Source organism: Aeromonas dhakensis (assembly GCF_002285935.1).
Classification (GTDB): Bacteria; Pseudomonadota; Gammaproteobacteria; order Enterobacterales; family Aeromonadaceae; genus Aeromonas; species Aeromonas dhakensis.
This window is the reverse complement of record NZ_CP023141.1, coordinates 910,001-955,000: the sequence shown is the minus strand read 5'-3', so window position 1 is coordinate 955,000 and position 45,000 is coordinate 910,001. Positions and strand designations below refer to the sequence as shown.

The 45,000-nt window shown below is 63.1% G+C and carries 47 protein-coding genes and 2 rRNA genes (2 of these 49 only partly in view); 20 read left to right on the top strand and 29 right to left on the bottom strand.

Annotated features, from left to right (window positions below; translation table 11 throughout):
* Positions 1 to 1,607: the 5' portion of a DNA polymerase I gene (gene polA, locus CK627_RS04740; protein ID WP_095591783.1), read on the bottom strand. 1,144 nt of this gene lie to the left of the window's left edge; only the first 1,607 of its 2,751 coding nucleotides appear in the window; the start codon lies at positions 1,605 to 1,607; its stop codon lies off the left edge, out of view.
* A gap of 400 nt (positions 1,608 to 2,007) precedes the next feature.
* Here polA and elbB point away from each other — a divergent pair, with 400 nt between their 5' ends.
* Positions 2,008 to 2,658 carry an isoprenoid biosynthesis glyoxalase ElbB gene (gene elbB / locus CK627_RS04735; RefSeq protein ID WP_095591782.1) on the top strand — a complete coding sequence of 217 codons (651 nt, stop codon included), beginning with the start codon at positions 2,008 to 2,010 and terminating at the stop codon, positions 2,656 to 2,658.
* Between the two features lie 72 nt (positions 2,659 to 2,730).
* Here elbB and CK627_RS22800 read toward each other — a convergent pair whose 3' ends face one another.
* The 4 genes from CK627_RS22800 to fieF form a co-directional block, all read right to left on the bottom strand.
* The gene (locus CK627_RS22800) at positions 2,731 to 2,940 is read right to left on the bottom strand and encodes a cell division protein ZapB (RefSeq protein ID WP_005307594.1); all 210 of its coding nucleotides are present in this window, start codon (positions 2,938 to 2,940) and stop codon (positions 2,731 to 2,733) included.
* 237 nt (positions 2,941 to 3,177) lie between these two features.
* Positions 3,178 to 4,458: a hypothetical protein gene (locus tag CK627_RS04725; RefSeq protein ID WP_095591781.1), complete on the bottom strand. Its 1,281-nt coding sequence runs from the start codon at positions 4,456 to 4,458 to the stop codon at positions 3,178 to 3,180.
* Positions 4,459 to 4,479: 21 nt separating this feature from the next.
* Entirely contained in the window at positions 4,480 to 5,259 is a 780-nt protein-coding gene (gene cysE, locus CK627_RS04720) for a serine O-acetyltransferase (RefSeq protein ID WP_005307587.1), read from the bottom strand.
* Between the two features lie 8 nt (positions 5,260 to 5,267).
* Entirely contained in the window at positions 5,268 to 6,179 is a 912-nt protein-coding gene (gene fieF, locus CK627_RS04715; protein ID WP_017783662.1) for a cation efflux pump FieF, read from the bottom strand.
* A gap of 86 nt (positions 6,180 to 6,265) precedes the next feature.
* Here fieF and CK627_RS04710 point away from each other — a divergent pair, with 86 nt between their 5' ends.
* The 3 genes from CK627_RS04710 (at position 6,266) to trmL (ending at position 8,852) form a co-directional block, all read left to right on the top strand.
* The gene (locus CK627_RS04710; RefSeq protein ID WP_095591780.1) at positions 6,266 to 6,961 is read left to right on the top strand and encodes a response regulator; all 696 of its coding nucleotides are present in this window, start codon (positions 6,266 to 6,268) and stop codon (positions 6,959 to 6,961) included.
* Positions 6,958 to 8,313, top strand: a complete 1,356-nt coding sequence (locus CK627_RS04705) for an ATP-binding protein (protein WP_017780827.1) — start codon at positions 6,958 to 6,960, stop codon at positions 8,311 to 8,313. Before CK627_RS04710 ends, CK627_RS04705 begins: the two co-directional genes overlap by 4 nt.
* Before the next feature lie 68 nt (positions 8,314 to 8,381).
* Positions 8,382 to 8,852 carry a tRNA (uridine(34)/cytosine(34)/5-carboxymethylaminomethyluridine(34)-2'-O)-methyltransferase TrmL gene (trmL, locus tag CK627_RS04700; RefSeq protein ID WP_005307574.1) on the top strand — a complete coding sequence of 157 codons (471 nt, stop codon included), beginning with the start codon at positions 8,382 to 8,384 and terminating at the stop codon, positions 8,850 to 8,852.
* Between the two features lie 28 nt (positions 8,853 to 8,880).
* Here trmL and CK627_RS04695 read toward each other — a convergent pair whose 3' ends face one another.
* From CK627_RS04695 to lexA, 4 genes are all read right to left on the bottom strand, one after another.
* Entirely contained in the window at positions 8,881 to 10,302 is a 1,422-nt protein-coding gene (locus CK627_RS04695) for an MATE family efflux transporter (protein ID WP_095591779.1), read from the bottom strand.
* On the bottom strand, positions 10,292 to 10,918 hold the full coding sequence (locus CK627_RS04690; protein WP_005307570.1) for an SCO family protein: 627 nt from the start codon (positions 10,916 to 10,918) through the stop codon (positions 10,292 to 10,294). The genes CK627_RS04695 and CK627_RS04690 overlap by 11 nt, the downstream gene beginning before the upstream one ends.
* A 210-nt stretch (positions 10,919 to 11,128) precedes the next feature.
* On the bottom strand, positions 11,129 to 11,416 hold the full coding sequence (locus tag CK627_RS04685; protein ID WP_005307567.1) for a hypothetical protein: 288 nt from the start codon (positions 11,414 to 11,416) through the stop codon (positions 11,129 to 11,131).
* Positions 11,417 to 11,862: 446 nt separating this feature from the next.
* On the bottom strand, positions 11,863 to 12,486 hold the full coding sequence (gene lexA, locus CK627_RS04675; RefSeq protein WP_005307564.1) for a transcriptional repressor LexA: 624 nt from the start codon (positions 12,484 to 12,486) through the stop codon (positions 11,863 to 11,865).
* Between the two features lie 204 nt (positions 12,487 to 12,690).
* On the opposite strand from lexA, the gene plsB reads away from it, so the two are divergent.
* On the top strand, positions 12,691 to 15,114 hold the full coding sequence (gene plsB, locus CK627_RS04670) for a glycerol-3-phosphate 1-O-acyltransferase PlsB (RefSeq protein ID WP_095591778.1): 2,424 nt from the start codon (positions 12,691 to 12,693) through the stop codon (positions 15,112 to 15,114).
* Between the two features lie 61 nt (positions 15,115 to 15,175).
* On the opposite strand, the gene ubiA is transcribed toward plsB, so the two are convergent.
* Complete coding sequence (gene ubiA, locus CK627_RS04665; protein WP_005307559.1) at positions 15,176 to 16,039, bottom strand: 4-hydroxybenzoate octaprenyltransferase; 864 nt, start codon at positions 16,037 to 16,039, stop codon at positions 15,176 to 15,178.
* Positions 16,036 to 16,572, bottom strand: coding sequence for a chorismate--pyruvate lyase family protein (locus CK627_RS04660; RefSeq protein ID WP_095591777.1), 537 nt, complete (start codon positions 16,570 to 16,572; stop codon positions 16,036 to 16,038). The genes ubiA and CK627_RS04660 overlap by 4 nt, the downstream gene beginning before the upstream one ends.
* A gap of 145 nt (positions 16,573 to 16,717) precedes the next feature.
* Here CK627_RS04660 and CK627_RS04655 point away from each other — a divergent pair, with 145 nt between their 5' ends.
* Together CK627_RS04655 and CK627_RS04650 are read left to right on the top strand one after the other, a co-directional pair.
* A complete protein-coding gene (locus CK627_RS04655) occupies positions 16,718 to 17,152 on the top strand; it encodes a flagellar basal body-associated FliL family protein (RefSeq protein WP_005307553.1) in 435 nt (144 codons plus the stop codon).
* A gap of 105 nt (positions 17,153 to 17,257) precedes the next feature.
* Complete coding sequence (locus CK627_RS04650) at positions 17,258 to 17,428, top strand: hypothetical protein (RefSeq protein WP_095591776.1); 171 nt, start codon at positions 17,258 to 17,260, stop codon at positions 17,426 to 17,428.
* Between the two features lie 4 nt (positions 17,429 to 17,432).
* On the opposite strand, the gene CK627_RS04645 is transcribed toward CK627_RS04650, so the two are convergent.
* The 4 genes from CK627_RS04645 to CK627_RS04630 form a co-directional block, all read right to left on the bottom strand.
* The gene (locus tag CK627_RS04645; RefSeq protein WP_095591775.1) at positions 17,433 to 17,774 is read right to left on the bottom strand and encodes a DUF2799 domain-containing protein; all 342 of its coding nucleotides are present in this window, start codon (positions 17,772 to 17,774) and stop codon (positions 17,433 to 17,435) included.
* Between the two features lie 129 nt (positions 17,775 to 17,903).
* Positions 17,904 to 18,026 carry a hypothetical protein gene (locus tag CK627_RS23140; protein WP_005307545.1) on the bottom strand — a complete coding sequence of 41 codons (123 nt, stop codon included), beginning with the start codon at positions 18,024 to 18,026 and terminating at the stop codon, positions 17,904 to 17,906.
* A 74-nt stretch (positions 18,027 to 18,100) separates the two neighbouring features.
* A complete protein-coding gene (acuI, locus tag CK627_RS04635; protein ID WP_095591774.1) occupies positions 18,101 to 19,081 on the bottom strand; it encodes an acrylyl-CoA reductase (NADPH) in 981 nt (326 codons plus the stop codon).
* A gap of 29 nt (positions 19,082 to 19,110) precedes the next feature.
* On the bottom strand, positions 19,111 to 20,133 hold the full coding sequence (locus tag CK627_RS04630; RefSeq protein ID WP_017766511.1) for a LacI family DNA-binding transcriptional regulator: 1,023 nt from the start codon (positions 20,131 to 20,133) through the stop codon (positions 19,111 to 19,113).
* Positions 20,134 to 20,385: 252 nt separating this feature from the next.
* Here CK627_RS04630 and CK627_RS04625 point away from each other — a divergent pair, with 252 nt between their 5' ends.
* From CK627_RS04625 to ulaA, 3 genes are read left to right on the top strand one after another with little or no spacing between them, the layout of a single operon-like run.
* The gene (locus tag CK627_RS04625; RefSeq protein WP_005307534.1) at positions 20,386 to 20,829 is read left to right on the top strand and encodes a PTS sugar transporter subunit IIA; all 444 of its coding nucleotides are present in this window, start codon (positions 20,386 to 20,388) and stop codon (positions 20,827 to 20,829) included.
* Positions 20,830 to 20,861: 32 nt separating this feature from the next.
* Positions 20,862 to 21,149: a PTS sugar transporter subunit IIB gene (locus CK627_RS04620; RefSeq protein WP_016349013.1), complete on the top strand. Its 288-nt coding sequence runs from the start codon at positions 20,862 to 20,864 to the stop codon at positions 21,147 to 21,149.
* Between the two features lie 60 nt (positions 21,150 to 21,209).
* Complete coding sequence (gene ulaA, locus CK627_RS04615) at positions 21,210 to 22,466, top strand: PTS ascorbate transporter subunit IIC (RefSeq protein WP_005307528.1); 1,257 nt, start codon at positions 21,210 to 21,212, stop codon at positions 22,464 to 22,466.
* A 65-nt stretch (positions 22,467 to 22,531) separates the two neighbouring features.
* Here the strand turns inward: ulaA and waaA are convergent, their stop codons facing one another.
* On the bottom strand, positions 22,532 to 23,797 hold the full coding sequence (gene waaA / locus CK627_RS04610; protein WP_095591773.1) for a lipid IV(A) 3-deoxy-D-manno-octulosonic acid transferase: 1,266 nt from the start codon (positions 23,795 to 23,797) through the stop codon (positions 22,532 to 22,534).
* 1 nt (position 23,798) lies between these two features.
* On the bottom strand, positions 23,799 to 24,908 hold the full coding sequence (waaF, locus tag CK627_RS04605) for a lipopolysaccharide heptosyltransferase II (RefSeq protein ID WP_010635520.1): 1,110 nt from the start codon (positions 24,906 to 24,908) through the stop codon (positions 23,799 to 23,801).
* A 241-nt stretch (positions 24,909 to 25,149) separates the two neighbouring features.
* On the opposite strand from waaF, the gene CK627_RS04600 reads away from it, so the two are divergent.
* The gene (locus CK627_RS04600) at positions 25,150 to 25,938 is read left to right on the top strand and encodes a glycosyltransferase family 2 protein (RefSeq protein ID WP_017786119.1); all 789 of its coding nucleotides are present in this window, start codon (positions 25,150 to 25,152) and stop codon (positions 25,936 to 25,938) included.
* Between the two features lie 87 nt (positions 25,939 to 26,025).
* Here the strand turns inward: CK627_RS04600 and CK627_RS04595 are convergent, their stop codons facing one another.
* Entirely contained in the window at positions 26,026 to 27,069 is a 1,044-nt protein-coding gene (locus CK627_RS04595; protein ID WP_005307516.1) for a glycosyltransferase family 9 protein, read from the bottom strand.
* 222 nt (positions 27,070 to 27,291) lie between these two features.
* Here CK627_RS04595 and coaD point away from each other — a divergent pair, with 222 nt between their 5' ends.
* Positions 27,292 to 27,774 carry a pantetheine-phosphate adenylyltransferase gene (coaD, locus tag CK627_RS04590; RefSeq protein WP_042007869.1) on the top strand — a complete coding sequence of 161 codons (483 nt, stop codon included), beginning with the start codon at positions 27,292 to 27,294 and terminating at the stop codon, positions 27,772 to 27,774.
* Between the two features lie 55 nt (positions 27,775 to 27,829).
* On the opposite strand, the gene CK627_RS04585 is transcribed toward coaD, so the two are convergent.
* The 6 genes from CK627_RS04585 to radC all read right to left on the bottom strand — a co-directional run bounded on the left by CK627_RS04585 (position 27,830) and on the right by radC (position 31,508).
* Positions 27,830 to 28,711 carry a VirK/YbjX family protein gene (locus CK627_RS04585; protein WP_043171445.1) on the bottom strand — a complete coding sequence of 294 codons (882 nt, stop codon included), beginning with the start codon at positions 28,709 to 28,711 and terminating at the stop codon, positions 27,830 to 27,832.
* Positions 28,712 to 28,889: 178 nt separating this feature from the next.
* Positions 28,890 to 29,702: a bifunctional DNA-formamidopyrimidine glycosylase/DNA-(apurinic or apyrimidinic site) lyase gene (mutM, locus tag CK627_RS04580; protein ID WP_005307507.1), complete on the bottom strand. Its 813-nt coding sequence runs from the start codon at positions 29,700 to 29,702 to the stop codon at positions 28,890 to 28,892.
* Between the two features lie 30 nt (positions 29,703 to 29,732).
* On the bottom strand, positions 29,733 to 30,188 hold the full coding sequence (locus CK627_RS04575; protein ID WP_019840084.1) for a hypothetical protein: 456 nt from the start codon (positions 30,186 to 30,188) through the stop codon (positions 29,733 to 29,735).
* Positions 30,189 to 30,281: 93 nt separating this feature from the next.
* The gene (gene rpmG / locus CK627_RS04570) at positions 30,282 to 30,449 is read right to left on the bottom strand and encodes a 50S ribosomal protein L33 (RefSeq protein WP_005307500.1); all 168 of its coding nucleotides are present in this window, start codon (positions 30,447 to 30,449) and stop codon (positions 30,282 to 30,284) included.
* An 11-nt stretch (positions 30,450 to 30,460) separates the two neighbouring features.
* Entirely contained in the window at positions 30,461 to 30,697 is a 237-nt protein-coding gene (gene rpmB, locus CK627_RS04565) for a 50S ribosomal protein L28 (RefSeq protein ID WP_005307492.1), read from the bottom strand.
* Positions 30,698 to 30,833: 136 nt separating this feature from the next.
* On the bottom strand, positions 30,834 to 31,508 hold the full coding sequence (radC, locus tag CK627_RS04560; protein WP_005307485.1) for a RadC family protein: 675 nt from the start codon (positions 31,506 to 31,508) through the stop codon (positions 30,834 to 30,836).
* A 147-nt stretch (positions 31,509 to 31,655) separates the two neighbouring features.
* On the opposite strand from radC, the gene coaBC reads away from it, so the two are divergent.
* The 4 genes from coaBC to CK627_RS04540 all read left to right on the top strand — a co-directional run bounded on the left by coaBC (position 31,656) and on the right by CK627_RS04540 (position 35,045).
* Entirely contained in the window at positions 31,656 to 32,858 is a 1,203-nt protein-coding gene (coaBC, locus tag CK627_RS04555; protein WP_095591772.1) for a bifunctional phosphopantothenoylcysteine decarboxylase/phosphopantothenate--cysteine ligase CoaBC, read from the top strand.
* Between the two features lie 40 nt (positions 32,859 to 32,898).
* Complete coding sequence (gene dut, locus CK627_RS04550) at positions 32,899 to 33,357, top strand: dUTP diphosphatase (RefSeq protein ID WP_005307478.1); 459 nt, start codon at positions 32,899 to 32,901, stop codon at positions 33,355 to 33,357.
* A 68-nt stretch (positions 33,358 to 33,425) separates the two neighbouring features.
* Positions 33,426 to 34,022: a nucleoid occlusion factor SlmA gene (gene slmA / locus CK627_RS04545; protein ID WP_005307475.1), complete on the top strand. Its 597-nt coding sequence runs from the start codon at positions 33,426 to 33,428 to the stop codon at positions 34,020 to 34,022.
* Between the two features lie 186 nt (positions 34,023 to 34,208).
* The gene (locus CK627_RS04540; protein WP_095591771.1) at positions 34,209 to 35,045 is read left to right on the top strand and encodes a mechanosensitive ion channel domain-containing protein; all 837 of its coding nucleotides are present in this window, start codon (positions 34,209 to 34,211) and stop codon (positions 35,043 to 35,045) included.
* A 139-nt stretch (positions 35,046 to 35,184) separates the two neighbouring features.
* Here the strand turns inward: CK627_RS04540 and CK627_RS04535 are convergent, their stop codons facing one another.
* Positions 35,185 to 35,373, bottom strand: coding sequence for a holin (locus CK627_RS04535; RefSeq protein ID WP_005307469.1), 189 nt, complete (start codon positions 35,371 to 35,373; stop codon positions 35,185 to 35,187).
* 431 nt (positions 35,374 to 35,804) lie between these two features.
* Here CK627_RS04535 and pgi point away from each other — a divergent pair, with 431 nt between their 5' ends.
* A complete protein-coding gene (gene pgi, locus CK627_RS04525; RefSeq protein WP_095591770.1) occupies positions 35,805 to 37,454 on the top strand; it encodes a glucose-6-phosphate isomerase in 1,650 nt (549 codons plus the stop codon).
* A 156-nt stretch (positions 37,455 to 37,610) separates the two neighbouring features.
* On the opposite strand, the gene ilvC is transcribed toward pgi, so the two are convergent.
* Positions 37,611 to 39,092, bottom strand: coding sequence for a ketol-acid reductoisomerase (gene ilvC / locus CK627_RS04520; RefSeq protein ID WP_019840082.1), 1,482 nt, complete (start codon positions 39,090 to 39,092; stop codon positions 37,611 to 37,613).
* Between the two features lie 202 nt (positions 39,093 to 39,294).
* Between ilvC and ilvY the strand changes: the two genes are divergently transcribed.
* A complete protein-coding gene (gene ilvY, locus CK627_RS04515) occupies positions 39,295 to 40,188 on the top strand; it encodes an HTH-type transcriptional activator IlvY (protein ID WP_095591769.1) in 894 nt (297 codons plus the stop codon).
* Here ilvY and CK627_RS04510 read toward each other — a convergent pair.
* Positions 40,177 to 41,049 (bottom strand): transporter substrate-binding domain-containing protein, encoded by an 873-nt coding sequence (locus CK627_RS04510; RefSeq protein ID WP_095591768.1) that lies wholly within the window; start codon positions 41,047 to 41,049, stop codon positions 40,177 to 40,179. The two genes, ilvY and CK627_RS04510, sit on opposite strands and share 12 nt — an antisense overlap.
* A 171-nt stretch (positions 41,050 to 41,220) precedes the next feature.
* On the opposite strand from CK627_RS04510, the gene CK627_RS04505 reads away from it, so the two are divergent.
* The gene (locus CK627_RS04505) at positions 41,221 to 41,412 is read left to right on the top strand and encodes a hypothetical protein (RefSeq protein ID WP_005307455.1); all 192 of its coding nucleotides are present in this window, start codon (positions 41,221 to 41,223) and stop codon (positions 41,410 to 41,412) included.
* Between the two features lie 72 nt (positions 41,413 to 41,484).
* On the top strand, positions 41,485 to 44,064 hold the full coding sequence (locus CK627_RS04500) for a bifunctional acetate--CoA ligase family protein/GNAT family N-acetyltransferase (RefSeq protein WP_095591767.1): 2,580 nt from the start codon (positions 41,485 to 41,487) through the stop codon (positions 44,062 to 44,064).
* A gap of 79 nt (positions 44,065 to 44,143) precedes the next feature.
* On the opposite strand, the gene rrf is transcribed toward CK627_RS04500, so the two are convergent.
* Positions 44,144 to 44,258 (bottom strand): 5S ribosomal RNA (gene rrf / locus CK627_RS04495).
* 83 nt (positions 44,259 to 44,341) lie between these two features.
* Positions 44,342 to 45,000 (bottom strand): 23S ribosomal RNA (locus CK627_RS04490) (it continues 2,230 nt past the right edge of the window).

Genomic DNA, 45,000 nt, shown 5'->3' with positions numbered 1-45,000 from the left:
GGCTCGATGGTGGTGCCGAGCCGCTCCATCCGTGCCAGCACCGGCAGCAGCGGCAGTTCGATCTCGCTGAATACCTTGGCGAGGCCCGGCTCGGCAGCAAGCTTGCCCCACAGCGCCTGATGCAGGCGCAGGGTGATGTCGGCATCTTCCGCCGCGTAGGGGGCCGCCTGCTCCAGCTCAATCTGGTTGAAGGTGAGCTGCTTGACCCCCTTGCCAGCAATCTCTTCGAACGAGATGGTCTCGACGTTCAGATACCTGCGGGCCAGCGAGTCCATGTCGTGACGACTGGCGGTGGAGTTGAGCACATAGGACTCCAGCATTGTGTCGTAGGCGATACCCTGCAGCTCGATGCCGTGGTTGAGCAGCACGTTGCGATCGTACTTGAGGTTCTGCCCCACCTTGAGGCGGGCCGGATCTTCCAGCAGCGGCTTGAGCTTGCCGAGTACCACAGCCTCGGTCAGCTGCACCGGCGCCCCCAGATAGTCGTGACCGAAGGGCACGTAGGCCGCCTTGCCCGGTTCGATGGCAAAGGAGACGCCAACCACCCGCGCCTCCATATAGTCGAGACTGGTGGTCTCGGTGTCGAAGGCAAACAGCGGCGCCGCCTGCAGGCGTGCCAGCCACTCATCAAATTCGGCCTCGTCCAGAATGCAGCGATAATCAGTTTCGATGGCGGCTGCCGGGGCAACGCCTTCCTCCTCCCCTTCAGCGCCGCTCTCCTCGGCGCCGGACTCCAGCTCCTTGATAAGGTTGCGCAGCTCATACTCGCGGTAAACCGCCAGCAGGGCCTCCTTGTCGATGGGGCCAAGCTCCAGCTCTTCCAGGCTCTGCTCCAGCGCCACGTCGGTCTTGATGGTGGCCAGCACATAAGAGAGGCGCACCTGCTCCTCCTGCTCGCGGAACTTGTCGGCGAACGCCTTGGAACCGCGAAAGCCGAGCGCCGCCACCTTGTCGAGGTTGGCGGCGATCTCGTCGATGCTGCCGATCCCCTGCAGCAGGGCCAGCGCGGTCTTCTCGCCGACGCCGGTCATGCCGGGGATGTTGTCCACCTTGTCCCCCATCAGGGCCAGGTAGTCGATGATGAGCTCTGGCGGTACGCCGAACTTCTCGATCACCCCTTCCCGATCGGTCTTCACGTCCTTCATGGTGTCGATCAGGGTGACATGGTCGGAGACCAGCTGCGCCATGTCCTTGTCGCCGGTGCTGATCAGCACCGGCAGCTGTTTCTCGGTCGCCTGACGGGCCAGGGTGCCGATCACGTCGTCGGCCTCCACTCCCTCCACCATCAGGAAGGGGAAGCCCATCGCCTTGATCATCTGGTGGATGGGGGCCACCTGGCTGCGCAGATCGTCCGGCATGCTGGCCCGGTTGGCCTTGTATTCGGAATAGATGTCGTCGCGGAAGGTCTTGCCCTTGGCATCGAACACCACGGCCACATGGCAGTCGGGGTACTGCTTGCGCAGGCTGCGCATCATGTTGGCCATGACGCGGACGGCGCCGCTCGGCAAACCGGTCGAGGTGCGCAGATCGGCCTGCTGAGAGGCAAAGAAGGCGCGGTAAAGATAAGAGGAGCCGTCGACCAGAATAAGGGGATTGCTAGGGGCCATGAAATCGTCCTGCCAGAGATAAACAGCCGCTAGGATGCCACAGGGCCCCCCTCACACCAAGAGGGGGGGCGACCCGGCCGAGGGATCCTCATCGACCACCACGCTGTGGATAACTCTGTGCTCAAAAATGGAGTGATTGATGAAGCCCAGTGAAACCACTGTGGATAAAAAATGAAAAACGCATATATAACAATGATTTGAGATCATTAAAACCGATCTCCAGACCGTTGAAATGATCTCGATCAATGTGGAAAAAGATTTAAGGGAGTAAACGCGGCAGGATCCGAAACGAAACAATCCTAGCACAGCAAGATGACTTGACCAGCGGAGGACGAACGATAACCATACAAAAGTACAACAATCCATCCTGGCTCACATTTTCAACAACGAGGAGTCTGTCATGAAAAAAGTGGCCGTGATCTTGAGTGGCTGTGGCGTCTTTGACGGGGCCGAAATCCACGAGGCCGTGATCAGTCTGCTGGCACTGGCCAGGCAGGGCGCCGCCGTGCAGTGCTTCGCACCCAATGTTCCGCAGCTCCATGTCGTCAACCACCTGAGCGGGGAAGTGAGCGAGGGAGAGAGCCGCAACGTGCTGGTCGAAGCCGCCCGCATCTGCCGCGGCCAGATCAAGGACGTGGCAGAGCTGGATGCAGCCGACTACGATGCCCTGCTGGTGCCGGGCGGCTTCGGCGCCGCCAAGAACCTGTGCGACTTCGCCATCAAGGGAGCCGAGTGCCAAATCCAGCCGGATGTGCTGAAGGCGTGCCAGAGCTTTGCCAGGGCCAACAAGCCGGCGGCTTACATCTGCATCGCGCCAGCCATGATCCCGCTCATCTACGGCGCCGGCACCCTGGCCACCATAGGCCACGACGAGGGCACCGCCAACGCCATCGAGGCAATGGGGGGCAGCCATCTCAACTGCCCGGTCAACGAGTTCGTGGTGGATCAGGAGCGCAAGGTGATCTCCACCCCCGCCTACATGCTGGCCAGCAATATAGTGGAGGCGGCGGACGGCATCGAGAAGACCGTCAAGCAGCTGCTGGCGCTCTGACTGACAGATTGACCCAAACAAACGGGCCGCTCATGGAGCGGCCCGTTTTCAATTCTCGCGTATAGCGACGGATTAGATGCTTTCGCCCATCTGATCCATCTTGCCCAACAGGGCACGCAGACGCTCTTGCCAGGCAACGTGCTCGTTGCGCAGCTGATGGTTCTCGTCTTGCAGCTTGCTGTTCTGCTCTTTCAGCTCGTCCAGCTCCATCTTCAGCAGGGAGATGTTGTCGACGGCGGATTGTACTTTGGATTCGAGTTGCTCAAGGACTTCTAGTGACATATGCATACCTGTATGTTCAATTGCGATGCCCCACAGAGGGCGATTCAAGCGCGTGAAGCCAGCATACCCTGATGGCATCGGCACAAACAAGCCGGTGCGCTGTAAAATGCGCCTTCCATGGATGTATTGACTAAATATACGTCTATTTTTCTCGCATCCTGCGCCGAGGCCACGGCAGGGCCCGCACAAGCCGCCATTGCATCCGATCTGCTCCCCTATTCACATCAACCGGACACCTCAGCTGTGCAGGGCGATATAGGCCCCCAGCAGCAGACAGGCGACCCCGTACATCAGCAGGCCGTAGAGCAGGTTGCCGCGCAAAATGGCCCCGGCACTCAGGTTGTAACGGGAGGCCAGCGCCAGGTTGGAGCCGGAGAGCGGGCTGGTGCCGGTGGCCAGCCCCCACCCCAGCAAAAAGGTCATGCCAAGCAGGCTGGGATCCGGCGCCAGTGGCCACAGCAGCGGCGCCAGCCCGGAGATGCTGATGAGCGGGTGCACCCCGACGATGGCCACCAGCAGGATCAGCAGCAGGGTGAGCGAGGCCTCCAGCCAGCCGAAGTGATGGAAGAAGGGCAAGCCGTGGCCACCGCCCAGCTCGAGCACCGACAAGGCGCTGTTGATGCCGGCAGCCAGCAGACCGGCCCCCAGAAACAGCACAATCTGACCGCCGATGGCGGGAAAGCGCTCCACCACCTGCCGCTTGAGGGCAGGCCCTCGCCCCGTGCTCGGCATAAAGGCAAACGCCAGCAGCGGCGCCACCAGGGCGATCACCGCCAGGATGCCGAGATCCGGCCAGATCTGCTTGATCAGCAGCACCAGCCCGGCCAGGGCCACCGGCAGCCCCAGGGTCTGCAGCCGCAGCGGGTAGCCGGCAAAGTCCGCTACCCCCAGCCGCTCCACCTGCCAGGCGGTCAACCCCATCGCCAGCAGGGTTGCCACCAGCCCGAACGGCAGGATCTGCGACAGCTGCAGACCGGGGGCATAGGTGAGCGCCACCGCCATGGCGACGAAGAAGGGTGACCAGAAGGCCGCCGCACAGAAGATCCGGCTCAGCACCAGTACCTGACGCCGCTCCAGGGTGCCGCCCCGTTCCAGCCGATCGCCGATGATGAAGAGCACCGAGAGGTTGATGACGGCCCCCAGCAGGTTGAGGCTGGCCATGGTGCTCCACAGCCCCTTGCGCCCTTGCCATGAGGTGGTGCCGGTCAGCAGGCCCGAGGTGGCGAGATTGAGGGTGCTCACCGCCGCAAACATGGTGAGCATGTTGATGTTGGGCAGCAGCCAGTCCGCCGGCTGGAGGCTAGCGCCTTGCCAGCAGGAGAAGATCAGCAGGGCCAGTGCCGCCCCGTACAGGGCCAGCGCCTGACGGCGCGCCGCCCCAACCAGCCAGGGCCAGGTGAGCAGGGAGGCTCCCCAGGCGGCGATGGCCGCCGGCCAGGGGGAGAACCCCAGATAGAGGTGCAGCAGGTTGAGCAGCCACATCCCCAGGATCAGATAACCCGACCAGCGCTTGGCCATCGACTCGCCTCGGTCAGGGGATCAGAGACACTGATCCATGTCCAGCGACGGCTTCTCGCACTCCGGACGGCCCACGATCTTGGCGGGCACGCCCGCCACGGTGGTGTGCGGCGGCACCGGGTTGATCACCACGCTGCCGGCGCCGATCTTGGCGCCCATGCCCACTTCGATGTTGCCGAGCACCTTGGCGCCCGCCCCTATCATCACCCCTTCCCGGATCTTGGGATGACGATCGCCGCTCTCCTTGCCGGTACCACCCAGGGTGACGCTCTGCAGGATGGAGACATCGTCCTCGATCACCGCCGTCTCGCCGACCACTATGCCGGTGGCGTGGTCAAACATGATGCCCTTGCCAATGCGGGCGGCCGGGTGCACGTCCACCCCGAATACCACGGAGATCTGGTTCTGCAGGTAGAGCGCCAGCGAACGACGCCCCTGGCGCCACAGCCAGTTGGCGACCCGGTAGCCCTGCAGGGCGTGGAACCCCTTGAGGTAGAGCAGCGGGGTGGAGAAGAGATCGACCGCCGGGTCGCGCTCCTGCACCGCGCAGATGTCGGCGGCGACCATGGTCAGCAGCTCGGGCTCGCTGCGCAGGGCCAGCTCGATCACCTCGCGCAGGGCGATGGCGGGCATGGTGGCGCTATCGAGCTTGTTGGCCAGCTGGAAGCTGAGGGCCGAACGCAGGTTCTTGTGATTGAGAATGGTGGAGTGGAAGAAGCTGGCCAGCATGGGTTCTTCGGTCGCCATGCTCGCCGCTTCTTGCTGAATTTTTTGCCAGGTTCTGGCAACCAGATCATCCATGTTGCAGCCTACTGTTGTTCTGAGGGAGTGCCTTGCTGTTCCTTGTGCACCACGGAGATGGGGTCCATGTGGATGATGACATCCATGCGCTCGAATGCCTGACGAACCGCCAGTTCGGCTTCATCGGCAATCTGATGGGCCTTGACCAGAGGGAGCTGATCGTCCAGTTCCAGATGCAACTGCACGAAGCGGGTCGGACCGGACTGGCGGGTGCGCAGATCATGCACCCCGTGTACACCTTCGACGTCACAGCAGAGGGCCATTATTCTCGCTTGTTCCTCGGCTGGCAACTGACGATCGAGCAGCGCCTGCACCGATTCATAACCGATGTGCAACGCCCCCCACAACAGGAACAGCCCGATCAGGATGGCAAACAGGCCATCGGCCCAGTACCAGCCCTGCCCCGCCAGCACCAGTGCCAGCAGCACGCCGCCGTTGAGCAGCAGATCGGAGCGGTAGTGCAGCATGTCAGCCTTGATAGCCACGCTGTTGGTCTTGCGGATGACGAAACTCTGGAAGCTGACCAGCAGCAGGGTCAGCACGATGGAGCCGCCGCTGACCCACAGACCCGCTTCGAGTCGCTCCAGCGGCGCCTGTTTGAGCAGGGAGGAGATGCCGTGCATCACCAGCAGCAGCGCGGAGCCCGAGATGAAGGCTGACTGGATCAGCCCGGCCAGCGACTCCGCCTTGCCGTGACCGAAGCGATGCTCGTCGTCGGCCGGTGACAGGGCATAACGGATGGCCAGCAGGTTGATGATGGAGGCGCTCACGTCCATGAAGGAGTCGGTGAGGGAGGCCAGCAGGCTCGAGGAGTCGGTCATCAGCCAGGCGATCAGCTTGCCGGTGATCAGCAGGGTAGCGGTGGTGACGGCGGCCATGCTGGCCAGCGTCACCCAGCGGGAATATTGTTGATGGCTCAAAACCGGCTTTCCTCTTGCGGTTAAAAATCTATTATACCCTGACCCCTGCGCCAGTCTGGCGCGAAAAATCAGCGGAATGACTTCAGATGCACAAAATACTCCTGGTCGACGACGATCTCGAGCTGACCCAGTTGCTCACCGAAATTCTGACCCTGGAAGGCTTCCAGGTGACCATCGCCGAGGATGGCGAAGAGGGGTTGCAGCGGCTGGCCGAACAGCACTTCAACCTGGTCCTGCTGGACGTGATGATGCCCAAGCTCAATGGCTTCGCCATGCTGACCCGGCTGCGCAAGACCCACGACACCCCGGTGCTGATGCTGACCGCCCGCGGCGACAGCCAGGATCGGGTCAACGGGCTGGAGGCGGGGGCCGACGACTATCTGGCCAAGCCGTTCGATGACAGGGAGCTGCTGGCCCGGGTGCGCGCCATCCTGCGCCGCACCCAGGGCAGCCAGCCCCAGCGCGGCGGCGGTTCGGACGAGGTGCGCTTCATGGATCTGGTGCTGCAGCCCGGCCTGCAGCAGGCCAGCTGCCACGGCGATCTGCTGGAGCTGACCGCCACCGAATTCGGCCTGCTGGAGTGCCTGTTGCGCAATCCAGGCCAAATCGTCAGCAAGAGCCAGCTCTCCGAGCTGGTGCTGGGCAAGAAGCTCGAGCCCTTCGATCGCGCCATCGACATGCACCTGAGCAACCTGCGCAAGAAGCTGCCTGAGCGCACCGACGGCCAGCCCCGCTTCAAGACGGTGCGCGGCCGTGGTTACCTGTGGCTGGAACAGGCATGAGAACGGCCCGCACCTTCAACGGTCTCTCCACCCAGATCTTCCTCTGGTTCTGGTTCATGCTGTTGCTGGTGGTGGCCGCCGTGGTGATCCTGCCGACCCTGGATCCCCGCAACATCATCCCGCTGCCGGCCCACGAGATCGCCCGTCTCAACAACAATCTGAAGGCGCTGCAGAAGGGGGCGGATCCCACTCAGGATTTCGATCTGGCCCAGGCCATCGACGCCGCCGGCCTGCTGCCGGTGGACAACATCTACCTGCGCGACGCCAAGGGACAGATGCAGTCCAGCACCCGCCTGAGCAAGTTCGTGGTCCGTTTCATGCTCGATTCGGACAACCCGGCCAAGCCCATGCTGGGCAGCGAGCACAAGCGGGCCATCGCCGGCCCCTTCCAGATGGAGCATCGCGGCCAGATCTACCACGTCTACTTCGGCCTCAACGTCGAGAACTCCTATCTGTTCCTGTTCATCCAGATCCTGGATCACCCGATCCAGATCCTCGGCATCGCCATGCTGGTCAGCACCCCGCTCTGCCTGCTGCTGGCCTGGCGGCTGACCCGCCCCATCCTGCAGTTGCAGCAGTCGGTCTCCCAGCTGGCGGAGGGCAATCTGGAGGCGCAGATCCCCAACCTGGGGCGGCGGGACGAGATAGGCCAGCTGGCGGATCACGTCAGCCACATGGTCGATACTCTCAAGAACATGATCCAGAAGCAGAAACAGCTGCTCTCCGACATCTCCCACGAGCTGCGCAGCCCGCTCACCCGCATCCAGCTGGCGCAGGCGTTGATCCGCCGCAAACAGGGTGACAGCAACGAGCTGGCCCGGATCGAATCGGAGATAGGCCGGCTCGACAAGCTGATCGGCGACCTGCTCGACCTGTCGCGGGTGCAGCAACATGTGGAGGCGCCGGTGGTGATGCCGCTGGCCGATCTGCTGGAGCCCATCCTGGACGACGCCATGTTCGAGGCAAACCAGAGCGGCAAGCAGCTCAGGTTGCCGCCGCTGCCCACCGACTCCCTGCGGATGTGGCCCGATCTGCTGGCCCGGGCGCTGGAAAACCCGCTGCGCAACGCGCTCAAATATGCCCGCGAGTTCATCAAGGTGGACTGGTACCGGGAGGGACGGGAGTGGGTGATGACCATCCGCGACGACGGCCCCGGCGTACCGGTGGAGCAGCAGCCGCAGCTGTTCCTGCCCTTCTTCCGGGTGGATGACGCCCGCAACGCCAAGACCGGCGGCACCGGATTGGGGCTGGCCATCTCCGCGGAGGCCATCCTGCGCCACGGCGGCACCATCCGCGCCAGCAGCAACCACCCGGCCGGGCTGACCATCACCATCCGCCTGCCCATCGGCTGAGCAGGCCCTTTTCATCCGCCCGGGCGCTGGGTATGCTGGCGCCCTTTTCGCCCCATCAGGACGCCGTCATGCTCGACATCGTGCTCTACCAACCGGAAATTCCGCCCAACACCGGCAACATCATCCGCCTCTGCGCCAACACCGGCTATCGGCTGCACCTGATAGAGCCGCTGGGGTTCGAGTGGGATGACAAGCGGGTGAAGCGGGCGGGGCTCGACTATCACGAGTTCGCCGAGGTGAAGCGCTGGCCGAACTTCGAGGCCTTCCTGGCGGCGGTGGCGCCGACGCGGGTATTTGCCTGCACCACCAAGGGGCGCACCGCCCATTCGGCAGTGCAGTTTGCCGCCGGGGACGCCCTGTTGTTCGGGCCCGAGAGCCGCGGCCTGCCCATCGAAATCATCGAGAGCCTGCCGTTCGAGCAGCGGCTGCGTATCCCCATGCTGCCCCAGAGCCGCAGCATCAATCTCTCCAACGCGGTGGCGGTATTCGTCTACGAAAGCTGGCGCCAGCTGGGCTACCCGGGCTCGCTGCAGGTCTGAACCGGATCAGCCTGGCTAGATAGCGGGCTCAGGAGGAGGCCTGCGGCGCCTCCCCCGCCCCATGGGGTGAGTGGAGCAGCCGACCATCGCGCTCCAGCTGCCAGCAGAGCCAGCCCAACGTCAGTCCCCGCCCCGCCATCAGGGCCGCCATCGCGGCCCACAAGGCCGCCACGCCCCAGCCCTGACAGAGCCACCAGACCGGGAAGAAGCCGCCGAGGGCCGCCACCAGCATGCTGTTGCGCATCTCCCGGGCCCGGGTCGCCCCGATGAAGACCCCGTCCAGCAGGAAGCACCAGACTGCCAGCAGCGGCATGGCGATGAGCCAGGGCAGCTGCGCATTGGCCGCGGCGATCACCGCCGGCAGATCCGTGATGTACCCAATCAGCCGGCTGCCCCCCAGCGCAAACAGCAGGCTGAAGCCCAGCGCAATCAGCAGCGCCCAGCCGAGGTTGAGGCCGATGGCCTCCCGCACTCCCTGCCGATCCCGACGTCCGATGGCGCGCCCCACCATGGCCTCCACCGCATAGGCGAAGCCGTCCAGCCCGTAGGAGATGAGCATCAAAAAGTTGAGCAGCACCGCATTGGCGGCCACCGCCACGTCTCCCAGCCTGGCCCCCTGCAGGGTCATGAAGGCGAAACAGAGCTGCAGGCAGAGGGAGCGGATGAAGATGTCCCGGTTCAGGGCCAACAGTCGCAGCAACGCGGGCCACTGGCGCCAGCGCTGCCAGGCCCCCTGCCACGCCGTCGGCGCCAGCCGGCGCAGGTGCCGGCTCACCAGCCAGAGTCCCAACCCGAGCGCGCTGTAATCCGCCAGCAGCGAAGCGCCAGCCACCCCCTTCACCTGCCAGCCCAGCCCCAGCACGAACCAGGCATCAAGCCCCATGTTGACCAGGTTGGTGAAGATCAGCAGCAGCATGGGGCTGCGCGCATCCTGCATGCCCAGCAACCAGCCCATGATCACCAGGTTGCAGAGCGCCGCCGGGGCGCTCCAGATCCGTACCGAGACGTACTCGGCGGCATAGTGCTGCACCTCGGTGGAGCCGCCGCTGAGGGCGATGAGGGTGGGGAGCAACGGCAGCAACAGCAGCAACAACGCCAGCCCCAGCGTGATGGCGAGACCCAGCGCCCTGGCCAGGGTGTCGAGCTGGCCGGCCGGGCTGCTGGCGCCATGGGCCTGGGCGGTCAGGCCGGTGGTGGACATCCGCAGAAAGCCGAGCAGCCAGAACAACAGGTTGATGAGAGTGGCGCCGACCGACACGCCGCCGAGGAACCAGGCCTGGCCGAGATGACCGATCACCCAGGTGTCCACCAGCCCCAACAGCGGGGTGGTGACATTGGAGAAGACCATGGGCAGGGCGAGGGCAAACACGGCGCGATGGCGGCGCCCGTCTCGCCACCAGGCGGGGGTCAACATGCCGGAGGACGTCCGTTGCTCATCACTATTCGCCATCCAGCCGCACTATCCTGGCAAAGTCCGACACCATGCTCGCCATCACCACCCTGGGCACCCCGTCCTCGCTCAGACGGGGGCGAAACACGGCTTCCAGTTTGCCGGCCGGATTGATCAGCACGATGGAGGCGGAGTGGTCGATCAGGTAATCCTTCTCCCCCTGGTCGGCGATGGAGTAGATGAGCCCCAGATTGCGCACGAAGGGAAACAGCTTGTCGTGGGGGCCGGTCGCCGCCTTGAACTCCGGGTTGAAGAAGGCGGTGTAGGTCTTGAGGCGGGCCACGTCGTCCCGCTGGGGATCCGCCGAGATGAACACCACCTGGCTGCTCGGAGCGATCTTTTTCAGCTCGGGATAGACGGAACGCAGATCCGCCAGGGTGGTCGGACAGATGTCGGGACAGAAGGTGTAGCCGACGAACAGGAAGGTCCAGTGGCCGGTCAGGCTGGCCGGCACGAAGGGCTGGCCATCCTGATCGGTGAAGGCAAACGGATTGATGTCCCGCCCCGCCGGGTAGTAGTCGGCATGCTCGGGCAGGGAGGGCTGGCTCCAGTAAAAACCGCCCATCATGCCCCCGACCAGCAGCAGAAACAGCAAGGGGTAACGTGGTTTCACCATAAAAAACAAACCCTTTACGTCGACACGCCCGCCAGCCGGGCCAGAATGAAAGGGCTATTGTAACCCAGTGAGCACCGGGCCGGTCACTCCCTTGTCACGGTTGCCCGTTCGCTGGCCAACTTTGGTCAGAAGATGACGCCAGGGTCTGCAAAGCGACGCCGAATCGCCCAAAACGACAGCCCCACCGGGAGGTGGGGCTGTTGCAACGGGTCAAGGTTGTTGTCGGCGCCGCTCGTGCAGGCGGCGGCTCGAGGCGCGCAGCGGGATGACAGGAGCGGTCCAGAGATCATCGGCCAACCCCTGCTCGTGATGGCTGTGAAACAGGCGCACCAGGCGGACAATCTTGTCCTTCGGGCACCCCAGCCAGATGGTCCAGCAGGCGCCCTTGTGGTGTACCCAGAGCGCGTAGAAACGGGTCATCCGGTTACCCTTGATGAAACGGGTGATGGAAGAAACGGGCGATGCCAGACCCGGATCCCATGGCGAGCTTGAAGCCATACCTGTCCTCCTTGATCAACAGGTCACGTCGATCGGCACCGTCCACCACCGCAAGGGGCGACCCGATGTCTGCCGCGTGTCGACTGCGCGAGTGTGCCGCTGTTGTGCCGACTGCCGGCGCCCTGCTGGCCACTCTCCCTTCTATCCCGCTGACGCCTCTGCCCCCGGGCGAGGCACACATGCTGCCTGCACCGGGCGCGAAGCGCTTGTTATTCCCTGCTGCCCTCGGGGTTCCTGCCACCAGCGACGCGAAGCTGCGCGTCTTGCCGAGCATCGGGGGGAGGCTCACGCCAGTGAGCCAGCCTTACCAAATGATATATCTGAAATGAATCGCCTGCGGCGAGCGTCCGCAGACAAAAGTGCCGGGTATCAGGATCTGATTGAAATCACGGGGAAAGGAGCGCAGAAACAACAAGGCTTCCCATGGGAGGCCCTGTTGGCACGAATTACATCCAGTCGGCGTTGCGAATGACACCGACCGCCAGCCCCTCGATGGTGAGATGCTGGCTGGCGAGATCCACCTCGATGGGGGAGAGCTCTTCGTTCTCCGGCAGCAGCCACACCTGGCTGCCCTTGCGCTGGAAGCGTTTGACGGTGACATCTTCGTCGAGCCGCGCCACCACCACCTGACCGTTGCGTACCTCCTGGGTCTTGTGCACCGCCAGCAGGTCGCCATCCAGAATGCCGATGTTCTTCATGCTCATGCCCTGTACCCGCAGCAGGAAGTCTGCCCGCGGGTGGAACAGGGCGGGATCCACCTGATAGTGGCTCTCGATGTGTTCCTGCGCCAGGATGGGCTCGCCGGCAGCCACCTTGCCGATCAGCGGCAGACCGCTCTCTTCCAGCTGCTCTTCCTCTTCGAGCAGCAGGCGGATGCCGCGGGACGTGCCCGGCATGATCTCGATGACCCCCTTTTTGGCCAGGGCCTTCAGATGTTCCTCGGCCGCGTTGGCCGACTTGAAACCAAGCTTCTGGGCAATCTCGGCGCGAGTCGGCGGCATGCCGGTCTCGTTCATGTTCGCCTTGATCAACTCCAGCACTTCGGCCTGGCGGGGAGTAAGGGGTTTCATAGCATGGGCACCTGTCTTTTTATACAGCACACTGGCAGTATATACAGTGCAGTGGCCAAGGCAAGCCGCAGCTGACATTTGTCGCGCCCCTCTGTTCATTTGCCATGGTTTTGATCCCGCGCAGCCGACTCATCGTACCTCTCGGCGACAAGCAGTCGGTGATTTGCTATGCTCACGCCGCATTTTTTTGGAGAGCAGACGCACATGTCCATTGGACAGAAGATTTCCAGAGCCATCTTGCAATGGCCGGTCAGCGGCTTGGTCAATCACAAGAGCCTGCCGGAAAACCCCATCACGGAACTCAAGCTGGATCCGGCCAGACCCATCGTCTATGCCCTGAAGACCAGCTCGATCACCGACCTGATGACCCTGCAGCAGTGCTGCGAGGATCTCGGTCTGCCCGGCCCCTTCACGCCGCTGGAGCTGAACGGCCAGCTGCTGCCGCGCTATGTCTGTCTGGATCGTCCGCCTCCCCTGTTCGGCAAGCGCAGCAAGCCGCTCCCCTTCCTGCAGGAGTTCCACCAGTTGCTGGATTTGCACAAGCAGGATCCGGCGCTGGACATCCAGGTGGTGCCCGTCACCCTGTTCTGGGGCCGTGCCCCGGGTCGGGAAGGCGAGGAGGCCTCCGGCTGGAACATCATCAGCAGCCTGGCACCGAACCGCCTCAAGAAGGCGCTGATCGTGATCCTGAAAGGACGCGAGAACCTGGTGCGCTTCTCTCCGCCGCTCTCCCTGCGCTACATGGCGGACAAGCACGGCACCGACGAGGCCATCGCCCACAAGCTGGCGCGGGTGGCCCGCACCCACTTCAGCCGCCAGCAGCTGGCCGCCACCGGGCCCAAGCTGCCCAACCGCAACCTGCTGTTCAAGCAGTTGCTCGACTCTGGCGTGATCCAGCAGGCCATCGAGGAGGAGGCCCAGCGCGAGGGGATCAGCCTCGATAAAGCCCAGAAACGGGCTCATGGCTACATGGACGAGATCGCCTCCAACTTCTCCTACCGGTTGATCCGGCTCGGCGAGAGCTTCCTCGGCTGGCTGTGGAACAAGCTCTATCGCGGCCTGTCGGTCAACGGCGCCGAGAAGGTGCGCCAGCTGGCCCAGGAGGGTCACGAGATCGTCTACGTGCCCTGCCATCGCAGCCACATGGACTACCTGCTGCTCTCCTACGTCATCTATCACCAGGGCATGGTGCCGCCCCACATCGCGGCCGGCATCAACCTCAACTTCTGGCCGGCGGGCCCCATCTTCCGCCACGGCGGCGCCTTCTTCATCCGCCGCACCTTCAAGGGCAACCCGCTCTACAGCACGGTATTCCGGGAATACCTCAACCTGCTGTTTGCCAAGGGCTACTCGGTGGAGTTCTTCACCGAGGGCGGTCGCTCCCGTACCGGTCGCCTGCTGCCACCCAAGACCGGCATGCTGGCGATGACCCTGCAGGCCATGATGCGCGGACTGGATCGACCGCTCACCTTCGTCCCCGTCTACCTGGGTTATGAGCACGTGATGGAGGTGAACACCTACCACAACGAGCTCAAGGGCAGCCGCAAGGAGAAGGAGAGCTTCCTGCAGGTGCTCGGCATCCTGCGCAAGCTGCGCAACTACGGCCGCGGCTTCGTCAACTTCGGCGAGCCGCTGACCCTCAACAGCTACCTCAACGAACACGTGCCGACCTGGAAGGAGCACATCGGCGAGGAGGAACGCCCCGAGTGGATGGCAGGCACCGTCAACCAGCTGGCCGAGCTGCTGATGACCCGCATCAACGGCGCCGCCGCCGTCAACGGCCTGACCCTGAGCGCACTGGCGCTGCTGGCCGCCGAACGCCACGCCCTCACCCGCGACGAACTGCAGGCCCAGCTCAACACCTATCTGGACCTGCTCAAGCAGGTGCCCTACAGCCCGCACAGCACCATGCCGGCCGAGGATGCCAAGACCCTGCTGGATCAGGCGGTGGAGCTCAACAAGTTCGAGGTGAGCGAGGACAAGCTGGGGCAGATCATCAGCCTGGACCGCTATCAGGCGATCCTGCTGACCTACTACCGCAACAACATCCTCCATCTGTTCGCCATACCCTCGCTGGTGGCGGCCCTGATCGAGCGCTGCGAGGGGATCTCCCGCAGCGAAATCGTTGCCCGCTGCATCGACATCTACCCGCTGCTCAAGACCGAGCTGTTCCTGCGCTACGAAGAGGATGAGCTGCCGGAGCTGATCGATGCCCTGCTGGCCGAACTGCAGCGCCAGCAGCTGATCGAGGCCCGCGACGGCGGCTTCTGGGTCAATCCGGTCAACCAGACCCGCCTGCTGCTCTTGGCCGAGAGCATCCAGGAGACCCTGCAGCGCTACGCCATCGTGCTGACCAGGGTACTGGCCCAGCCCCGTATCGAGGCGGAGCAGCTGGAGGCGGACGGCCTGATGATGGCGGAGCGCCTCGGCACCCTGCACGGCATCAACGCCCCCGAGTTCTTCGACCAGAAGCTGTTCAGCACCCTGATCCACACCCTGCGCAGCGAAGGCTATCTGGATCCGGGCTGCAAGCCGGATCTGGGCCGCTTCCAGGCGCTGGCCGACAACATAGTGCCGCTGCTCAGCACCAAGATCCGCCGCACCATTCAGGCGGGCAACCGGACCTGAGCAGGTACACACCCATGAAAAAGGCCGCATGTTGCGGCCTTTTTCATGGGGGAACGCGAGTTCACAGGTAGTTGATCACCACCCCGGCGAAGATCAGCGCCCCCACGTAGTTGTTGTTGAGGAACGCCTGGAAGCAGGCTTCCCGCGCCCGCTCGCGGATCAGTCGCTGCTGATAGACGAACAGCGCCGCCGCCGCCAGCAACGACCAGTAGTAGCTGGATCCCAGCTCGCTCAGCTGGCCCACCAGCAGCAGGATCAGCAGGGTCAGCAGCTGCAGCGCGCCTATGATCCGCTTGTCGTGGCGGCCGAACAGGATGGCGCTCGACTTGAGGCCGAGCTTGAGGTCATCGTCCCGATCCACCATGGCGTACTCGGTGTCGTAGGCGATGGTCCACAGCAGGTTGGCGAAAAACACCAGCCAGGCCACGGCCGGCAGGGCGTTGGCCTGGGCCGCGTAGGCCATGGGAATGGACCAGGAGAAGGCCATGCCGAGCACCAGCTGGGGGATCGGGATGTAGCGCTTCATGAAGGGGTAGCAGACCGCCAGCAGCAGGGCCGCGAACGACAGGCCTATGGTGAGCGGGTTCATGGTCAGCACCAGGGCGAACGAGATGAGCGCCAGCACGGCGAACAGCGCCAGCACCTCCCGCGGCTTGACCTTGCCCATGGGCAGCGGCCGGCCGGCGGTACGCTTGACGTGACCGTCGAAGTTGCGATCCGCATAGTCGTTGATGACGCAACCGGCGGAGCGCATCAGAAACACCCCCACCACGAACACCAGCAGGGTCCAGAGATCCGGCAGGCCATCGGCCGCCAGCCACAGCGCCCACAGGGTCGGCCACAGCAGCAGCAGGGTACCGATGGGCTTGTCGATGCGAGCCAACTGCACGTAGGCCAGTCCCCGCTCCTTGGTTAACAGATTCACTCCAGCTCCTTGTTGCATGACAGAGAGGGCAAGAAGAGTTCATGGACCAGCAGTGGCCATTGCCCCAGAAACAGACGGGAACGGCGTCCCCACACGATGCCGGCCGGGCACCAGGGATTGCTCGCAATCTCGAAACAGGCCAGTTGCAGGTGATCGCGCCGGGCAGGCTCGTCACCGAAGATACGCTCACCCAGAGGCTGCTCGCCCAGCTCGCGCAAGCCGCTGTCCGGCAAGGCGGCCTCGGCGAACAGAGTCCAGCCCAGCAGGGCCGGCCCCCGATCACCGTGCAGGATCACCTCGCGGCACAGGCCAGCCGGATGATCGGCGGCCACCAGCTGCTGCTCGTCGGCATCGAGGGGGACGCTGCGGTTGCCGAGCAGTTGCACCGAAAAGTGGCGATTGTGGCGGCGCAGGCGCCGGGTCATGGAGTCCGCCTCCAGCAACCAGGGCAGCAAGGCCTCGGGCGGCTCGCACTGCGCGGGAGTCCGCCAGGGCTCCAGCCGGACAAGGGGAACAGTCAACTCGGACTTCACAGCTTCACCATCCGGAGATTTCCGTTATCAGGTTAAAATCCGGTTTATTATCCGTAAATCAATCGAGAATTGTAAGAACATCCGTGCTTGACGGCCCCGATGGCAACATCAAAAATGGGGTATCTCTTGCTGATGAGCCATCCATATGAAGCTATTCAAATTTCTGCTGGTGTTGTTGCTGAGCTGCGGTGCACTCCAGGCCTATGCCTCCGAAGGGGGGGAAGCACCCGCAGAAGGAGAAGCGGCGGCGGCCAAGCCGGGATTCCTCTACCACCTGCTGGATCCCGACATCATCACCAACTACCTGAGCGACGGTAAAACCCTCGGCTACGTCCGGGTGACGGTGGAGCTGATGGCCGAGAACGAGGCCGACCTCAAGCTGCTGGAGCAGCATGACCCCCTGATCCGCGACGCCATCATCCGCCTGATGGGCAGCAAGACCGCCGATCAGATCAAGTCCCTGGTCAGCCGTGAAGATCTGCGCAAGGAGTGCGAGACCCGGGCCAACGAGCTGCTGGTGAAAGAGAGCGGCAAGAAGGCGATACGCGAGCTCATCTTCACCAAATTCCTCTATCAGTAAGGTCCCGTCATCACGAGCGGGCCATGCGATCATCCGGGCCCGCTCGCTGCTTTAGAAATGAAAATTGATTACACTAGGGCCCACTGAGTTGTCGAGGTAGTCGGAATGGGCAACAAGACCCTGTGTGAATGGCGTCGCAGCGAGATCCCGGCCGATCTCAAGACCCTGCGCAAAATCGTGCGCAAACCCAAGTTCGTCTGCGGCAAATGTGCCCGCAGCGCCAACGACAAGAGCTATCTGTGTCAGCCGCTGCGGTTGAAAGAGAAAGAAACCTGACCGGCTATTGATCGGTCCAGCCCTGACGCCCCTGCTCGAACAGCCGGCGTGCCTGGACGTCGTTGGGGCAGACCCCGCGGTACTCCTCACCGGAACGGCCCGCCAGATAGAGATGTTCCGGTCGGCAGTACCAGGCCAGCCCCTTCTGGTGTCCCTGTTTCCACAGCTCGGCATCCACCTTCTCGCCGCACTGGGCCTGATGGAACTCGACCCGCTCGGCGGTCAGGCCCAGCTTGCCATCCGCCTCCCCCACCTCGCTCCACACCTTCTCGCACGGATCATCCGAATGGGAGGCACAGCCCCCAAGCAGGGAGGCAAACACTATCACCGAGAGTCGCATAATCATCCTTGAGTGTCGTTTGGGCAGTTCATTCTAGCCAGCCCGCCGCCGGCCTCCAAGTGCCTCTCCCCATTCCTGTGAGCCGCCCAAAAAAACAGGCGGGCCCGAGGCCCGCCTGTGTATTCAATACGCGGATTACTGGTCATCGAGAGGGTCATCGTCCTGCCAGCTCTCGTCTTCCCATTCATCCAGCTCGTCCTCCCAGGATTCCGGCTCCCACTCGTCGTCGAGGTCGTAATCCGGCTTGTGTCCACCCATGCTCATTCTCCTTGGATAGTGCACCCGCACTCAAAGTCTATCCAGAAAAATGGGGCTCGCCAGTCAGCGGGAGTTCAAAGTTTGACCAGGGTGCGGCCAGCAATCTTGCCCTGGGTGATGGCCTCGGCGGCCTCCACCACCTGCTCCAGTCCAATCTCGGTCACCGCCTGCGCGAAGAAGCTGGCGGGCAGATCCCGGGCCAGTCGCTGCCAGGCCAGCTGGCGACGTGCCAGCGGGCACATCACCGAGTCGACCCCTTGCAACCGCACGTTGCGCAAGATGAAGGGCATCACGCTGGTGGGCAGATCGAAGCCACCCGCCAGACCGCAGGCCGCCACGGCGCCGCCGTAGTTCATCTGGGCCAGCAGCTTGGCCAGCACCTGACTGCCGACACTGTCGATCGCCCCGGCCCACAGCTGCTTCTCGAGCGGCTTGGCAGGCTCCAGCAGCTCGCTGCGCGGCACGATGCGGCTGGCACCGAGCGCGGTCAGCATCTCGCCCTGCTCCTCGGGACGACCGGTCAGCGCCGCCACCTGATAACCCAGCGCGGCCAGCAGTGCGACGGCAGTAGAGCCCACCCCGCCGGCGGCACCAGTCACCAGGATCTCGCCGCTCTGCGGGGTCACCCCCGCCTCTTCCAGCGCCAGCACGCAGAGCATGGCGGTCAGGCCGGCGGTGCCGATGCACATGGCCTGGCGCTCATCCAGCCCGGCCGGCAGCGGCACCAGCCAGTCGGCCTTGACCCGCGCCTGTTCGGCCATGCCGCCCCAGTGCCCTTCCCCCACACCCCAGCCGGTCAACACTACCTTGTCGCCCGGCTGATAACGCTCGTCGGCAGACTCGAGCACGGTACCGGCGAAGTCGATACCGGGCACCAGCGGCCACTGGCGCACTATCTTGCCCTTGCCGGTGATGGCCAGCCCGTCCTTGTAGTTGATGGAGCTGTAACTCACCGCCACCCGCACTTCGCCTTCCGGCAGCTGGCTCTCGCCCAGCCGGGTGAGGGTCGGTACCGTCTCGCCTTCTTGGTTTTCCAGTAACAGAGCCTTGAACATGGTTGCCTCTTTGATGAGTGTGAAAAGGGTCAGCTGCTTTGCCGCTTCTGCAGCTGAAAGTCGAGGGTCAGCGCCGAGCCCATGACGGGTTCACCGGCCAGCTGACGCAAGATGAGATCGGCCGCCTCCTGCCCCATCCGCTGATAGGGGATGCGGACCGAGGTGAGGGCCGGGTAGCAGGCGCGCGCCACGTCCAGATCGTCGAAACCGGCGATGGCGAGCTTGCCCGGCACGTTCAGGTGGCGACGCTGGCATTCGAACAGCACCCCGGCCGCCAGCTCGTCGTTGACGCAGACCAGTGCATCCAGCTCGGGCCAGCGCAGCAGGAACTCCCCCAGCATGGCCGCCCCGGTGCTGAAGCTGGGTCGCTCCGAGGTGTTGATGATGGCGTCGGGGGAGAGGTAGTTGTCCAGCAGCGCCTTCTGCCAGCCCTGCATGCGCTGCTGCAGCATCCACTGCTCCTGGCGGGCGCAGAGAAAACCGATGTTGCGGTAGCCGCGCTCGATGAGGTGGCGGGTCAGCTGATAGCCGGCATCGAAGTTGGAGACCCCGACGTTCATGTCGATGGGGCTGCGGGCCATGGCCCCCACCTCCACCACCGGCAGGCGAGCCGCCTTCAGCCGCTGGCGGATGGTCTCGCCGGGATCGCTGCCAAACAGCACCACGGCCGCCGGATTGTGCTGCAGAAAGCTGGTCAGCAGGCTCTCTTCCTGCTGTTTCAGGTGCTGGGCATCCCCCAGCATGATCTGGTAACCCTCCCGGCGCAGGCTCTGCTGCAGCCCGGCGATCACCTCGCCGCAGCCGCAGTCGGTCAGGCTGGGCACGATCACCACTATGGTCTGGGAGGTGGCGGATGCCAGCGCCCCCGCCGCCCGGTTGGGGATATAGCCGAGTTCATCCACCGCCGCCTCGATGCGCTCGCGCATCTTGTCGGACACCAGCTCGGGGGTGCGCAGGGCGCGCGACACCGTCATGGCCCCCACGCCGGCCAGCTGGGCCACATCGTTGAGGGTCACCCGACCCGTGCTACGGCGTTTCTTCGCTTCTGACATCCTTTCCCTTCCTCGGCATACGGGTGCTCACTTTAAGGCAAAAGCGGGGCACTGACTATTTGCTCAAACCGGATTTTACCCCCTTTGAGGCCGACAAGGGGCAGGATGAATCCCTTCTGTGAGAGAAATGATAGCGCTATCACAGATCGATGTTAGCGCTATCTGGTAGCGCTAACTTTCGCGATCAGGCTCACAGTTATCAGCCGGCAAGATCGCTAGATTGGCGCCATCTTATCCAGCCCGGACACTGCCATGCTGACCCAATTGCTGACCGAGGAGGTCATTTCCATCGAAGCGGGCGCCCGCGACTGGCGTCACGCCATCGAGCTGGCCACCGCCCCCCTGCTGGCCAACGGCACCATCGAGCCCTCCTATGTGGCGGCGCTCTATCGCTCCCACGAGGAGCTCGGCCCCTACTACGTGCTGGGCCCGGGCCTGGCCATGCCCCACGCCCGCCCGGAAGACGGCGTCAACCGGCTGGGACTGGCGCTGACCGTGCTGAAGGAGGGGGTCAACTTCGGCTCCGAGGGCAACGACCCGGTGCGGCTGCTGGTAACCCTGGCCGCCAGCGACAGCAACTCCCACGTGGAGACCATCGCCCAGCTGGCCGAACTGTTCATGAATGAAGAAGACGTGGCGGCCATCATGGCGGCCACCAGCAAAGACGACATCCTGCGCATCCTGGCGCGTTATTGAGTGGCGCCCTGCGCCCGACAGAGGAAGAGAACATGAAGATTCTGGTTGTATGCGGACACGGCCTGGGCACCAGCCTGATGATGGAGATGAGCATCAAGAGCATTCTCAAGGAGCTGGCCGTGACGGCCGAGGTGGATCACCGGGATCTCGCCTCCGCCGGCAGCGAGAGCGCCGAGATCTTTGTCGCCACCCGCGACATCGCCGAACAGCTGGTCAGCATGGGGGTCGACGGCCGGCTGGTCTCGCTGGACAACATGGTCGACAAGGCCGCCATGAAAGAAAAACTCGCCATCGCCCTGCGCGAACTGGGCGCACTCTAACCCCTTTGCGACTGTCTGGGCGGCCGGTGAGCCGCCGCTTCCATCTGCTTGGAGCTGACCATGGAATTTTTCAATTTTCTGATGTTTGACGTGCTGTCGGAGCCGGCCGTGCTGGTTGGCCTGATCGCCCTCATCGGCCTGATCGCCCAGAAGAAACCGGTGACCGAGTGCATCAAGGGCACGGTCAAGACCATCATGGGCTTCGTCATCCTGGGGGCCGGCGCCACCCTGGTGGTGAACTCGCTGGGCGACTTCGCCACCATCTTCCAGCATGCCTTCGGCATCAAGGGGGTGGTACCCAACAACGAGGCCATCGTCTCCATCGCCCAGCAGTCGTTCGGCAAGGAGATGGCGATGATCATGTTCTTCGCCATGCTGGTGAACATCCTGATCGCCCGGCTCACCCCGTGGAAGTTCATCTTCCTGACCGGTCACCACACCCTGTTCATGTCGATGATGGTGGCGGCCATCCTCTCCGCCGGCGGCATGAGCGGCATCCCGCTCATCGCGGTGGGCAGCTTGGTGGTCGGCGTGACCATGGTGCTGTTCCCGGCCCTCGCCCACCCCTACATGAAGCAGATCACCGGCTCCGATGACGTGGCACTCGGCCACTTCTCCACCTGCTCCTACGTGCTGGCCGGCTGGATCGGCGCCAAGTTCGGCAACAAGGCCCACAGCAGCGAAGAGGTGCAGGTGCCCAAGAGCCTGCTGTTCCTGCGCGATACCCCGGTGGCCATCTCCTTCACCATGGGGATCATCTTCCTTATCACCTCTCTGTTTGCCGGTGCGGATTACGTATCGGAAGTCGCCAAGGGCAAGCACTGGTTCATGTTCTCCCTGATGCAGTCCATCACCTTCGCCGCCGGGGTCTACGTGATCCTGCAGGGGGTACGGATGGTCATCGCCGAAATCGTGCCGGCCTTCAAGGGGATCTCCGACAAGCTGGTGCCCAACGCCAAGCCGGCGCTGGACTGCCCCATCGTCTTCCCCTACGCCCCCAATGCGGTGCTGATCGGCTTCCTGTCGAGCTTTGCCGCGGGTCTGGTGGGCATGGTGCTGCTCTATCTGCTGGGGCTCACCGTCATCATTCCGGGCGTGGTGCCGCACTTCTTCGTCGGCGCGGCGGCCGGGGTGTTCGGCAATGCCACCGGCGGCCGTCGCGGTGCCATGCTCGGGGCCTTCGCCAATGGCCTGCTGATCACCTTCCTGCCGGTGTTCCTGCTGCCGGTGCTGGGGGATCTCGGCTTTGCCAACACCACCTTCAGCGATGCCGACTTCGGTGTGGTAGGGATCCTGCTTGGCCTTATCATGCGCTGAGCCGGTCTCTGAAATGCAAAACGGAGCGCGAAGCGCTCCGTTTTTTTATGCCCACCACTCCCGACTCAGTCGTTCTCCAGGCTGGCGAGGCAGTGAGACAGGGTGCGCGCCAGCGCTCCCTGGTTGCGCAGCACCACGGCGCGGGCCTGCTCGCCCATCTCCCGGCGCCGGCTCTCGTCGGCCAGCAGACTGCTCACCTGCTCCCCCAGCTCGGCGGCATCGGCCACCACGGCGGCGCCACCCTGGGCCACCAGCTGGCGGGTGATGTCGCTGAAGTTGAAGTAGGCGGGGCCGCTCAGGCAGGGTTTGCCGAGCGCAGCAGGCTCCAGCAGGTTGTGGCCGCCCACCTTGACCAGGCTGCCGCCGACGAAAGCCACGTCGGCCGCCGCCAGCATCAGCGGCAGTTCGCCCATGGTATCCCCCAGGTAGACCTTGTCGCGCTCGCCCACCGCACTGCCCGCCGTGCGCCGCACGCAGCCGTAGGGGGCGCACAGCGCTGCCACCCGCTCGAACCGCTCGGGGTGGCGCGGCACCAGAATGAGCAGCGCAGCGGGATGACGTTTGAGCAACAGATCAAAGGCGGCCAGCACCTGTTCGTCCTCTCCCTGATGGGTGCTGGCGGCAATCCAGACCGGCCGCTCCGCCCCCAACAACTGGCGCAGGGCACGACCTTTGGCCTGCACCTGCTCATCGAGCTGAATGTCGAACTTGATGGAGCCGGTCACCGCCAGCCGCTCGCGTCCCACTCCCAGCCGATGAAAGCGATCCGCGTCGTCCTGGTGCTGGCAGAGCAGGTGGGTCAGCGGCCGGCTGAGAGCATCGAAGGCGCCCTGAAAACGGGCGTAACGCCGGCAGGATCGCTCCGAGAGGCGGGCATTGATGATGGTCACCGGCAGGTGACGCGCCTCGCAGGCCGCCAGCCAGTTTGGCCACAGTTCGGTTTCCATCACCCAGAGCGCGCGCGGTTTGACGGCCTTGAGGAACGCCGCCACCACCCAGGGGTAATCGAGCGGCGCGTAGCGGTGCTCCACCAGATCCCCCAGCCTGGCAGCCTGCTCGGCGCCGGTGCGGGTGGTGGTGGTGAGCAGGATCGGCAAGAAGGGCCGCTCGGCCTTGAGGGCGCGGATGAAGGGGCTGATGGCCAGCGTCTCCCCCACGCTCACCGCATGGATCCAGAGCGGCGCCTCCTGCCCGGTGGCGGGCGTTAGCCCCAGGTGCTCGCTCCAGCGCTTGCCAAAACCTGGTTTGCCCCTCTTCGGCTTGTAGAGCGCCAGCAATGCCAGCGGCAGCCCCAGGTGGATCAGCAGGTTGTAGAGCAGCCGATAGCCCATGCTAGTGCGGCTCCCTGCGCTTGCCCGGCTCGGCGACAAAACGGGGTGGTTCGCCGGGCGCCAGCGGCGGGGCCGGCGTCTCGCTGCACTCCAGCCGGCGGCCGGCCTCGATGACCTGCTCCGGCATCAGCTCGATCAGGCACTTGAGGTGACCGAACTTGCAGGTGCGCTTGAAGCAGGGGCGGCACTCGATGTCGGTGTGGACGATCTCGACCCGGTCCGCCAGCGGCGGGGTGTAGAGCGGCGAGGTGGAGCCATAGACCCCGATCAGCGGCCGGTTGAGGGCGGCGGCGACGTGCATCAGGCCGGAGTCGTTGGCGATCACCCGCCCGGCCAGCGCCATCAGGTCGATCGCCTCGTACAGGCTGGTCTTGCCCGCCAGCACGTGGCAGTTGGGGCGCGACAGCGGGTTGATCCGGTCGCGGATGGTGTTGGCCACCACCGCGTCCTTGCCGGAGCCGAAGATCCACACCTGCCAGCCCTCGTCGAGGTGCTTTTGCGCCACCACGGCGTAGTGGCCCTCCGGCCAGCGCTTGGCCGGGCCGAACTCGGCCCCCGGGCAGAGCACCAGCACCGGGCGGGCGCGATCCAGCCCGAGCCGCGCCAGCGCCTTCTCCTGATTGACGAGATCGACGTTGAGGGCCGGCTGGGGAATGGTCGGGATGTCGGCCCGGCTCTTCATCTGCGCCTTGGGATAGGCCAGTGCCAGGTAGGCCTCCACCATCAGCGGAAAGGCGGACTTGTTGCTGCGCATGTCGTTGAGCAGGCCGAAGCGGTGCTCGCCCTTCCAGCCGGTGCGCACCGGGATGCGGGCAAACCAGGGGATCAGCGCCGACTTCATGGAGTTGGGCTGGATGATGGCCTGATCGTACTTTTCGGCCGCCAGCTGCTTGCCGAGCCGGCGGCGGGCTCCCAGCTTGAAGTCGCCGTGACCGAGCGGCATCGGGATGGCCTTGTCCACCTCCGGCATCCGCTCCAGCAGGGCACCACACCAGGCGGGCGCCATCACGTGCAGCTCGCTGTCGGGGTGGTTGGCCTTGATCGCCTTGTAGAGGCTCTGGGACATCACCATGTCGCCGACCCAGGAGGGGCCGATCACCAATATTTTCATCTCGCACTTCTCCAGGGCCACGCCCTGCGGTTAATCGTTGCTGGCCGAGATTATGCCCGAAGAATGGCCCGAGAAATAACAGAAGATCCCGCTGCCATGCATCCTGGCGCCAAAAAACAACCCATTTGAAACCAACACTCATCCCGCCGCCGGAACCATGCTCCGCCTGCCGTTTTAGGCTAGAATGGGCGCCAATTTGAGCATGGCCCGCCAGGCGGGCGCCAACAAGGGCCTTTAATCCGTGAACAAACCGACTCTGGCGGCTGTCCTTATCGTCAAGAATGAAGCCGAAAACCTGCGCCCCTGCCTCGCCTCCCTCGACGGACTGGTCGACGAGATCGTCATCATGGACTCCGGCAGCCAGGACGAGACCCCGGCCATCGCCGCCGAATTCGGCGCCCGCTTCTTCGTCAATCCGGTGTGGCCAGGCTTCGGCCGCCAACGCCGGCTCGCCCAGTCCCACGTGCAATCCGACTGGGTGCTGTGGCTGGATGCGGACGAGCGGCTCACCCCCGAGCTGAAAGCCGCCATCGCCGCCGTCATGGCCAACCCGGCCAGCGACACCATCTACTCGATCCCGCGCCTCTCCTGGGTGTTCGGCCGCTTCATCCGCCACAGCGGCTGGTACCCGGACCGGGTGCTGCGCCTCTATCCCAAGGATCTCACCAGCTACAACGAGGTGCTGGTGCACGAGAAGGTTGAGGTGCGCGCCAACATGAAGATCGTCAACCTGCACGGCGACCTGCTCCACTTCACCTATCGGGATCTGGAGCACTACCTGGTCAAATCCGCCGGCTATGCCCGCGCCTGGGCCGATCAGCGCACCGCCCGCGGCAAGAAGGGCTCCCTCGGCCAGGGGCTGGTGCACGCGCTGGGCTGCTTCCTCAAGATGTACCTGCTCAAGGCCGGCTTCCTCGACGGCAAGCAGGGGCTCCTGCTGGCCATCCTGTCGGCCCATTCCACCTTCGTGAAGTACGCCGACCTCTGGATCCGCCAGCAGCCGCAGGCACCGGGACAGGCTGACAAGTAAGCCGCCGCAGACGGGCGCTGCCAGCGAGCAGCCCCCATACGAGACAGGGCCCTTCAAGGGCCCTGTCTGCATTTGCGCTATCCGCTATCACTGCTCGCTGCGCCAGAACGGCGGTGCCCAGCGGGCGATCGCCGCCGCCATGGTCTTGGGATCGAGCTGGCTCATGTCTTCCGGGTGATCGCTGTCTTCCGGCGGGCTGAACGCCAGGTGGCGCCCCTCGCTGTTGAGCGGACGCCAGCGCAGCGGCGTTGCCGAGCGGTGCGCCGGGAAGAAGCCGATGGTGGGCACATCCAGCGCCGCGGCGATGTGCAGCGGCCCTGTGCTGCCCGCCACGAACAGGGCGGCGTTGGCCATCACCTGGCAGAACTTGGGCAGCCCCTCCTCGGAGCGGTAGATCCAGCCGTTGCCGCCGTGGGCCAGCAGCTCGGCCGCCAGCTGTTCGGCGATCTTCTCCTCCCCCGGCCCCGCCGTCAGGATGCACTGCAACTCGGGACAGGCCTGGTTGAGCTTGATGATGAGGCGGGCGTACTGCTCGATGGAAAGGTTGTTGGCCGAGCCGCCGCTGCCGGCATGCACCATCAGCCAGGGGCGACCGGCATCGAGCCGCAGGCGGGCGGCAACCTGCTCGCGCACCTGTTGCAGGCTCTCGGCATCGAAGCTGAGGTAGGGGCCCTGCGGCTCCACCGCGCTCACCTGCTGGTCGGCAAGGAAACGGCGCACCAGATCCAGGTTGTATTCGTACTCCGGCTTCTGGGAGCGGGAGCGGCGCTGGATCAGGCGCTGGTTGTAGAGCACCTGGGCCAGCTTGGTGGCCGGCGCCAGCCGGTAGGGAATGTGCGCCTTCCACACCAGCATGGCGTTGCGGGAGTTGGAGAAGAGGCAGATGGAGGCATCGAAGGCGGCCGCCTTGATGCGTGCCTGCAAGGCACGTTGTTGTTCCTTGTCGGCCCGTGAGCCCGGATCCAGGATGATCTCGTCAATCCAGGGGCAGAGGCGGGCCAGCGGCGCCGTGTAGGCGGGAACCAGGGCAGTCACATGACACTCCATGGAACGCTTGAGCATGGCAAAACTCGGCCAGGCCAGCATGAAGTCACCAATCTTGTCATTGCGGACTACCAGAATACGTTTCATAAAAAATCCCTTTGCTCCCTGTCACCAACGCAAGGAGGCTTGATGCGCGATGCGGTATTCTTGCCTGATGTATCGCTATTCTCAAGCGAAGACGCCCGTCGGTGCTGATTTGACGCGGCAAAGCCGCCATCGGGGCGCCAAAACTCGCCCCATTGCGGTCGCGCCAATCCCCCAACAGACCCTATAATGCGACCAAATTTCCCGGTTGCAGGAATCAGCAGCATGACCAACAAGGTAATCTATCCCGGCACCTTCGATCCCGTCACCAACGGCCACACCGATCTCATCGGCCGGGCCGCCAGACTGTTTGACCAGGTGGTGGTCGGGGTGGCCAACAGCCCGAGCAAACGGCCGCTGTTCGATCTGGACGAGCGGGTGCAGCTGGCCCGCCAGGTGACCGCCCACCTGCCCAACGTCAAGGTGGTCGGCTTCTCCGGCCTGCTGGTGGACTTTGCCAAGGAGCAGCAGGCCAACGTGCTGATCCGCGGTCTGCGCGCCGTCTCCGACTTCGAATACGAGTTTCAGCTGGCCAACATGAATCGCCGTCTGATGCCGGAGCTGGAGAGCGTGTTCCTCACCCCGGCCGAGGAGAACTCCTTCATCTCCTCCACCCTGGTGAAGGAGGTGGCCCTGCACGGCGGCGACATCCGTCAGTTCGTCGACCCCATAGTAGCGGCCGCCATCAAGGCCAAACAGACCAGATAACAACGAAACAGGCTACCCGAGGGTAGCCTGTTTGCTGCTGGGGGGCCTGTGCGGCTCAGCCCGCCAGACGCGGGCCCAGCAGCTGCTGGCCTGCCAGGGTCAGCTGATCGAGCCACTCGTAGCGGCGCCGGTACATGGCCCGCTTCTTGGAGGCGATCTCCTCCAGCGGTTTGCGCTGGGCGGGCTGCAGCCGCACGAAGTTGGCGTCCAGATCGGTGGCGCCGAACTCCTGCCACAGCTCGTCATAGTCCGCCTGCAGACAGGCCTTCTTCTTCTTGCTGTAGCGACGGGCCTGATAGATGTGGGCCTTCATCCGCACCGCCGAGATATGCTCGGCCTGCATCGCCTCGGCCAGCTGCATCACCAGCATCACCACCAGCGACTTGGGCCGCACACCGTGGCCCTCCTTGGTCAGCGCACGCACCTTGTCCTGCGCCTGCTCGATGCAGGGCTCCGGGCCCTGTACCGAACCGATCACCACCGCCAGCTGGTTGGGGGTGCCGGCCAGCGAGAAGGCGCAGCTGTAGAGCCGCTTGCCCTGCGGGTCGACGATGGAGAGGGCCAGCTCCGCCTCGCGGCGGAAGGTGCCGTCGTGGCGCAGCACGATGCGGCAGCCGCTCTCGGGATAACGGCCAAGCTCGATGCCATCCCCCAGATAGAGCGGGTCGATCAGATCCGGGTAGCGAGCCAGCATCAGCCGATAGTGGTTTTCCAGCATCTCGGCCCGCTCGGTCGCGGTGGAGCCGGCGAAGCGATAGGGTCGCATCGGCTTGTCGAGCAGCTCGGGATAGTGGGCAGGCAGGGCCTTGAGCGGTTCGGCCTGGAACAGCTCGAACACCCGGCTCAGCTGCTGCCGATAAAGCAGACTGCGCAGCACGAACTTGGCGCGATTGAAGGTCTTGCGGGCGCTGTCATCGGGATAGAGGAAGCGCGCCATTTTTTGGGCACAATAGTGCCCCTGCCGGGACAAATGGTCCCAGTCTATTGATTTAGCTGTCATTTTATTGTCTCAAACCGCCTGAACGGCCGAGATAGTAGTGACGGGCGAGCAAATATTCAACAGACTGGAAATACTCTCTTACAACTTGGCCGTTTCAGGCCGAAAAAACCGCAATTCAGCGCTGACAGTGGGAGCAGAACACAGTCGTACGCTGTCCCAGCCGGATTTCGCTGAGCAGGGTGTGGCAGTGAAAACAGGGCTGGCCGCCCCGCCCGTAGACCTGCAACTGCTGCACGAAATAACCCGGTTTGCCATCTGCACTGGTGAAATCCTTGAGGGTGGTGCCCCCCTGCCGAATCGCCTCGGCCAGCACCCGCTTTATCTCCCCTACCAGGGTACTCAGCCGCTCGGCGCTGATGTTGCCCGCCGCCCGCTTGGGATGAATGCCGGCGGCATAGAGCGCCTCGTTGGCGTAGATGTTGCCCACCCCGACCACCACATGGTTGTCCATCAGGAAGGTCTTGATGGCGGTGCTGCGCCCCTTGGCGCGCTCACGCAGGTAATCGGCATTGAAGGCGTCGGTGAGCGGCTCTGGCCCCAGCTTGGCCAGCAGCGCATGTGCCTCGGCCGGCTCGCGGGTCCACAGCAGGGCGCCGAAGCGGCGCGGATCGTTGAGCCGCAGCAGCTTGCCGTTCTCGAGCTCGATATCCACGTGATCGTGCTTCTCGGCCGGGGTGCCGATGTCCAGCACCCGCAGGCTGCCCGACATGCCCAGATGGAGGATGGCGGTACCGAAGTCGGTCTCCAGCAGCAGGTACTTGGCGCGGCGGCTGACCCGGTGGATGGTGAGGTCCACCAGCTCCTGGATCTCCCCCGGCACCGGCCAGCGCAGACGGCCGTCCCGCACCACCACCCTAGTGACCTTGATGCCGGTAAGCCAGGGCGATATGCCCTGGCGGCTGACTTCGACTTCCGGTAATTCAGGCATGGGATCCTCGTGCTGACGCTGAAAAATGGGTTAGGGAGCGGGACGCAGCAGGCTGCGATACTGCTCCTGGCTCAGGCTGAGCCAGGTCGAGGGGGGCAGCAGGGCGGCAAACTTGCCGTCATCCTGATAGAGCCCCACCTCGATGGGGTCGCTCTGGCCAGCGACCCAGATCTTGAGGGTAACCGGATTGCCGCGCACGGCTTCGCCGGGCGGCAGCAACCAGCCCTGCCAGGCCTCGATGTGCGCCGCCAGCTGGGCACTGCTGAGCCCCAGATCCGGCCCGCTGCGCCAGCCCTGTCCGATGCGCTCTATCTGCCAGCTCGGCCCCTGCCAGGTGAGCACAACGGCGCTCTCCGGCAACAGCGGGCGCGCCCGCTTGGCGCTGTTTTCCTGCTGGGCGATCTCCAGCCGGTGCAACAGGGTGATCACGATCAACACCACCACGATGATCACGTTGTTCCAGCCTCTGCGGCTCAATTTGAACATGACAAGCCTCCCTTCGAACCGGCAGTGTACTGAATTCCGACCATAAAAAAACCCGGCACAGGGCCGGGTTTTTGGGAATGCAGCATCAAGTAATTACTTGATTTTGCCTTCCTTGTAGATCACATGCTGACGAACAACGGGATCAAACTTTTTGATTTCCATTTTTTCGGGCATGGTGCGCTTGTTTTTGGTAGTGGTATAGAAGTGACCAGTACCGGCGCTGGAGTTCAGGCGAATCTTCTCGCGAATACCTTTAGCCATGATCTAATTCCTTATACCTTAACACCGCTGGCGCGCAGTTCAGCCAGAACCACTTCAACGCCACGCTTGTCGATGATACGCATGCCTTTTGCGGATACGCGCAGGCTTACGAAGCGTTTTTCACTCTCAACCCAGAAACGGTGAGTGTGCAGGTTCGGCAGGAAACGACGCTTGGTAGCGTTGTTAGCGTGCGAACGGTTGTTACCAACTGCCGGGCGCTTGCCGGTTACTTGGCATACTCTAGACATGTCAGTCTCTCCAAATCTTACTTCATTGCTCGAGCAAATATCTGCCCCGCTGGCCTTCGATTGCGGGGCAAACAGAAGGCGGCATTTTATACAGCATCCGTGATCAAAGATCAACTAATACGGCGCCAGAGCACAGTCATAACCAACCGCGCTCGGCGAAAGAAACCGTGATGCCATCACCGATCACCAAGTGATCCAGCACTCTGATATCGATCAGGGCCAGGGCGGCCGTGATCCGATCCGTGATCTGGCGGTCGGCCCTACTGGGCTCGGCGACGCCGGACGGGTGATTATGCGCCAGAATCACGGCGGCTGCATTATGTTTGAGTGCGATCTGCACGATTTCTCTGGGCCAGACGCTCGCCGAGTCGAGGGTGCCGTAAAAAAGTTCAACGAATTGAATCACTCTGTGCTGATTGTCGAGCAGCAGCAGGGCAAACACCTCCCGCGGCCGATCCCGCAGCTGGGCCTGCAGATAGTCTCTGGTCAGCTGGGGCGAGGTGAGCGCATCCCCCCGCTGCAGCTGCTGCGCCAGATGGCGTTTACCCATCTCCAGCACCGCCTGCAGCTGAGCATATTTGGCCGGGCCCAGGCCATGCGCCTCGCAGAAGGCACGTCGGTCCGCCCCCAGCAGATTGCGCAACGATCCGAACTGATTCAACAGGTTGCGGGAGAGATCGACCGCACTCAGGCCACTAACCCCGGTACGCAGGAAGATCGCCAGCAACTCGGCATCGGACAAGCCGCCCGGGCCGTGACGCAGCAGCTTCTCACGAGGTCGTTCATCCTCTGGCCACTCCTTGATGCTCATTTGTCTCTCCTTTGCGCTATTGAGAGAAAACATAGCAAAGAAATCACGGGAGCCCGGCCACAAGACCCCCATGTCAGCCTCTGTCGTCGACTGCTGCCTGTGGTATCTTAGCCGACCAGTCAGAGTGAGCCGGAAGAGAAACAGCAGATGAGATTGGCCGATAAACGCATCCTGTTGGGTGTCAGTGGCGGGATCGCCGCCTACAAGAGTGCCGAGCTGGTACGCCGCCTGAAAGATCAGGGCGCCGAGGTACGGGTGGTGATGACCCGCTCCGCCAAGGAGTTCATCACCCCGCTAACCCTGCAGGCCGTCTCCGGTCACCCGGTGGCCGACAGTCTGCTGGATCCGGCCGCCGAGGCGGGCATGGGCCACATCGAGCTGGCCAAGTGGGCCGATCTGGTGCTGATCGCCCCCGCCAGCGCCAATCTGATGGCCCGCATGGCCGCTGGCATGGCCGACGAGCTGCTCACCACCCTCTGCCTGGCCACCCCGGCACCGGTGGCGCTGGCGCCGGCCATGAACCAGCAGATGTATCTCAACGCCGCCACTCAGGCCAACCTCAAGACCCTCGCCAGTCGCGGCATTCTGCTGTGGGGGCCAGATTCCGGCAGCCAGGCGTGCGGTGACGTGGGCCCGGGCCGGATGCTGGATCCCCTCGAACTGGTTGAACGCTGCTGCCAGCAGCTCGCCGTCGAGCCGCTGCTGGCCGGCGTCAGGCTGCTGCTGACTGCCGGGCCGACCCGTGAAGCACTCGATCCGGTGCGCTACATCAGCAACCACAGCTCAGGCAAGATGGGCTATGCCATCGCCCGCGCCGCCCGTGAAGCGGGTGCCGAGGTGACACTGGTGAGCGGCCCGGTGGCACTGGCCACCCCGGCCGGCGTCACCCGCGTCGACGTCGAGAGCGCCGAGCAGATGCACCAGGCGGTCATGAGCCGGGTCGGCGAGAGCGACCTCTTCATCGGCTGCGCCGCCGTCGCCGATTATCGCCCCGCCCAGGTGGCCGAGCAGAAGATCAAGAAGACCGGCGACAACGACCAGATGCAGCTGACCCTGGTCAAAAACCCTGACATCATCGCCGCCGTAGGGGCCTTGTCAGACAAACCCTTCACCGTCGGATTTGCCGCAGAAACCGTGGATGTGGAACAATACGCCCTCGACAAACTGCAGCGTAAGCGGCTGGACATGATCGCCGCCAACGACGTATCCCGTGCGGGCCAGGGCTTCAATGCCGATGACAACGCCCTCACCGTGTTCTGGCAAGGGGGTCAAGCCCCTCTGCCCCTGGCCGATAAGCTGACGCTGGCTCGTCACCTGATTGCCCTGATTGCACGCCATTACCGGCGCTGAGCCAGTCAATCGACCACCTCCACTCCAATAAAAACGATTTATGACAACACAAATTGAACTGAAGATTCTGGATGCCCGCATCGGCACCGACTATCCGCTGCCTGCCTACGCCACACCGGGCTCCGCTGGCATGGATCTGCGCGCCCTGCTGGATGCCCCGCTGACGCTGGCCCCGGGTGATACCACCCTGGTACCGACCGGGCTGGCCATCCACATCCAGGATCCGGGCCTGTGCGCTACCATCCTGCCCCGCTCCGGCCTCGGCCATAAGCACGGCATCGTGCTGGGCAACCTGGTCGGCCTCATCGATTCCGACTACCAGGGCCAGCTGATGGTCTCGGTATGGAACCGCGGCAAAGAGGCGTTCACCATGCAGCCCGGCGAGCGCATCGCCCAGCTGGTGATCATGCCGGTGGTTCAGGCCAGCTTCCAACTGGTCGATGAGTTCAATCAGAGCGAACGGGGTGAAGGCGGTTTTGGTTCTTCTGGTCGCCAATAACAGACCACACCGGCCCGAGCGGCGGTGCCTAATAACAGAATCAGGCCATTGTTTTTTTAGGGGAATCCATGGCAAGCAGTAATCAGAAACAGAGTCGGCGCGATCAGATCCTGCAGGCGCTCGCCCACATGCTGGAGACCAGCCCAGGCCAGCGCATCACCACGGCCCGTCTGGCGGCCGAGGTGGGGGTCTCCGAGGCAGCCCTCTATCGACATTTTCCCAGCAAGGCGCGGATGTTCGAGGGGCTGATCGACTTTATCGAAGATTCCCTGCTGTCACGGGTCAACCTGATCATGGCCGAAGAGAAGGACACCATGAGCCGCTGCCACCACATACTGCAGCTGCTGCTGGTGTTCGCCGAGCGCAATCCCGGTATCACCCGCATCCTCAACGGCGACGCCCTGCTGGGCGAGCACGACCGGCTGCGGGATCGCATCAGCATCCTGTTCGACAAGCTTGAGACCCAGATCAAGCAGGTGCTGCGGGAGAAACGGCTGCGCGAAGGCCAGGGCTTCCAGCTCGACGAAACCATGCTGGCCAACCTGCTGCTGGCCTACACCGAAGGGCGCATCAGCCAGTTCGTCCGCTCCGAGTTCAAAATCAAACCCACCGCCGGCTTTGAAGATCAGTGGCAGTTTATCCGCAGCCAGCTGCTGCAGAGCTGACAAGCTCAATTTGCGATAAGTAGCGGCCACGCCGCTCCAGACGGGTTGCAGTAAAGAGGGAGGCCTTGGCCTCCCTTGTTTTTTGTGGCACAAAAGAGGCGGTGAGCACCAGATGCGACCCGGACTGTCGCATGCCAATGTTAGATTCATGCGCCATAAACCTTTTATCGCCTGACAGGACACCCTATGGAACCCGAAATCATTACCGAAGCGCAGACCTGGCTGGTCAACAACCAGGGCCTGCTGATCGAGTATGCCGTCAACATCGCGGCCGCCCTGCTCACCCTGCTGGTCGGCTACATCGCCGCCAACCTCATCAGCGGCGCCGTGGTCAAGGTGATGCAGTCCCGCAAGCTGGACACCACTGTCACCCACTTCGTCGGCAGCATCCTCAAGTACGCCATCCTGGTATTCGTGGTGATCGCCGCGCTGGGCCGGGTCGGGGTGCAGACCGCCTCCTTCGTCGCCATTATCGGTGCCGCCGGTCTGGCCATCGGTCTGGCGCTGCAGGGCTCGCTCTCCAACTTCGCCGCCGGCTTCCTGCTGATCATCTTCCGCCCCATCAAGGCAGGCGAGTTCATCGAGGTGGCAGGCACCAATGGCGTGGTGCAATCCGTTCAGCTGTTCACCACCACCCTCACCTCAGGTGACAACAAGATGGTGGTGGTGCCCAACTCCGCCATCCTCAACGGCACTATCGTCAACTACTCGCGCATGGATACCCGCCGCGTCGACATGACCTTCGGTATCGGCTACGGCTCGGATCTCCGCAAGGCCAAGCAGATCCTGGAGCGGCTGGTGAACGAAGAGCCGCGCATCCTCAAGGAGCCGGCAGCCAACATCGCCGTCGCCGCGCTGGCCGACTCCTCGGTCAACATAGTCGTGCGCCCCTGGGTCAAGACCGGCGACTACTGGGGAGTCTGGTTCGACTTCCATGAGAAGGTGAAGCTCACCTTCGATGCCGAAGGCATCGAGATCCCCTTCCCGCAGATGGTCATGCACATGCAAAAGCCGCAGGCGTAAACGCGGTTTTGCAGCCACCCACAATGCCAGCCTTCGGGCTGGCATTGTCGTCTCTGGCCTCGGCAGGGGTGAACACGACCATAAAAAAAGCCGGCCACAATGGGCCGGACTTTGTTTTCAGCATTCCGGTGGCGTCGGCTTACACCAGCCGACGTGCCACCCGGTTGAGCAGCGGTTGCACCAGCACATATCCCCCCAGCACGGCACCGATCACCGCCAGTACCCGCAGCGGCAAGGTAGGGGCCGCACTGGTCAGCACCAGGGTCAACAGGCCGATGAGGCCGGTGGCGATCAGGCTAAGGGCAAACAGGGACAACACAGCTTTCATAGCGATCTCCTCATTCCAGACAGTAGCCATCCCTGGGAGATCTCGTCCATGCGACACCCATGCTAGCCATCTTGGGCCGCCGACAATTTGCGCCTGCTCATGAAATGAGCGAAAAGGCGTCTATCGAATACTCTTTTGGCTGCCATGCCAGGTTGCCACCCCACTCGCAGCATGCCCCCGCCCTGAAAGCCCTTTCAACGGCAGCAAGCCCGACCAAGTATGCGCAAACGCAAGATCCGGCTGCCATGAGTGACTCATAATCGCAGCGTTTTGGTTGTAAACTCGGTCGATGGCAGACAATTGGTAAAGCTCTGTTACACGGGCCGCACCATGGGCTCGGTATAATGGGCCCGGTATAGTGCTCGAATAATAAGGTTTGGCGGGAGCCTTGCCTGCAAGGTTCATACACAACTTGGAAGACTGATAATCCTATGAAAAACATCAATCCAACCCAGACCCAGGCCTGGCAGGCACTGGAAGCCCACTTTGCAGCGAACAAAGAGACCCGGCTCAAGGATCTGTTCGCCCAGGATCCCCAGCGTTTCGACAAATTCTCCCTCACCTTCGGTGGCGACATCCTGGTCGACTACTCGAAGAACCTGATCACCGAAGAAACCCTCAAGTTGCTGGTTGATCTAGCCAAAGAGACCGATCTTCGCAGCGCGATCGACGCCATGTTCAATGGCGACAAGATCAACATGACCGAAGGCCGCTCGGTACTGCACGTGGCCCTGCGCAACCGCTCCGACCGCCCCATCGAGAGCGACGGCAAGGACGTGATGCCGGAAGTAAACGCCGTGCTGGCCAAGATGAAGGGCTTCTGCGAGAAGATCATCAGCGGCGAATGGAAAGGCTACACCGGCAAGGCGATCCAGCACGTGGTCAACATCGGTATCGGTGGCTCTGATCTGGGCCCTGTGATGATCACCGAGGCACTGCGTCCCTACAAAAACCACCTGCAGATGCACTTCGTCTCCAACGTCGATGGCACCCACATTGCCGAGACTCTCAAAGAGATTGATGCGGAAACCACCCTGTTCCTGGTGGCCTCCAAGACCTTCACCACTCAGGAGACCATGACCAACGCCCTGACCGCCCGCGACTGGTTCATCAAGATCGCCGGTGACAAGGCCCACGTTGCCAAGCACTTCGCTGCGCTCTCCACCAACGGCAAGGCCGTGGCCGAGTTCGGTATCGACACCAACAACATGTTCGAGTTCTGGGACTGGGTTGGCGGCCGCTACTCCTCCTGGTCTGCCATCGGCATGCCTATCGCCCTCTCCGTCGGTTTCGAGAACTTTGAGGCCCTGCTGCAAGGCGCCTTCGAGATGGACATGCACTTCGCCACTGCCTCCTATGAGCAGAACGTGCCGGTGCTGCTGGCGCTGATCGGCCTGTGGTACAACAACTTCCATGGTGCCGAGTCCGAAGCCATTCTGCCGTACGATCAGTACATGCACCGTTTCCCGGCCTACTTCCAGCAGGGCAACATGGAGTCCAACGGCAAGTACGTGGATCGCAACGGCAAGCCGGTTGACTACCAGACCGGCCCCATCATCTGGGGTGAGCCGGGCACCAACGGCCAGCACGCCTTCTACCAGCTGATCCACCAGGGCACCAAGCTGATCCCCTGTGACTTCCTGGCACCGGCCATCAGCCACAACCCGATCGGCGACCACCACCCGAAATTGCTGGCCAACTTCTTCGCCCAGACCGAGGCGCTGGCCTTCGGCAAGAGCAAGGAGCAGGTCGAAGCCGAGTTCCTGGCGGCTGGCAAGACCCTGGAGCAGGTCAAGGATCTGGTGCCGTTCAAGGTGTTCGAAGGCAACCGCCCGACCAACTCCATCCTGTTCAAGAGCCTGACCCCGAAAACGCTTGGCTCTTTGATTGCCATGTACGAGCACAAGATCTTCGTACAGGGCGCAATCTGGAACATCTTCAGCTTCGACCAGTGGGGCGTGGAGCTGGGCAAACAGCTGGCCAACAAGATCCTGCCGGAGCTCAACACTGCCGAGGCTGTTACCAGCCACGACTGCTCCACCAACGGTCTGATCAACACCTGGAAAGCGTGGAAAGCCTGATTTAGCCGGCCTTTCTGAATGCAAAAGCCCCGCTCGATGAGCGGGGTTTTTTTATGGCTGTCGGGCTGGTTTTGCTGGCTGGCCAATCGGGTGTCCAGTCCGACCGGCGACGGGGATCGTCATCCCCGCCCCTTCATCATCCAGCCCGATGCCGGCTTAACCGCCAACGGCGATGCGTTTCATGTCCTTCATATAACCGCGCAGTACCTGGCCGATCGCTTCGATGGGGTGGTTGCGGGTCGCCTCGTTGGCCGCCAGCAGCGCCAGGTTGTCGACGCTCTGCCCTTCCGCCTTGCTGGCACCCAGGTCGCCCGCTTTCAGGGTCGGCATGAAGTGCTCGCGCAGCAAGGGCACCGCGGCGTTGGCGAACAGGTAGTTGCCGTACTCGGCGGTGTCGGAGATGACCACGTTCATCTCGTACAGACGCTTGCGGGCAACGGTGTTGGCGATCAGCGGCAGCTCATGCAGGGATTCGTAGTAGGCAGACTCCTCGTAGATGCCGGAGGCCACCATGGTCTCGAACGCCAGCTCGACACCCGCCTTGACCATGGCCACCATTACCACGCCATTGTCGAAGTACTCCTGCTCGGCAATCTTGCCTGCAAAGGCCGGGGCGTTTTCGAAGGCGGACTTGCCGGTCTCTTCGCGCCAGCCGAACAGCTTGGCGTCGTCTTCGGCCCAGTCGGCCATCATGCCGCGGGAGAACTCACCGGCGATGATGTCGTCCATGTGCTTCTCGAACAGCGGGCGCATCAGGGTCTTGAGCTGCTCGGAGAGCTCGAAGGCGCGCAGCTTGGCCGGGTTGGACAGACGGTCCATCATCAGGCTGATACCACCCTGTTTCAGGGCTTCGGTGATGGTCTCCCAACCGAACTGGATCAACTTGCCGGCATAGGCCGGGTCTGTGCCTTCGGCAACCAGCTTGTCGTAGCAGAGCAGGGAACCTGCCTGCAGCATGCCGCAGAGGATGGTCTGCTCGCCCATCAGGTCGGATTTCACTTCCGCCACGAAGGAGGACTCCAGCACCCCGGCACGGTCGCCGCCGGTGGCGGAGGCCCACGCCTTGGCGATGGCCATGCCTTCACCCTTGGGATCGTTCTCCGGGTGAACGGCGATCAGGGTCGGCACACCGAAGCCGCGCTTGTACTCTTCACGCACTTCGGTACCCGGGCACTTCGGCGCCACCATCACGACCGTGATGTCAGAGCGGATCTGCTGACCCTCTTCCACCACGTTGAAGCCGTGGGAGTAGCCCAGCGCGGCGCCCTGCTTCATCAGCGGCATCACGGTTTTGACGACGTCGGAGTGCTGCTTGTCCGGGGTCAGGTTCAGCACCAGATCAGCGGTCGGGATCAGCTCTTCATAGGTGCCAACCGCGAAGCCGTTGTCGGTGGCCTTCTGCCAGGAGGCACGCTTCTCGGTGATGGCGGCCTTGCGCAGTGCGTAGGAGATATCCAGCCCGGAGTCGCGCATGTTCAGGCCCTGGTTCAGACCCTGGGCACCACAGCCCACAATCACCACCTTCTTGCCCTTCAGCACGTTGCAGCCGTCCGCGAACTCTTCGCGCTGCATGAAACGACACTTGCCCAGCTGGGCCAACTGCTGACGCAGGTTCAAGGTGTTGAAATAGTTAGCCATGGTGATTGCTCCGTTCGATTGATTCCATGCCGGATGGCGGCGTTGTCGAAACCACTATAGCGCGGGACACTTATTGCCTGAACTGATATATTCGAAACAGTACGTTGCAATAATTGAAACGTTAACCCTTCATGATCACATGACGGGAGCGAACCACCCACCGCTGGATATCGGGCAGACATCCAGCGCCAGGAGCTGAAAGATGGACCTTCGCAATCTCGAGCTGTTTCTCCACCTCGCCGACTCCCTCCACTTCGGCAAGAGCGCCGACGCCATGGCGGTCAGTCCCTCTACTCTCAGCCGCGCCATCCAGCGGCTGGAGCAGGAGACCGGCTGCGTGCTGTTCGAGCGGGATAACCGTTCGGTACGACTCACTGTGGCGGGCGAGAAGCTGCGCGAGTTTGGTGGAGAGCTGCTGCAGGAGTGGCGCCAGCTCAAGCAGGAGCTCAAGCGTAGCGACGAACCGCTGCAGGGCCGACTGCGGGTGTTCTGCTCGGTCACCGCCAGCTACTTCCTGCTGCCCGAGGTGCTGGAGCGCTTCCGCCGTCGCTATCCCCAGCTGGAGATCAAGCTGGAGACCGGCGACCCGGCGCTGGCGGTGGACAAGATCCTGGCCGACGAGGCCGATCTCGCCATCGCCGCCCGCCCCGATGCCCTCTCATCCAAGCTGGAGTTTGCCAGCCTGCAGCAGGTACCGCTGGTGTTCATCGCTCCTCGCACCGCACCGCAGCAGAACCAGTGGTTCTCCCAGGGAGAGCCAGACTGGGAGCGGCTGCCGCTGATCCTCTCGGAGCAGGGGCTGGCCCGCAAACGCTGCGATCAATGGCTGCGTAACAAGGGGATCGCCCCCAACATCTATGCGGAGGTGGCGGGCAACGAGGGGATTGTCGCCATGGTGGCGCTCGGCTTCGGCGTGGGACTGGTGCCGGCGGCAGTGATCGACCACAGCCCCATGGGTGACAAGGTACGCATCGTCGAGCCCAAGCCGGCGCTAAAGCCGTTCGACGTCGGCATCGCCGTACTCAAGAAGCGGCTGGAAGAGCCGCTGATCCGCGCCTTCTGGGATACGGCGCGGGGACAGGGATCACTGCGCTGACAAGGCGGGCAACACTGGTGCATAGATGAGCGAGGGATCCTGCATCATGGCGCGGCTGCCGGTCGGCAAATCCGGATTACTCAGCTCCAGCATCACCCGCCGCTCGAGCTGCAGCCGCCGGATGGTGCTGCCAAAACCCGCCTCGAATATCCGCTCATAGTCACCGGACTGGCGGGCTCGCTGCAGACCCAGCTCGATGCGCTTGGCCAGCTCCGGATACCTGGGCGAGACGAAAAACAGCAGCGCCAGCGGATAGCGAAACACCAGGTGGGGTTCGATGGCCAGATCCGGATGCTGTGTGAGCTCATCCTCGATCTCGATGACCGAGCGCAGGAAGCAGTCGAAGCGCCGTTTGTGCAGCATGTTGAACAGGGCCTCATAGAGACCACCCACCACCACGTCGAGGCCGTTCTCCTTGAGCAAACGGGTATCAGGCCAGGATCTGTGCTGACCGATGCGAAACCCTGCCTGCCGCCAGTCGGTCAGCGATCGTATGTTGGCGAACCGCCCCTCGTCCCCCTGCCGAACGAGGCACACCCGCCAGCCCAGCAACCCTTTCGCCAACGGAACATGGATGGCCAGCAGGGTGCGCTCGCGCTCCTCATCGGGCGCAAACACCCCGACCTGCACCAGTTCGCCCCCCTGCAACTCCTTGACCGCCCGACCCTGCTCCATCGGCGGGCTGGCAATCAACCGATAGGGACCGTATTCGGGCACGGTCAGATCGAGGGAGAGTCGCAACAGACCAGCCACGGCGGGATTGGGGTGATCAAGCAGCAGATTCCAGGCCCTGATGGGGGTCTCGGCCGCCTGCACGCTGCCAGCCAGCAGAATGACGCACCACAGCCAGCTCCTGATCATTGCACTCCTCCCCTTGTCACTTCCTCACTATAACCTCTCCTCCTCTACCGCCGGGCGCATGGCTGCACGGATATGTGAGCGACTCGATGTCAAATATGACAGTAGCTACGGCAAGGGGCAGATCAGAGACTAGACTGAACGTTCAACCTGAGTGGAAGAGGGAGTCCCGCCATGATGTCCAATCTGATCGAAATCAACAGCTCGCTGCTGTTCGACGAGTACCTGCAAAGCCTGGGGGTACCCTCAACCTTGCTGGATCAGGAACAGGACATCTATCTGCAGGAACACCACCTGGCAGCGGTACGCCAGATCCAGGGTGAACTGAGGTTTTACCTCCGCGCCAACGCCCTCACCAAGCAGTGATCCGCAGCCGGTCACAGAACCGGCGCTGGATGCATATTACACTGGCACCATCCGCCACCCACGGGAGTGCCCATGAAACCAAGCGGCCTGGATCGGCTCTTCAAACCCCAGTCAATCGCCGTCATCGGCGCCTCGACCGACCCGCAGAAGGCCGGTCACGTGGTCATAAGGCACCTGCTCGCCGGCCAGTTCAAGGGCCCCATCCTGCCGGTCAGCCCGCATAGCAAGGCCATTGCCGGCGTGCTGACCTATCCCGACATCGACAGCCTCCCCCTTGCCCCGGACCTCGCCATCGTCTGTACCCGGCGGGAACGGGTACTGACCCTCATCGAGGCGCTCGGCAAGCGGGGAGTGGGTGCCGCCATCATACTGGCGGCCGATTTCACCCCACCTGAGCGCGAACAACTGCAGCGACTGAGCCGGCAATACGACATCCGCCTGCTCGGCCCCAACAGCATGGGGATGTTGTTGCCGGGTCAGGGTATCAATGCCAGCTTCTCACCGATTGCCGCCAAGCCCGGTCAGGTCGCCTTTCTCTCCCAGTCGGCCGCCGTCAGCACCACCATTCTGGATTGGGCCAAACAGCATGAACTCGGCTTCTCGGCCTTCATCTCCCTTGGCGATCACTGCGACATCAACTTCGGTCAGCTGCTGGATCAGCTCTCCCGCGACAGCGTGACCCGCGCCATCCTGCTCTACATGGACAAGCTGCAGGATGCCCGCCATTTTCTCTCGGCCGCCCGTGCCGCCGCGCGCAACAAGCCCATCCTGGTGCTCAAGAGCGGCCGCCATGAACCGGACAACGGGCTCGACAACGTCTATGACGCCGCCATCCGTCGCGCCGGCATGCTGCGGGTACGGGATACCCACGAACTGTTTGCCGCCGTCGAGACCCTGAGTCACTCCCTGACCCTCAAGGGGGAGCGGCTCGCTATCATCTCCAACGGCCGTGGCCTGGCCAACATGGCGATCGACAAGTTGCTGGAGCGTGGCGGCAAGCTGGCGATGCCACCCCGCGACATCGGCAGCGATGCCGACATCCACGACTATCAGCAGGCACTCGACGACCTGCTGCAAGGGGAGGAGGCTGACGCCATCCTGCTCATCCATGCCCCTTCACTCACCGCCCGCGGCGCGGCCTTGGCCCGCAGCCTCATTGACTACGTCAAACTGCATCCCAGGGCCAGACGCTTCAATATCCTGACCAACTGGGCGGGGGAATATTCGGCCCAGGAGGGGCGCAGGCTGTTCAGCGAGGCAGGATTCCCCACCTACCGCACTCCGGAGAGCGCGGTCGCTGCCTTCATGCACATGGTGGAGTACCGCCGTAACCAGAAGCAACTGATGGAAACCCCCGCATCGCTGCAGGGTGACAGGCTTGACGTCGACCAGTGCCAACTGCTTATCCGGCAGGCGCTGGAACGTAAACAGCTCACCCTCGACACCCATCTGGCACACCCCATTCTGCAAGCCGCTGGGCTCTCCACCCTGCCGACCTGGATCGTCTCCGATGCCATCGAGGCCACCCTGACCGCGGAGCAGATCGGCTATCCGGTCGCGGTCAAGCTGCGCTCGCCAGACATACTCCACAAGTCGGCCGTACACGGCGTCATGCTCAACCTGCGCACCTCGGCCGAAGTCGCCCAGGCTGCGGACGCCATTCTGGATCGAGTCAGGCAGCACGACCCCGGTGCCCGCATCGAAGGCCTGCTGGTACAGCGAATGGCGCGGCGCAGCGGCGGCCTGGAGCTGCGGATCCGGCTGCAACAAGACCCGGTGTTCGGCCCTGTCATCCTGCTCGGTGAATCAGGGGCCGAGCCGCAGGAGATGATGGCGGCCCTGCCGCCACTCAACCAGGCGCTGGCACGCTACCAGATCATAGGGGCGCTCAAGAGTCGCAAGATCCGCGAACAAGCCAGTCCGGAGCGGCTCGATATCGATGCCCTCGGCCAGGTGCTGTGCCAACTGTCGGAGCTGCTGCTCGCCTTCCCCGAGATCCAGCAGCTGGATCTGCACCCGCTGCAGGCCTTCGGCGCCGAGATGGTGGTGCTGGACGCCAGCCTGACCCTGCAACCCCATGAAGAGGGCAGCTGCAGGCTGGCTATCCGTCCCTATCCCACCGAACTGGAAGAGGGGGCCTGGCTCAAGGATCAGAGCCATGTGCTGCTGCGCCCTATCCGGCCGGAGGATGAACCTGCCCACAAGCAATTTGTCCTCAAGGTATCGGATGAAGACAGGTACAAGCGCTTCTTCGCCGATGTGGGGGAGCTAGGGCACGAGGAGCTGGCCCGCATGACCCAGATCGATTACGACCGGGAGATGGCCTTTGTCGCCGTGGGACAGGATGGGGAACGAAAAGATCAGATTTTAGGGGTAGTTCGCGCCATTTCGACGCCGGATCTGAGCGACGCCGAGTTTGCCATTCTGGTACGGTCCGATCTGAAGGGGTTGGGGCTTGGCAAACTGATGATGGAGAAGATTGTGCGCTATGCCAGGGAGCGCGGCATTGGCCAGCTGTCGGGCATGACCATGCCCAGCAACCGCGGCATGATCAACCTGGCCAAACGGCTTGGTTTCAAGATCGATATCCAGCTGGAAGATGGGGTAGTCAACATGGAGCTGCCCTGTGCGGAGCGAATAGAGAGGGAATAGCACGGGAAAGCGTGCTGAAATGACTGAATCTCAGGCAATAAAAAAGCCCGCTCAGATGAGCGGGCTTCTTCAATTGGGTGCCTGGCAGTGTCCTACTCTCGCATGGCGAATGCCACACTACCATCGGCGCTACAGCGTTTCACTTCTGAGTTCGGCATGGGGTCAGGTGGTTCCACTGCGCTATTGCCGCCAGGCAAAATCTTCAATCTGAAAAAGCTGATTTAGTTATTCGTTCTCGGTATCTGCTACAAGCCTTCGAACACTTCTTGGGTGTTGTATGGTTAAGCCTCACGGGTAATTAGTATGGGTTAGCTCAACACGTCGCCGCGCTTACACACCCCACCTATCAACGTTGTGGTCTCCAACGGCCCTTTAGGACCCTCAAGGGGTCAGGGATGACTCATCTCAGGGCTCGCTTCCCGCTTAGATGCTTTCAGCGGTTATCGATTCCGAACTTAGCTACCGGGCAGTGCCACTGGCGTGACAACCCGAACACCAGAGGTTCGTTCACTCCGGTCCTCTCGTACTAGGAGCAACTCCCTTCAATCATCCAACGCCCACGGCAGATAGGGACCGAACTGTCTCACGACGTTCTGAACCCAGCTCGCGTACCACTTTAAATGGCGAACAGCCATACCCTTGGGACCGACTTCAGCCCCAGGATGTGATGAGCCGACATCGAGGTGCCAAACACCGCCGTCGATATGAACTCTTGGGCGGTATCAGCCTGTTATCCCCGGAGTACCTTTTATCCGTTGAGCGATGGCCCTTCCATTCAGAACCACCGGATCACTATGACCTACTTTCGTACCTGCTCGACCTGTCCGTCTCGCAGTTAAGCTGGCTTATGCCATTGCACTAACCTCCTGATGTCCGACCAGGATTAGCCAACCTTCGTGCTCCTCCGTTACTCTTTGGGAGGAGACCGCCCCAGTC

Coding starts and splice junctions, on each gene's coding strand:
- elbB (WP_095591782.1), top strand. CDS start 2,008: ATGAAAAAAGTGGCCGTGATCTTGAGTGGCTGTGGCGTCTTTGACGGG.
- CK627_RS22800 (WP_005307594.1), bottom strand. CDS start 2,940: ATGTCACTAGAAGTCCTTGAGCAACTCGAATCCAAAGTACAATCCGCC.
- CK627_RS04725 (WP_095591781.1), bottom strand. CDS start 4,458: ATGGCCAAGCGCTGGTCGGGTTATCTGATCCTGGGGATGTGGCTGCTC.
- cysE (WP_005307587.1), bottom strand. CDS start 5,259: ATGGATGATCTGGTTGCCAGAACCTGGCAAAAAATTCAGCAAGAAGCG.
- CK627_RS04710 (WP_095591780.1), top strand. CDS start 6,266: ATGCACAAAATACTCCTGGTCGACGACGATCTCGAGCTGACCCAGTTG.
- CK627_RS04705 (WP_017780827.1), top strand. CDS start 6,958: ATGAGAACGGCCCGCACCTTCAACGGTCTCTCCACCCAGATCTTCCTC.
- trmL (WP_005307574.1), top strand. CDS start 8,382: ATGCTCGACATCGTGCTCTACCAACCGGAAATTCCGCCCAACACCGGC.
- CK627_RS04695 (WP_095591779.1), bottom strand. CDS start 10,302: ATGGCGAATAGTGATGAGCAACGGACGTCCTCCGGCATGTTGACCCCC.
- CK627_RS04690 (WP_005307570.1), bottom strand. CDS start 10,918: ATGGTGAAACCACGTTACCCCTTGCTGTTTCTGCTGCTGGTCGGGGGC.
- CK627_RS04685 (WP_005307567.1), bottom strand. CDS start 11,416: ATGGCTTCAAGCTCGCCATGGGATCCGGGTCTGGCATCGCCCGTTTCT.
- lexA (WP_005307564.1), bottom strand. CDS start 12,486: ATGAAACCCCTTACTCCCCGCCAGGCCGAAGTGCTGGAGTTGATCAAG.
- plsB (WP_095591778.1), top strand. CDS start 12,691: ATGTCCATTGGACAGAAGATTTCCAGAGCCATCTTGCAATGGCCGGTC.
- CK627_RS04655 (WP_005307553.1), top strand. CDS start 16,718: ATGAAGCTATTCAAATTTCTGCTGGTGTTGTTGCTGAGCTGCGGTGCA.
- CK627_RS04650 (WP_095591776.1), top strand. CDS start 17,258: ATGGGCAACAAGACCCTGTGTGAATGGCGTCGCAGCGAGATCCCGGCC.
- CK627_RS04645 (WP_095591775.1), bottom strand. CDS start 17,774: ATGATTATGCGACTCTCGGTGATAGTGTTTGCCTCCCTGCTTGGGGGC.
- CK627_RS23140 (WP_005307545.1), bottom strand. CDS start 18,026: ATGGGTGGACACAAGCCGGATTACGACCTCGACGACGAGTGGGAGCCG.
- acuI (WP_095591774.1), bottom strand. CDS start 19,081: ATGTTCAAGGCTCTGTTACTGGAAAACCAAGAAGGCGAGACGGTACCG.
- CK627_RS04630 (WP_017766511.1), bottom strand. CDS start 20,133: ATGTCAGAAGCGAAGAAACGCCGTAGCACGGGTCGGGTGACCCTCAAC.
- CK627_RS04625 (WP_005307534.1), top strand. CDS start 20,386: ATGCTGACCCAATTGCTGACCGAGGAGGTCATTTCCATCGAAGCGGGC.
- CK627_RS04620 (WP_016349013.1), top strand. CDS start 20,862: ATGAAGATTCTGGTTGTATGCGGACACGGCCTGGGCACCAGCCTGATG.
- ulaA (WP_005307528.1), top strand. CDS start 21,210: ATGGAATTTTTCAATTTTCTGATGTTTGACGTGCTGTCGGAGCCGGCC.
- waaA (WP_095591773.1), bottom strand. CDS start 23,797: ATGGGCTATCGGCTGCTCTACAACCTGCTGATCCACCTGGGGCTGCCG.
- waaF (WP_010635520.1), bottom strand. CDS start 24,908: ATGAAAATATTGGTGATCGGCCCCTCCTGGGTCGGCGACATGGTGATG.
- CK627_RS04595 (WP_005307516.1), bottom strand. CDS start 27,069: ATGAAACGTATTCTGGTAGTCCGCAATGACAAGATTGGTGACTTCATG.
- coaD (WP_042007869.1), top strand. CDS start 27,292: ATGACCAACAAGGTAATCTATCCCGGCACCTTCGATCCCGTCACCAAC.
- CK627_RS04585 (WP_043171445.1), bottom strand. CDS start 28,711: ATGGCGCGCTTCCTCTATCCCGATGACAGCGCCCGCAAGACCTTCAAT.
- mutM (WP_005307507.1), bottom strand. CDS start 29,702: ATGCCTGAATTACCGGAAGTCGAAGTCAGCCGCCAGGGCATATCGCCC.
- CK627_RS04575 (WP_019840084.1), bottom strand. CDS start 30,188: ATGTTCAAATTGAGCCGCAGAGGCTGGAACAACGTGATCATCGTGGTG.
- rpmG (WP_005307500.1), bottom strand. CDS start 30,449: ATGGCTAAAGGTATTCGCGAGAAGATTCGCCTGAACTCCAGCGCCGGT.
- rpmB (WP_005307492.1), bottom strand. CDS start 30,697: ATGTCTAGAGTATGCCAAGTAACCGGCAAGCGCCCGGCAGTTGGTAAC.
- radC (WP_005307485.1), bottom strand. CDS start 31,508: ATGAGCATCAAGGAGTGGCCAGAGGATGAACGACCTCGTGAGAAGCTG.
- coaBC (WP_095591772.1), top strand. CDS start 31,656: ATGAGATTGGCCGATAAACGCATCCTGTTGGGTGTCAGTGGCGGGATC.
- dut (WP_005307478.1), top strand. CDS start 32,899: ATGACAACACAAATTGAACTGAAGATTCTGGATGCCCGCATCGGCACC.
- slmA (WP_005307475.1), top strand. CDS start 33,426: ATGGCAAGCAGTAATCAGAAACAGAGTCGGCGCGATCAGATCCTGCAG.
- CK627_RS04540 (WP_095591771.1), top strand. CDS start 34,209: ATGGAACCCGAAATCATTACCGAAGCGCAGACCTGGCTGGTCAACAAC.
- CK627_RS04535 (WP_005307469.1), bottom strand. CDS start 35,373: ATGAAAGCTGTGTTGTCCCTGTTTGCCCTTAGCCTGATCGCCACCGGC.
- pgi (WP_095591770.1), top strand. CDS start 35,805: ATGAAAAACATCAATCCAACCCAGACCCAGGCCTGGCAGGCACTGGAA.
- ilvC (WP_019840082.1), bottom strand. CDS start 39,092: ATGGCTAACTATTTCAACACCTTGAACCTGCGTCAGCAGTTGGCCCAG.
- ilvY (WP_095591769.1), top strand. CDS start 39,295: ATGGACCTTCGCAATCTCGAGCTGTTTCTCCACCTCGCCGACTCCCTC.
- CK627_RS04510 (WP_095591768.1), bottom strand. CDS start 41,049: ATGATCAGGAGCTGGCTGTGGTGCGTCATTCTGCTGGCTGGCAGCGTG.
- CK627_RS04505 (WP_005307455.1), top strand. CDS start 41,221: ATGATGTCCAATCTGATCGAAATCAACAGCTCGCTGCTGTTCGACGAG.
- CK627_RS04500 (WP_095591767.1), top strand. CDS start 41,485: ATGAAACCAAGCGGCCTGGATCGGCTCTTCAAACCCCAGTCAATCGCC.